This window comes from Kitasatospora sp. NPDC018058 (assembly GCF_044327205.1).
GTDB lineage: Bacteria > Actinomycetota > Actinomycetes > Streptomycetales > Streptomycetaceae > Kitasatospora.
This window is the reverse complement of the sequence record NZ_JBIRFA010000005.1, coordinates 171,689-228,813: the sequence shown is the minus strand read 5'-3', so window position 1 is coordinate 228,813 and position 57,125 is coordinate 171,689. Positions and strand designations below refer to the sequence as shown.

Genomic DNA, 57,125 nt, shown 5'->3' with positions numbered 1-57,125 from the left:
CGAAAGCGTGAGGCCCCGCCGCCCGGTTCGCCGGGGGCGGGGCCTTCGTCGTTCAACCGGCCGGCGTGGAAGGCGAGTTGGGTTCGACCCTAAATGGTTCAGACCATTGACGGGTGGCGGCGGAGGCTCCTACCGTGAGGGCGCCGGGCCGGCGCAGGCATGCCAAGGGTTTCCCCATGTCCCGGGCCGCCGCACCCCCACGCGCGCGTCTGCGCCCCGGTGTGTTCTCCACCCGCCCCCACGGAGGAGCACCATGCGCACACGTCATCTGGTCGGAGCGGCCGTCGCCGCGCTGGCGATCCCGCTCACCCTGGCCTTCCCCGCCCAGTCCCACGGGTACATCACGACGCCGCCCAGCCGGGCCGCGCTCTGCGACGCCGACGCGAGCGCCGTCCCCTGGGACTGCGGCGAGATCCAGTGGGAGCCGCAGAGCGTCGAGGGGCCGAAGGGCTTCCCGTCCGCCGGGCCCGCCGACGGCACCATCTGCGCCGGCGGCAACGCCCGCTTCGCCGAGCTGGACGACCCACACGGCGGCGCCTGGCCGACCACGCCGGTGACGGCGGGCCAACGGCTCACCTTCACCTGGGCCTTCACCGCCCGGCACGCGACCACCGACTTCAGGTACTACCTGACCAAGCCGGGATACGACGCGAGCCGGCCGATCACCCGGGACAGCCTGGACCTGACGCCCTTCCTGACCGTTCCGTACGGCGGGCAGCAGGTGCCGAGCACGCTCAGCCACACCGCGACCCTCCCGAGCGGGCGCACCGGCCACCAGGTGGTCGTCGCGGTCTGGACGATCGCCGACACCGGGAATGCCTTCTACTCCTGCACCGACGTCCGGTTCTGACGGTCCCGGCCACCGGAACGGACCTGACCACCGGAACGGACCTGACCGCCGGAACGGATGAGGGGCACGGCCGCCGGGCGGCCGTGCCCCTGCTGACTCCTCGGCGGCGGATGCCTCAGTGGCCGCCGCAGCAGCCGCCATCCGCGCCGCCGCACTGGCAGGGCGCACCGGACTGGCAGCCGCAGCCGCAGCCCGGTCCGCAGCCGCAGCCGGCCGCGAGGACGGGCAACAGCTTCGGGGCGGGCGGCTCGACGGTGTTGTGGGCTGGTGCCGGTCGGGTCGGGTTGGCCTTCATCGAGCTCTTCCCTCCTTCTGACGGGCACACTCCTGTGCCCCCAACGTCGAGTGAAGCCGCCGATCGGAGGGAGCGTCAATGGGCGCGCAGTGGTGGGATGCGCGGAAGGCCGTGCACCCACAACACCCTCGCCGCAGGTTTACTCCCTCCCGGGGGTGAGCGGCGGTCACTACGCCCCGGCGGCCTCCGCGGCCTCGGTGGCGGCCACGAACTCGGCCACGTGCTCGCCGGTCACCAGGTACACCACGCGCTTGGCGACCGACACGGCGTGGTCCGCGAAGCGCTCGTAGTAGCGGCCGACCAGGGTGATGTCGACGGCGGTCTCGATGCCGTGGTGCCAGCGCTCGTCGATCAGGTGCGACAGTAGCTCGCGGTGCAGGCTGTCGATGGCGTCGTCGTCCTGCTCCAGCTCCAGAGCCTTGTCGACGTCCTTGGTGGCGATCACCAGACCGGCCTTGGCGACCAGTCTCTGGGCGAGCTGGCCCATCTCCAGGACGGTGGCGTGCAGGTCGGCGGGCACGGCCGACTCGGGGTAGCGCATCCGCGCGACCTTGGCGACGTGCCGGGCGAGGTCACCGCAGCGCTCCAGGTCGGCGCTCATCCGCAGCGAGGTGACCACGATGCGCAGGTCGGTGGCGACGGGCTGCTGCCGGGCGAGCAGATCGATGGCGCGGTTCTCCAGCTCGTGGTGGAGGTCGTTGATCTTCTCGTCGGCGGCGATGACGCCCTCCGCCAGCGCCAGGTCCGCGTCGAGGAGTGCGGTGGTGGCCCGGCCCATGGCCGAGCCGACCAGTCGCGCCATCTCGACCAGGCTGTCGCCGATCGAGTCGAGTTCCTCGTGGTACGCGTCGCGCATGTTCTCTCCTCAGTAGCTGTGTCGGTGGCGGTGCCGACCGGCCAGCCCGTCCGACCGTCGTTTCGGCGTTCGGGCGACCGCTGCTGGTGGCGCGAATGGTACGCGCACACCTGAGACCGTGGCGGCTGTTCGGCGCACGGTTCTCTCCCACACGGGCTGCATGGCCAACTCTGTGCCGTTCGGGCGACGACGCACGGCCGGTGCGATGAATCGGCGGCTACGTGAAGGTGAATTCTCGGCAACGCGTGGTCGATGCCTTGATCCAACCCTTGGGGAGTGGCCTGGCCGTGCGCTTACGCTGGCCACATGGACGTGAACGTGGCCGCTGCCGCTGCCTGTGCCATAGCCGGGCTCGGCGTAGGCCTCACCGCCTCCATCGCCTTCCGTTGGAGCGAGCGCGAGCAGGCCAAGGGCAGGCACGCCAACGGCAGGCATTACGGCCGGTACCAGGCACTGGGCGCCGGCACCCCGGAACCCCCGCTGCCGCCGGGGGTCGACACCGTACTCTCCGTGCTCCGCTCCTGCGCGATCGTGCTGGGCGAGGGCGACGAGGTGGTCAAGGCCAGCTCGGCGGCGTACGCGATGGGCCTGGTGCGCGGCGGCGCGGTCGCCGTGGACCAGATGCTCGCGCTGGCCCGCGCCACCCGCCGGGACGGCGAGATCCGGCAGGTCGAGCTGGAGGTGCCCCGCCCCGGAGCGGCCCGCGCGGCCGAGCCGCTCGCGGTGTCCGTCCGGGTCGCCCCGCTGGGCTCCCGACTGGTGCTGGTGCTGGTCGAGGACCAGACCGAGCGCCGTCGGGTGGAGGCCGTCCGCCGGGACTTCGTGGCCAACGTCAGCCATGAGCTCAAGACCCCGGTCGGCGCCCTGTCGCTGCTCTCCGAGGCGGTCGCCGACGCGGCCGACGACCCGGAGGCGGTGCAGCGCTTCGCCGGCCGGATGCAGGTCGAGGCGACGCGGCTGGCCAGCCTGGTGCAGGAGATCATCGACCTCTCCCGGGTCCAGGACGACCGGCTGATGGTCGACCCGGAGCCGGTCGCGGTGGACGAGCTGATCGCCGAGGCGATCGACCGCTGCCGCCAGCAGGCCGCCGCCAAGCAGATCCTGATCGCCGCCGGCGGCATCGCCGGGCTCTACCTGCACGGCAACCGCGGCCAGCTCGCCGCCGCGCTCGGCAACCTGGTGGAGAACGCCGTCAACTACAGCCCGCCCCGCACCCGGGTGGCGATCGCCACCCGCCGGATCTCCAGCGCCGCGGCGCTCGGCGAGGCGGACGGCGAGCTGATCGAGATCTCGGTGACCGACCAGGGCATCGGCATCTCCGAGAAGGACCGCGAGCGGGTCTTCGAGCGCTTCTACCGGGTCGACCCGGCCCGCTCCCGGCAGACCGGCGGCACCGGCCTCGGCCTGTCCATCGTCAAGCACGTCGCCGCCTCGCACGGCGGCACCGTGTCGGTGTGGAGCGTCGAGGGCCAGGGTTCGACCTTCACCGTCCGCCTGCCCGCCGGACAGGCGCCCGGCGACGACGAATTCGACGAGGACCGGCTCGACGAGGACCTCGACACCGAGGACCTCGGCGACGACGGACTCGACGGCGAGCCCGGCGACCACACCGCCCGGCCCGCCGCCGCACCCCGAACCGTCACCGCGGACCGTACGCACGGTACGGCCCGTTCGCTCCCCGCCGGGGAGCGGGAAGAACCCCTGACAACCACAACCCAGCGCGCCCCGGAGGCCTGATCGTGACCCGAGTACTGGTGGTCGAGGACGAGGAGTCGTTCAGTGACGCCCTCTCGTACATGCTCCGCAAGGAGGGCTTCGAGGTGGCCGTCGCCGCCACCGGCCCCGACGCCCTGGAGCAGTTCGAACGCAATGGCGCGGACCTCGTCCTGCTCGACCTGATGCTGCCGGGCCTGCCGGGCACCGAGGTCTGCCGCCAGCTCCGGGTGCGTTCCAACGTCCCGGTGATCATGGTGACCGCCAAGGACAGCGAGATCGACAAGGTCGTCGGGCTGGAGATAGGCGCTGACGACTACGTCACCAAGCCGTACTCCACCCGTGAGCTGGTCGCCCGGATCCGCGCGGTGCTGCGCCGCCGCGGCGAGGACGGCGGCGCGGGCGACAACGGCGGCGGTCCGGGTGCCCTGGAGGCGGGCCCGGTCCGGATGGACGTGGACCGGCACGTGGTGACCGTGGACGGCGCCAAGGTCGAGCTGCCGCTCAAGGAGTTCGACCTGCTGGAGATGCTGCTGCGCAACGCGGGCCGGGTGCTCACCCGCATGCAGTTGATCGACCGGGTCTGGGGCGCGGACTACGTCGGCGACACCAAGACCCTGGACGTCCACGTGAAGCGTCTGCGGGCCAAGATCGAGCCCGACCCGGGCGCGCCGCGCTACCTGGTCACCGTCCGCGGCCTCGGCTACAAGTTCGAGCCGTAAGCCGTAGACCGCGGGAACGTACGGACGCGGAGGGCCCCCACCGGTACCGGTGGGGGCCCTCCGCGTGAGCGGCCTCCCGCGGGCCCGGGAGGGCCCGCGGGAGGCGGTGTGCCGCGTCAGTGGGCGGCCGGAGCGGTCGCCGACGGGGTGGCGGGAGCGATCGGAGTGGCCGCACCGGTGGTGGCGCCGGCCGCCGGGGTGCCGGTGGCGCCCGGGACGGTGGCGCCGGCGGACGGGGTGGCCGCCGGGGCGGTCGCGACCGGGGAGGCCGGGGTGACGCTCTTGGTCGGGAGGGCCGCCGGGGTCGGGAGGGCCGCCGGGGTCGGGCCGAAGCCCGCGTAGATGCCCGCGTTCGGGCTCACGCCGGCCTGGGTGTCGACCTTCTGGCCGTCCTTGAAGGCGAAGGTGGTGGTGGCGAAGCCGCCGACGTGCGCGGAGGCCGAGGCGACGGTGGCGGACGGGTTGCCCTGGCCACCGATCGCCACCGAGCCGCCGGCCGGGACGACGATGCCGGACAGCGGAGCACCCGCGGCGTCCGCGAGGGTGGCGCTGCTGGTGCCGACGGTGATCGACTGCAGCTCGGCCGGGACGGCGGCCGTGTTGGAGATGTTGACGACCACGTTGGCGGGGCCCGTGTAGTCACCCGAGGTACCCACCCCGGTGACGACCACGATGTTGTTCAGCCGGAGGTTCGTCCCGATGGTCGCCGCCGCGTTGTCGGGCTTGATCTGCAGGGTGTCCGGCGTGTTGCTTGCGGCGCAGGACGACAGCGAGGCGATGGCGATGGCGGTGATGGCGGCGATGCTGCCGCGTCGAAGGCTGCGGCTCACGGCGGCGGCTTCTCCCTAGGTCACGTGTCGACAGGTCAGGTCTCAGATTATCGACCTCACTTATGCGCTCCTCACGGGGTGGTCCCCGTGTCGCACTCCCGGGGCCGCGCCGGGGCCGTCCGGCGGTACCGGCGTCATGTCCGGGTCACGGCGGGGACAAGCTTCGACCAAGATCGAATAACGATTGGGTCGCGGCTCGAAAGATGGCGAAAGCTCAAGATCCAATCACGGCTGCGGGGGTGTTGCGCAAGGGTTTCGTCGGACGCCGGAACCGCCTCCGACCTGCGGGAAGCCCGTCTCGAACATCGGTCGCAGCACGTCATGGGGGTCCTTGTCAAGCCCCGAGACCGGCCCTGACCTGCGAAAACGCCCTTCGGGTGCGCCGCGAGGCGTGTTATTCTGGAAAGCCACGGAAGGGGTCCTGTCACATGACGTTCAAGGTTGGCGACACGGTGGTCTACCCCCATCACGGGGCCGCGCTGATCGAGGCCATCGAAATTCGCCAGATCAAAGGTGTGGACAAGACCTACCTGGTGCTCAAGGTGCAGCAGGGAGACCTGACGCTCCGCGTGCCCGCCGAGAACGCGGAGTTCGTCGGCGTGCGCGATGTGGTCGGCCAGGAGGGTCTGGACCGGGTCTTCGAGGTGCTGCGCGCACCGTACACCGAAGAACCGACCAACTGGTCCCGTCGCTACAAGGCGAACCTGGAGAAGCTCGCCTCGGGCGACGTTATCAAGGTCGCCGAGGTTGTGCGCGACCTCTGGCGTCGCGAGCGCGAGCGCGGCCTCTCGGCCGGCGAGAAGCGGATGCTCGCGAAGGCGCGCCAGATCCTCGTCAGCGAACTCGCGCTGGCGGAGAACACCAACGAGGACAAGGCGGAGACGCTGCTCGACGAGGTCCTCGCCTCGTAGTGCAGTCGGGCTGCCGCCCACCGCTCACAGCGCCCGGTGCCGGCGCGCCGCTCCCAGGACGAAGCGTCCAGGGGTGGTGCAGTGGCACTTCGGGCGCTGAGGCGTGTCCGGACGACGCCTCCCGCCCGAGCCGGTCCAGGCCTGCAAGACCGTTTCCACGGAGTTGTGCGGCGGGCGGTGGACCGTGGTTCTTCGGAAGGGGCCCGGGCGCCCGCCGGGCACGCCAAGGCCATACCCACTTCGCCGAAGGAGTGAAACCTGAACGCCTCAGCAGCAGTCGCAGCAGCAGTGGTGCCCGCCGCCGGACGCGGTGAGCGGCTGGGGCCCGGAGCCCCGAAGGCCCTGCGGGAACTGGGCGGCGTGCCGCTCCTGGTGCACGCCGTACGGGCCCTGGCGCGCAGCCGGGCGGTCGGCCTGGTCGTGGTCGCCGCGCCCGCCGACGGGGTGGCCGAGGTGGTCGCCCTGCTGGACAGCCACGGACTGGACGGCAAGGACATCCGGGTGGTGGCCGGCGGCGCGACCCGCCAGGAGTCGGTCCGGCTCGGACTGGACGCGATCCCGGAGGACGTGGAGATCGTCCTGGTGCACGACGCGGCCCGCCCGCTCGTCCCGGTCGAGGTGGTGGACGCCGTCGCGGCCGCCGTCCGGGCCGGGGCCGAGGCGGTGGTGCCCGCGGTGCCGCTGGCCGACACCGTGAAGCGGGTCGAGCCGAACCCGGGCCGTCCCGAGCCGGTCGTCGACACGCCGGAGCGGGCCACCCTGCGCGCGGTGCAGACCCCGCAGGGCTTCGACCGGGCCACCCTGGTCGAGGTGCACGCCAAGGCGCTGGCCGAGGAGGCCGCGGGCGGCGCCGACGCCCCGGCCGTCACCGACGACGCCGGCCTGGTGGAGCGCTACGGCGGCCGGGTCGTCGTGGTGCCCGGCCACGAGGAGGCGTTCAAGGTCACCCGTCCGTTGGACCTCGTACTCGCCGAGGCCGTACTCGCCCGCCGGAGGGCCGCCGATGCCTACTGAGCCGTTGATCCCCCGGGTCGGGATCGGTACCGATGTGCACGCCTTCGAGGCGGGCCGCCCGCTCTGGGTGGCCGGACTGGAGTGGCCGGACGCCGAGTTCGGGCTCTCCGGGCACTCGGACGCGGACGTCGCCGCGCACGCCGCCTGTGACGCGCTGTTCTCGGCCGCCGGAATCGGCGACCTGGGCGCCCACTTCGGCACCGACCGCCCGGAGTGGGCCGGTGCCTCCGGGGTGAAGCTGCTCGGCGAGGCGGCCCGGCTGGTCCGCGCGGCGGGCTTCGAGATCGGCAACGTCGCGGTCCAGGTGATCGGTGTCCGGCCGAAGATCGGCAAGCGCCGGGCCGAGGCGCAGGCCGCGCTGTCCGAGGCGGCCGGTGCGCCGGTCTCGGTCTCCGGCACCACCACCGACGGTCTGGGTCTGACCGGTCGGGCCGAGGGGCTGGCCGCGATCGCCACCGCCCTGGTGTACGAACGGCGTTGAGCGGGGTGTCGGTCGGCGGGGCGGAAATACCCGACTGCTGACGGGTGTTCACCGGGTGCTGCGGGGCTCGGATCGATAGTGTGCGAGACGGGCCCGCGCGGAGCTCGCCCCGGGTCCGGGTCCGGGTCCGTACCGCCGCCGACGAGAAGAGGTTTCCGATGGGAGTAGAACTTTCCGACAAGGCCAAGGCGTTGCTCGACGGCAAGAGCTTCGCCGTGATCTCCACGATCCAGCCCGACGGCAGCCCCCAGTCCTCCGTGGTCTGGGTCAAGCGGGACGGCGACGACATCCTGTTCTCCACGGTCGAGGGCCGCCGCAAGCACCTCAACCTGGTGAAGGACCCGCGTGTCTCGCTGGTGATCAACCCGCCGGAGAGTCCGTACGAGTACCTGGAGGCGCGCGGCTCGGTGACGATGACCACCGAGGGCGGCCGGGAGCTGATCAACGAGCTGGCCGCCAAGTACCGCGGCGTGGACGCCTACACCTGGGACGGCCCGGACGACGTCCGGGTGGTCGTCCGGCTCAGCCCGCGCAAGGTGGTCGGCGGCATCTGACCGGCACGGCCGAGTCGCGTTTCCCCGGGGATGCGGCCCGTCATTCCCGGGGAATGTCGCGGGGCACCCCCCGCTGCCCACTACGCTTGACGCTGTGAGCATTCGTCTGTACGACACCAGCACCCGCCAGGTACGCGACTTCGTCCCGCTTGTACCGGGTTGTGTCTCGATCTACCTGTGCGGCGCTACCGTCCAGTCGGCGCCACACATCGGGCACGTCCGGTCCTACCTCAACTTCGACATCATGCAGCGGTGGTTCGCCTACCGCGGCTACCAGGTGACCTTCGTCCGCAACGTCACCGACATCGACGACAAGATCATCGCCAAGGAGCGCGAGCTCGGCACGCCGTGGTGGCAGATCGGGTACGAGAACGAGCGCGCCTTCAACGAGGGTTACAACGCGCTCGGCTGCCTGCCGCCGACCGTCGAGCCGCGGGCCACCGGGCACATCCCCGAGATGATCGAGATGATGCAGGGGCTCATCGAGAAGGGCCACGCCTACGCGGCCGACGGCAACGTCTACTTCGACGTGAAGTCGTACCCCGACTACCTCGCGCTCTCCAACCAGAAGCTGGACGACCTGCGCCAGCCCGAGGGCGAGGGCGAGACCGGCAAGCGCGACCAGCGCGACTTCGCGATGTGGAAGACCGCCAAGCCGGGCGAGCCGAGCTGGGAGACCCCGTGGGGTCGCGGCCGTCCGGGCTGGCACCTGGAGTGCTCGGCGATGGCCCACAAGTACCTGGGCCCGGCCTTCGACATCCACGGCGGCGGGCTGGACCTGATCTTCCCGCACCACGAGAACGAGATCGCCCAGTCCAAGGCCTACGGCGACGACTTCGCCGCCTTCTGGGCGCACAACGCCTGGGTCACCATGGCCGGCGAGAAGATGAGCAAGTCGCTGGGCAACTCGGTGCTGGTCTCCGAGATGGTCCAGCGCTGGCGGCCGATCGTGCTCCGCTACTACCTGGGCGCCCCGCACTACCGCTCGATGATCGAGTACAGCGAGGAGTCGCTGCGCGAGGCCGAGGCCGGGTTCGGCCGGATCGAGGGCTTCATCCAGCGCGCCGTCGAGCGCTGCGGCGAGATCGACGCGGCGCCCGAGGTGCCGCCGGCCTTCGCCGAGGCGATGGACGACGACTTCGGCGTGCCGCAGGCGCTCGCCGTCGTCCACACCGCCGTCCGCCAGGGCAACAGCGCCCTGAACGCGGACGACAAGGAGAGCGTGGTGGCGCGACTGGCCGAGGTCCGTGCGATGCTCGGTGTACTGGGCCTCGACCCGCTCGACCCGCACTGGGCCGGGGCGGAGCGTGGCGAGGACCTCCACGGCGTGGTCGACTCGCTGGTCCGCTTGGTCCTGGACCAGCGGCAGGCGGCGCGCGAGCGCAAGGACTTCGCCACCGCGGATGCCATCCGCGACCAGCTCGGCCTGGCCGGGCTGGCCATCGAGGACACCCCGTCCGGCCCGCGCTGGACGGTCAACAACCAGTAACCCCATCTGACGATCGGGGTGAGGGTGGGCCGTACCGGACCGGTGCGGCCCTCCCGCATGACGTAGCGCATGCCGTCGGCCGCCGCCGCACCGAGCGGAGCGGCCGGGCATGCCGGACAGACAGGAAGTACAGCCATGGCCGGCAACAGCCAGCGCAGGAACCGCCGCAACCCCGGATCGAAGAAGGGTGCGTCTGTCGGTACCGGCGGGCACAGCCGGAAGGCGCTCCAGGGCAAGGGCCCGACCCCGCCCGGCGCGGAGCGCAAGGGCCACCCCAAGCAGCGCGCCGCCAACGCCGCGATCAAGCGCGAGCGGGACGCCAAGGCCCGTGCCGGCATGCGCCGCGCCGGGGCCGGCCGGGGCGGCCGGGGCGGTGCGGGCAGCGCCGAGCTGGTCTTCGGCCGCAACTCGGTGGTCGAGGCGCTGCAGGGCGACGTCCCGGCGAACGCGCTGTACGTCCAGCAGTTCATCGACACCGACGACCGGGTCCGCGAGGCCTTCCAGGCCGCCAACGACCGCGGCATCCCGCTGATGGAGGCCCCGCGCCCGCAGCTGGACCAGATGACCGGCGGGCTCAACCACCAGGGCCTGGTGCTCCAGGTGCCGCCGTACGAGTACGCGCACCCCGAGGACCTCCTGGTGGAGGCCTCCGACGCCGGCCAGGACGCGCTGATCATCGCCCTGGACGGGGTCACCGACTCGCGCAACCTGGGCGCCGTGGTCCGCTCCGCCGCCGCCTTCGGCGCGCACGGCGTGGTCATCCCCGAGCGCCGCGCGGCCGGCATGACCGCCGGCGCCTGGAAGACCTCCTCCGGTGCCGCGGCCCGGCTGCCCGTGGCCCGCGCCACCAACCTGACCCGCACCCTGGAGGCCTACCAGAAGGCCGGTCTGATGGTGGTCGGCCTGGCCGCCGACGGTGAGGCCGAGCTGGGCGACCTGGAACTGCTGACCGGCCCGGTCGTGATCGTCGCGGGCAGCGAGGGCAAGGGCCTGTCCCGGCTGGTCTCGGAGACCTGCGACATGCGGGTGCGGATCCCGATGTCCGGGCTGACCGAGTCGCTGAACGCCGGTGTCGCGGCGGGCATCGTGCTGTACGAGGCCGCGCGGCTGCGCGCCAAGCGCTGAGCACACCCGGTGTTCTCTCCGCAGGCGATCTTCTGAATTCTCCGCGATCCCAGTGAAAAGCGATCGGGCCCGACCGGGTCCGATCGCTTTTTTCATGATCACTTCAAGTATGCGCCGGACATCCACCCGGGAGAGTGTCCAAAGCGGCCGTCGCCCGGTTAGACGGGCGTGGACACCAGAACACCTCGGCGCCCCCTGTTCGGCGGCGGCAGTACCGGGATAGACGCGGGCCCCGGGCTCGACACCGTCAAGGTGCCGTCGGACCCGGCGCGCCTCAGCAGCACCCAGGCGAGCTTCCGGCTCCGGCTCGGCGCCCCGATGGCGCCGCTGATCGAGGCCCCGGCCGGACTGCTGTCCAGCGGCGCCGCGTTCGGCGACCCGTACGCCAACCAGGGCCTGATCCGCCGTCCGCTGGTCACCCCGCAGGTCGTCGTGCCCGCCTCCGCCGTCCCGGCGCTGGTCGGGGCCGGCGGTGCGCCGCGCCGCAAGGGCCGGGTCACCGCCGTCACCTGGACCGGCCAGGCGGCCCCCGGGGACCTCGCGGCCACCCGGCTGCTGGAGGCGGTGCGCCGGAACGGCTCCCCGACCGGCGGCGGTGTCGGCCTGGCCGAGGCGGACACCCGGGTGCTCCCGGCCTACGCCGGGGCCCGGACCGTCCCGCGCCAGCCGCGCGAGGGCGCCGGCACCGCCACCGACGCGGGCGTCGGCCCGGTCGGCGAGCCGCACGGCTGGACCCCGAGCGGCGAGCTGCCCGAGGTCTCCGCCGTCGAGGCCGAGGGCAAGCAGCCCTGGTACCCCGGCCGCCGGGTCGACCTCGGCCTGGTGCTGCTGCCGCTGCGCGCGGTGCTTGGCTCGCTCTCGGTCTACGCCGGGTTCAGCAAGCTCTGCGACCCGGTGTACTTCGACGGCGGCGAGCGCGGCTCGATGATGCGCTGGCTCTCCTCGCTGCACCCGTGGAAGGTCGCCGAGCCGCTGCTCGCGTTCGCGATGGCGCACCCGGTGGGCTCCGGCCTGGTGGTGTCGTTCACCGAGATCGTGGCCGGCGTGCTGACCATCCTGGGCCTGTGGCAGCGGCTCGCGGCCGGGGCGGCGATGCTGCTCTCCGCGGTGCTGCTGTTCACCGTCAGCTGGCGGGCCGTGCCGGTCTACGACACGCCGGACCTGATCTTCCTCGCGGCGTGGAGCCCGCTGCTGATCGCCGGGGCGCCGTTCGCCTCACTGGACGGGCGGCTCAACCTGGAGGCCTGGCGCCGCGTCGGCGCGGGCGCGCCGGGCGCGCTGCGCCGCCGGGTGCTGCGCCGGGGCACGGTGGTCACCACCGTCGTGGTCGGCCTGACCCTGCTGCTCGGCTCGATGCTGGGTGCGGCCGTTCGAACCGGTGCCCGGCCGCACCAGGCGCCGGCCCGCCCGGCCACCGACTACGGCACCCCGGTCTGGCCGTCGGGCAGCCCGTCCGGCGCCCCGGGCGGCCAGGGCACGTCCACCTCGCCCTCGCCCGCCGCCCCGCGCCCGGCCACCCCCACGCCGAGCGCGACCGCCTCGTCCAGCGCCCCCGGCGCCAAGTCGGCCACCCCCACGCCGAGCGGCAGGCATTCCGGCAAGACGGAGAACGGGGCGGGCTCCTCCCCGGCGTCGGCGGCCCCGTCCGCGGCCTCCGCGGGCGGCTCCGCGCAGGCCCAGCGCAGCACCCCGGCCGCCGGCGGCTCGGGCGCCGCGTCCAAGCCGAGCCCGAGCAGCGGCTCGGGGCTGCTCGGCGGGGTGCTGGGCAGCGGCCCGCTGGCCGACCTGTCCGGCGGTGGGAACTCCTCCCGGCCGGGGGCGCCGACGGCGACCTGACGTCCCGTCCCGTCCCCCGGCACGACGGCCGGGTGCTCCGTGGGGGAGCACCCGGCCGTCGTGCTGTCGGCGGAGTCGTGCCGTCAGCGGGAGATGTCGCGGTGCGCGGCGAGCTCCTTGGCCGCCTCGGTGAGGTCCTTCGCCGTGTCGATGGCGCGCCAGTACACGCCCTGCGGCAGCTGGTAGCCCGCCAGCCGCTTGCCGCGGGCGAGTTGGGGGAAGGTGGTGCGCTCGTGGTCGCCCACGTCCGGCAGCAGCTCGGCGAACTCCGGGCTGAACACGTACAGGCCGGCATTGATCAGGAAGGGCGAGGGCGGGGCCTCGATGAAGTCCAGCACATTGCCGAACTGGTCGGTCTCCACCGCGCCCCAGGGGATCCGCGGCCGGGCCAGCGCGAGCGTCGCGACGGCGTCCCGCTCGTGGTGGAAGGCGGCCATGTCGCGCAGGCTGAAGCGGGTCCAGATGTCGCCGTTGGTGGCGTACCAGGGCTCGTCCGGGCGGGGCAGCGCCTTGGCCGCGTACTTGAGGCCGCCGCCGCGCCCGAGCGGCTCCTCCTCGACCACCGTACGGACCCGCAGCGGCAGGTCCGCCCTGTCGAGCCACTCCTCCAGCACGTCGGCGAGGTGCCCGCAGGACACCACGACGTCGGTGACGCCCTCGGCGGCCAGCCAGGCCAGCTGGTGGCCGAGGATCGGAGTGCCCGTCCCCGGGATCTCGACCAGCGGCTTGGGGCGGTCGTCCGTGTAGGGGCGCAGCCGGGAGCCCTGCCCGCCGGCCAGGATGACGGCCTGGGTGACGGGCGTCGTGGTCGGCCGGGGCTGGTGGGACTGCGGGGACACGAGGTCGGCGGTGGGGCTGGAGTCAGCGGTCATGCCTGAACGATAAGACGCCTGCGGCGTTCTTCGTCAGCCCACCGTCGTCGACCGTCAGCCGACGACGCCCGCCGCGAAGGAGCCGTCGCAGACCGGGCGGGCGAAGGAGCGGGCTCGCTGGACGTCGCCCTGGTACTTGCGCACCGCGGCCTTGCCCAGCTCGGTCGCCAGCGAGGCGCAGTACGGCGTGAGTGAGGGCTGCTCGCGCATCGAGCGTTCCAGCAGGTCCAGCGCGGCCGACGGGTTCTTGGCGCGCAGCTCGTCCAGCAGCGCCACCCGCAGGGACTCCTGAGGGGCCAGCCCGTCCGTCTTGGTGGTGGCGGCGGCGGAACGCCCGATCCCGGCGCCGTCACCGCTGGACGCCGCCACGACCTGCTGGTCGAGCCCGGTCGGTGGGGCCCACGGGACCCGGGTCACGGCGAGGGTGCCGGTGGTCACCAGGACGACCGGCAGGGTCAGGGCGACGGTCTGGCCGATACGGCGCACAAGCTGCTTCACCCTCAGGAGAGTAGCGGTGGGTGCGGGCCGGATCGCCCTCCGTTACACCATCGAGTGACGCGGTGTCCGGGTTCGTCCCTGCACCGTGTTGACGCGGGGGTGTACGGACGGAGCCCGCCGGACCGGGGAGGGTCCGACGGGCTCCGTCGGGGTGGTTCGCTGGCGCGTCAGTCCGCGTCAGTCGCAGACGCTCAGGCGCGCACCGGTGCTGGTGGCGAAGACGTGGGTCTCCTGCGCGATCGGCACGACGTGGATGGTCTCGCCGCGGGTCGGGATCTGGCGGCCGGGCACGCGGACGACCAGGTCCTTGTCCACGCCGCCGATCTGGGTGGTGCCGTAGACGAAGCCGTCCGAGCCGAGCTCCTCGACCACGTTCACGGTCACCGCGACGCCCTCGATGCCGCCGGCCGGGACGATCTCGAAGTGCTCGGGGCGGATGCCGACGATCACCGTCTTGTCGGAGCCGGCGCCGGCCAGGTTCTCGCGCGAGATGTTGACGACCGAGCCGCCGAACTTCACGCCGCCGTCCACCAGCGGCACCTCGACCAGGTTCATGGCCGGCGAGCCGATGAAGCCGGCCACGAAGAGGTTGGCGGGCTTGTCGTACATGTTGCGCGGGGTGTCGACCTGCTGCAGCAGACCGTCCTTGAGCACCGCGACCCGGTCGCCCATGGTGAGCGCCTCGGTCTGGTCGTGGGTCACGTACACGGTGGTGATGCCCAGACGGCGCTGCAGACCGGCGATCTGGGTGCGGGTCGAGACGCGGAGCTTGGCGTCCAGGTTCGACAGCGGCTCGTCCATCAGGAAGACCTGCGGCTGGCGGACGATCGCGCGGCCCATCGCGACGCGCTGGCGCTGACCGCCGGAGAGCGCCTTCGGCTTGCGGTCCAGGTAGTCGGTGAGGTCGAGGATCTTCGCCGCCTCCTCGACCTTGGTGCGGATGTCCGCCTTGTTGACGCCGGCGATCTTGAGCGCGAAGCCCATGTTCTCGGCGACGGTCATGTGCGGGTAGAGCGCGTAGTTCTGGAACACCATGGCGATGTCCCGGTCCTTCGGCGGCAGGTGGGTGACGTCCCGGTCGCCGATCCGGATGGCGCCGCTGTTGACGTCCTCCAGGCCGGCCAGCATGCGCAGGCTGGTCGACTTGCCGCAGCCCGACGGGCCGACCAGAACGAGGAATTCGCCGTCCGCGATCTCCAGGTCCAGCGCGTCCACCGAGGGCTTGGTCGCCCCGGGGTAGATGCGGGTCGCCTGGTCGTACGTGACAGAAGCCATGGTTGTGCTCTCCTTCACCGGCAGGAACGTGCCGGACGATCCGAGTAAAGGGGGGTGGTTCGTCTCCGTCGGTCCGTCAGTGGTCTGAACCACTAAGAGAACCGACTCCCGGCGACGCTACCTGCGCTTTCGCCGCTTGTCAGCCCCCTCCGCCCCGTTTTCGGCATCGGTTCCATCACGCCCGCCCGCCCCGCCAACCCCCGGATATCCCCCCACCCCGCCACCTCGGCCCGGTAGACTGCCCCCGGTGCCGCCGTGATCCATCGCGGACGGCCACCGTGCCTCCTTAGCTCAGCTGGCCAGAGCACCGCTCTTGTAAAGCGGGGGTCGTCGGTTCGAACCCGACAGGGGGCTCTCGTTTCCACCCCGGATGAGCTGCAGGTTTGGCCTTCTGGGGGCTTTATCGCCGGCCTCGGACTTCGCGTCCGAGGCCGTTTGCGTGAGCGATGCGTGAGCGGATGGCCCGGTGAGCTGGGTGTTCGCGATGGACTGGGCAACCTTGCGCGGCCTGTTCGCCCGGGGGACGAGCCGGGCCGCCGCCTCGGCGATCGCCCGGTCGACCTGCGGGAGCAGAGTTGTGTACGTGTCCGAGGTGATGCCGATCGAGGAGTGGCCGGGCATCTCCTTGATCGAGTGCAGGTCAGCGCCCGCCGCGTGAGCGAGCGTGGCCGCGCCGTGCCGGAGATCATGCAGCCGGATTGGCGGCAGGCCGGCCTCCTCGGCCAGCTCGCGGAACCGGTCGGTCACGGCGGTCGGGTGCAGCCACTCGCCGTTCTCCTTGGTGAAGACCCGGCCGGTCTCGACCCAGGCGGTGCCCCACTTCTCTCGGTTGGCCTGCTGCCGTTCGCGGTGCGCCTCCAGGACGGCCACTGTCTCGGAGTCGAGGGCGATGGTGCGGGCGCCCGCGTCGGTCTTGGGATCGTCCTCGTAGACCGCCCAGCCGTCCACGACGAGCTGCTTCGCCACCGTGAGGAGCCCGGACTTCAGGTTGGTGTCGGCCCACCGCTGGCCGCACGCCTCGCCTCGCCGGAGCCCCCGGAAGGTGATCAGGTGGAACAGCGCGTACAGGCGGTCGCCGGCGGCCTGGTCGAGGAAGGCGCCAGTCTGCTCCGGCGTCCAGACCATCACGGGCGACGGGCGCTCGCCGGTGAGCTCCCAGTGCTCGATCCGCTCCTCCGTCCACACGAGCGGCTTGGGCCGCTTCGCGGACTCCAGCTCGACGTGGGAGGCCGGGTTGAAGGTGATGATCTGCCGCCGGATCGCGGCGTTGAGGCCCGCACGGAGCGTTGAGCGGATCCGCTGGCAGGTCGCTGCGCTGACGGTCCGGCGGAACGGCTCCATCTCGGCCATGGCAGTTTTGAGGGCCTTGCGCTGCGCGCGGAACTCTCGCCCCTTCCAGGGGATCTGCGCCAGCTCGTCGATGGCGGCGTGCCGCTGGGCGTTCGCCTCGGCGATCTCGATGTTCGCCTCCTCGATGGTCGCGAACATCTCCTCCAGGTGCCGGACCCGGAGGCGGTCGAGCCGGACGTGGCCGATTCGCGGCTTGATGTGGAGCCGGATGCTGCTCTCGTCGCGGCTGATCGCGGTCTGGCGGCCACGCTTGCCCGCCAGCCACTGGTCGAGCCACTCGCCTACCTTCAGCCGGTTCTGGAGGTCCTGCCCGGAGGCGAGCCGGCGCCGGATCTCCTCGATGTCGGGCAGCGGGGCCTTCTCGTGGGCGACCTTCTCCAGCAGGTCGGCTATCTGCGCGAGTCCCTCGGGGTCGTCCGCGTCCGGGATGTGCAGCAGCTCGCGGACCTGATCGAGATCGGCCTGGGCGGTCTTGCGGGACTCGTAGCCGGAGCGGTTGAAGGAGCGGCGTGAGCCGTCCGGGCGGTTGGGCAGCTCCTGGCGTACCGCGTAGGAGCCGTGCTTGCGGCTGCTGAGCTTCGGGCAGGCCTTACCGAGCGGCTTGCCGGTGTCGGCGTCCCGGCAGTAGCAGCGGTGGTAGGTGGAGCCTTTCATGGAGTTCCTTCCCTCATCTGGTTGTCCTCCTGCTCGTTGTCGAGGAACGCGAGGTGGCTCGGAAGCGGAGGGGGAGTCAGCTCCAGCTCGCGCATGCGACTCCTGATCGGCGCGAGTTCCGAGCGGACGGCCTGTACGAGGCGGCCGAACGTGGCATCGGCGTCGGGCGGCCAGCTCTCCCTCTGGCCCGCGAACTGGAGCTGCCACGCGTCGTGGTGCCCGGTCCGGATGCGACGCTCGACGTTCGCGTACTCGCGGAACACGGCCGCGTCTCCGTAGTCCAGGTCCTCTCCGGTGAACCAGCTGAACGCCGTCCACGGGTCTCGGCTCTCGCCCGGGAGGCAGCCGACTTGGGCGCTCCCGCCGAGCGGGAAAACCAGCTCGGCCGGCGGCGTGTCGACCGCCTTGGCGAGAACGAGTAGCTCCGGGACGGTGAGGGTCAGCCGGCGCCCGGACTCCCAGTTCGCGATGACGTTGCGCGGGATGGGGTGGCCCAGCTCCTCGCAGGCATCGGCCAGGTCCTGCGCGGTCATGCCCAGCTCCTTCCGGCGCCTGCGAACCTCAGCGATCACGACTTTCGTAATCCGTGCCGACCAAGATTCCACTTCGTCGTGTGTCATATCGACACTTTATGGCCGTGCAAGCTGCTCCTCGATCCCGCAGCTGCGGGATCCCCCGACCGGGGTCTGCCCTCACGAATGGAGACAGCTGTGCGAACTGAGACCGGAAACCAGGAGGTCATGGGCATGGGCCGGGTGGAGTTGCTCGCGTTGCCGGCCGCGATCGACCTGGACACCGCGAACCGAGCCATCGGCCTCGGCCGCAGCAAGGGGTACGAACTCGCACGACGGGATGCCTACCCGTGCCGCGTGCTGCGGCTCGGCAAGAAGTACCGGGTGATCACCGCAGATCTCCTGCGACTGCTGGGCATCGACGTCACGCCTGGCGGTGAGGCTGCGTGATGACAAGGCCGCTGGTCGGTCCACGAGGTTGTCTGCCGTGAGAGGACTGCCGCCAGAGCAGTGGATCTTCCACCAGGGCGGTCGTATCGTCGCGTCGCCCGCCGGTCGTACGGCTGCGCAACGTAGTCCATCCGCCTGCGAGTTGAGCCCACTCAGCTCGTTCACCCGAGCAAGCCGGGAATGCGACGGCCCTCGGTGCTACCAACACCGAGGGCCGGACGAAGTCCCCAGATCAGCGAATCAGTTCAACCGGTGGCAGCGCGACGGTCCAGGTCGTGCGCCCCAGCGAGGAGCTTCACCGTGAACTCTACTTCTCCGCAGCCCACACCGGGAGGCCAGGCGCAGGACTGGCCACCTGTGGCCGTCCCGGGTTTCCGACCGGCGGTCGGTCAGAACGACGTACTGACCGACCGGACTGACCGGGATGCCGGTGCTCTGACCGGTCAGGTCACCTCCGAGGCGGTCAGTGACCGGGTGACCGAGGACGCCCCGGTCATTCCGCCCACCCCAGGCGCTGAGCTTTACACAGCTGCGGCGACGCATTCGCGAACGGCCTGGCGCTGCGCGGAGTCAGCCGGCCACAACGGCCTCCGGGCCTGGATCCGATCCGTCCAGTCCCTGATTGCCTACTGGCAGCAGGACCACCGCCAGGCCGCCGAACTGGCCAGAGCGGGACTGCCGTACACGGACAGCGGGACGATCGCAGCCCGCCTGCTCAGCCTCGAAGCGCGGGCCACCGCCGCGCTCGGCGACAGCGCGAGCGCGCTACGAGCCGTGGAGGCGGCCGAGGCCGCACGGAGCGCAGTAGCCGCTGTGGATCTCCCAGGCGTGTTCACGTTTCCCGAGGCCAAGCAGTGGACCTACGCCGGCACCGCCCTCCTTGCCCTGGGTAGCCAGCGTCACGTGAACCGCGCCATCGAGGCATCCTCAAGGGCCATCGCCCTGTACGAGTCCGCACCGCAGCAGGAACAGTCCTCCGGCGACCTGCTGGCGGCCCGCCTTGACCTCGCCAACGCCCACCTCGCCCACGGGGACCTCGACGGTGTGCAGGAGAAGCTCGCGGTGGTGCTGGACGCCGCACCGGACCGGCGAACAGCGAGCATCTCCACCCGGCTTCGAGCCCTGAGCACTCGTCTCGCCGAGCCCGCCTACGCAGACTCCCCGCTCGTCCTGAGTCTCCGTGAGAATGTCAGAGAAGCCTGCTCTCGACCCGCACTCACGAACCCTCCGGAGCTGCCCCAGTGACGAGCAACACTGCACAGCAGGACGCCGCAGTCGCCGACAAGTCGATCCTCGCGAACAGCGCATACGCCGACGGACGCCACCTGGCCGCCCGCCAGTCCATCTACCGGTGGCAGCAGCCGCAGTGCGACCTGCCCGGGATCGTCGTCGAAGAACTGGCCGACACCAGCGGGATCGTCCTCGACATCGGCTGCGGCAACGGCAAGTTCGTCAGCCGCCTTCACAAGGACCGCCCGGACCTTCAGGTCGTCGGGATGGACATCTCGGCGGGCATCCTCGCCGACGTCGCGAAGCCGGTCCTGGTGGCCGACGCCCAGGCCCTGCCCTTCGCTGACGACAGCGCTGACGCCGTGCTGGCCCTGCACATGCTCTACCACGTCAGCGACATCGAGGCCACAATCAAGGAACTGGCCCGCGTTCTTCGGCCCGGCGGCATCCTCATCGCCTCGACCAACAGCGACACCGACAAGCAGGAACTGGACCAGCTCTGGGCCAGGGCCGCAGGAGACATCCTCGGGATTCCCGAGGGGCCGGCACGGGTCTCCCTCAGCTCCCGGTTCTCCCTGGAGAAGGCCTCCGGCTACCTCGGTACGGCGTTCAAGGACATCCGGGTTCGAGAGTTGCCCGGCATCATTGAGGTCACCGACTCTGCACCGATTGTCGCCCACCTGGCCTCGTACGGAGCGTGGGCCGAACAGTGCGGCGTCCCCTTCGATGAAACCGTCAGCCGAGCCGCCGAGATCGCTGCTGCGACCATCGATGTCCGAGGCTTCTTCAAGATCACGTGCCTTGGCGGGATCTTGGTATGCCAGCTGTAGGAACATGTCGTGCCTGCTCCTGCGGGCAGAGCAGGCACAACCTCCGCTGGATGGGCCTCGAATCCGTAAAACTGCAGGTCAGGCCATGTTTGGTGCTGCGCTTCGCTGCAGATGAGTTAGAGCTCAGGAAAGCGGGGGTCATCGCACTCCCTGGCTGACAGGTCTGGAAAGCCGCAGGCCAGAGCCGTTTCCTGGAGTGCAAGCCGCCGCGGGTGACCTTTGCCGCCGAAAAGCGGGGCTCCCCTGATTGGGCTAGCTGGACGTCGCTGGCCGGGACGGTGACCTGGCCTTGGCGGCAGGAGCCCAGTACACATTCAGTACACACCGCTTTTCGCGAGGAGCAGCCGGAAGGTCGGCTGGCGGTCAATGTGAGGTCGGGAGCCGCCGAACTGCCCCCTGGTGGGCCGTTCTGGGGGCGACCTGGTCGGCGGCGGTGTGTCCGAGGGTGAGGCCGGCTGCGATGGCCAGGCCGATGGCCGCGGCTTGGCCGATGGTCAGGAGCCCAGGAGCGAGCTGGCCGTGGCTGAGGTGGAGCATGCCTTGGTAGATGGTGTAGCCGGGAGCGAGCGGTGCGATGCCCGCGATGGTGAGCAGCAGGGCCGTGGTGTTGGTGCGGCGTGCGAGGGTCTGAGTGGCGAGGCCGACGAGGGTGGCCGCGACTGCTGCGGCCAGGGGCGGTGGAAGGCGGAATTCCTGCCAGAGCACGAGGTGGACGGTCCAGGCCAGCGCGCCGGCCAGGCCGGCTGTGAGCAGGTTCCACCGAGTCCCCTGGAGGCAGAAGGCCAGGCAGACGCAGACCATCGTCGCGGCCAGGATCTCCGGGGGGAGTGCGGCCCAGCCGTGCAGGGCGAAGCCGTCCGGCTGGACCTGCGGGGCCCGCAGCCCGGAGTGTGCTGCGACGTAGAGGGCCGCTCCCACGCCGGCGACGATCGCCGCGACGGCCATCGCCACTTCCAGGGCGCGCGCCGCAGCGGTGACCAGGTAGCCCGCGATGGCGTCCTGCACCCCGCTGACGAAGGCCAGGCCCGGCAGCAGCATCGCAATCCCGCCCGCAACGACCAGCGGTGCCTGGGTGGTCGTGCCGGTGAGGAAGAGCCCCGTCGCGGTGGCGGTGGCGACCGCTCCGCCCAGGACCACCTGGTGGAAGTCGGGCACGCCGCGGCGCGACAGGTAGATGTTCGCGCGGTCGATGAAGGCGGCCACCACGGCGGCGGCGGCGAACACCGTCGGCCCGCCGCCCAGCATCACGGTGAAGAAACCGCCCAGGCCCGCCCAGGACAGGGTGACCTGCCAGGCGGGGTGGGCCGGTCGGGCGGCCTCGATCTGCGCCAGGCGGGACCGCGCCGCGCGGACGTCCAGGCGACCCCGCCCGACCTGCTCGACGAGGCGGTGGACGGCGTCGATGCGCGAGTAGTCCAGCGTGGCGGTGCGCACGACCCGAACCTCGGTCATGGGCACCGCGCGCGGCCCGCTGCGGTAGGACAGCGAGAGGGCGCCGGCGGTGACGTCCGCGGTGCATCCGTGGAGTCCCATGCCCGCCGCCATCGCGGTCGCCGTCGCCACGACGTCGGCGGCCGGTGCGCCGTTGGCCAGCAGTAGTTCACCGGTGCGCAGGGCGAGCAGCAGGAGCTCGCCCGGGTACTCGTCCGCCGGGGGAGCCAGGCGGGTGAACCGACGGACGGGCACCGGCTGCTGCGCGGGGGTCATCGGGCCGCACGCCCCTCGGGCAGAAGGCAGACCTCGGCGATGGCGAAGTGGCGGAGCGTCTCGAAGTTCTCGGGCAGGCCGAGGCGGCCTTCGGGGATGTGTCCGGGACGTTCGGCGAAGAGGCCACGTGCGTGGGCGAGGTAGCCGGCCAGCGCCTCCTCGCCGTGGTGGAGCCTGCCTCCGGGGGCGTTCGGGGTGTCGACAAGGAAGTCGGCCAGGCTCAGCGGGGGTTCCTGCGGGGCGAGGCGGTGGCGCCAGAGGCCGGCGTCGAGGGTGAAGCGGTAGTCGGTGAGCAGGCGGTGGCCGTGGGTGGCGATGAGCTCGACCGCCTCGATGACGAAATCCCGGACGGTGTCGGACATGAAGTACGGGAGGCTGATCCGGGTCCAGCCGGGCTTGATGCCTTCGTGGCCCTGCTCGACGATCTCCTCGCGCAGGGCCGCCGAGTGGTCGTCGCCGATGTCCAGCAGCCGGTGCCCGTACGGGCCGGCGCATGAGCAGCCGCCGCGGGCCTGGATGCCGAACAGGTCGTTGAGCAACGCGACCACGAAGTTGTGGTGCAGATAGCGGTCCTGGTGCCGGATCAGGAAGGAGACCAGGGGCAGGCGTCGCACGTGGGTGGGGCCCAGGATGACGATGTTCGGGTTCTGCCGCCAGCGGGTCAGGACCGCCTCCCGGGCCCGCTCCTCCCGGGCGTGGATCAGCTCGGTGCCGACCGCCTCCTTGATCCCGAAGGCGAGACCGGCGCGGATCGACTCGACGATGGCGGGGGTGCCGCCCTCCTCCCGGGCGACCACGTCGTCGAGGTAGTACTGGTGCTGGGGGTCCACGAAGGCCACGGTGCCGCCGCCCGGCATGGTGGGTACGCGATTGCGGATGAGGCTTCGCCGGACGATGAGCACGCCAGGGGACTGCGGGCCTCCGACGAACTTGTGGGGTGAGAGGAAGACGGCGTCCTTGTGGTCGATCCGGCCCGGTGCCGACTCGGTGACACGGATGGGCACGTACGGGCCGGCCGTGGCGAAGTCCCAGAAGGACAGCGCTCCGTGAGCGTGCAGCAGGGCGGCGATGCGGTCGGCGTCGGTGAGGATGCCGGTCACGTTGGAGGCGGCCGAGAAGCTGCCGATGCGCAGTGGCCGGTCCATGTAGCGGGCGAGCTGGGTGCGCAGGTCGTCCTCGTCGATACGGCCGTCCGCATCCAGCTTGATGACCACGACGTCGGCGACTGACTCCCGCCAGGGCAGCTCGTTCGAATGGTGTTCGTAGGGGCCGACGAAGACGACGGGCCGTTGGTCCGCGGGAATGGCGTGCGCCGGGCCGTACCGCTCGGCCAGCCCGACCGGACTCTGCAGCTCCAGGAGGCCGATGAGCTTGTTCACGGCCGCCGTGGTCCCCGACCCGCAGAAGAGCACGACGTGGTCGTCGGTGCCGCCGACCGCGCGGTGGATCAGCCGGCGGGCGTCCTCGCGCAGGCGGGAGGTCTGCAGCCCGGTCGCGGAGCTCTCGGTGTGGGTGTTGGCGTAGTGGGGGAGGACCGCCGAGCGCAGCCAGTCCTCGACGAAGTCCAGCGAACGCCCGGAAGCCGTGTAGTCGGCGTAGGTGATCCGCCGGGGCCCGTACGGGCCCTGCAGCACCTCGCCGTCACCGATGAGGCCGTCCCGGATCCGGGCCAGCAGCGCCGTGGCCGGGCTGGTGGCCGGGCTGCTGCGGCGAGGCCGACGGATCAGTCCGAACGGCTTCCTGAGGGTCGTGAGGACAGTGCCTGCTTCCGTGCTTTCTTCCACGGACCGCCTTACGACGGGTGCTGGCCGAAGGTTCAGCGTGACTGTGGCCACACACAGTCACGATCGGCGGCCTTCCTCCTGGAGGCGGTCCTGCCGGGCGGCCTCGGCGGCGATCTCGACCCTCGACCGGAAGGAGAGCTTGGTGAGGATGTGCGAGACGTGGGTCTGGACCGTCCGGGGGGAGAGCATCAGTTCTGTGGCGATCTCCGGGTTGGACCGGCTGTCGGCGATCCGGCGGGCGACGCGCAGTTCCGTCGGGGTCAGGCTGTCCCAGCCGGAGGTGGCCCGGGCCCGGGGGCCACGCGCGCCGAGGCGGATCCCGGCCGCTCGCAGCCGGGTCCGTGCCCGGCGCAGCCCCCAGGCGGCACCGAGCGCGCCGTAGGCGGTCACCGCCTGCTCCAGTCGGAGTCTGGCCTCCGCCGAGCGCCCCTGCCGGGCCAGCAGCTCGGCCGCGTCCTCCAAGGCGTTGGCCTGTCGCAGCGGACGGGAGGCGGCCGCGTAGTGGTCGGCGGCTGCCAGCAGGGGCGCCGGATCGGCTTCGAGCAGTGCGGCGGCGTGCCGGGCGGTGTGCTCCCAGGAGGCGATGCCGGGCCCTCGGGACGGCGCGGTGCCGGCGAGGGTGGCGGCGGCCTCGGCGGTCGCGCGGTCACCGACCGCCAACGCCAGCCGGACGACGGTCGGCAGCCATTCGAAGGGGTCCTCCGGGCCCGTCACGAGCTGCGGGTCGAGGACGGGCAGCAGGGCTGCCAGGGCCTGGTCCGGTCGCCCGGCGCGTTCGGCGGAGATCGCACGCGCCATCAGGAGCCAGTGGGCGGCTGCGCGGTCGGCGGGAGTCTGCGGTGCGTGGTCCCGCAGGAGTCCCAGCTGCGCCTCGCACGTGGACGCGTCGTCCTGGAGGCCGGCCACCAGCGCGGCCAGGCCGCGTGCCTGGACGGCCGCGTGCCGGAATTCCTCCTCGCCCAGGTGCTCGATCTCGGCGAGGGCCTCGTCCCACTGCCCGGTGCGGAAGCGGTGGGCTGCGATCGCGACCGTCGGGCCCTGGCCGTACGCCTGGGTGGGGTAGCCGAAGCGGCGGATCTCGGTGATCTCGTCCTCGGCCTCGGGGATGCGGTCCTGGAGGCCTGCGATCACCAGCCGTTGCGTCCGGAGCAGACTCTCGACCCGGGGATGCGGGGCCCCGGCGCAGAGCGCCAGGCCGCGCCGGCTCAGTTCGAGGGCGCCGTCCAGGTCGCCGTCCTCGACCCGGGCCAGCACCACCTGCATCCAGGAGGCGTAGGCGACGGCGAAGCACTCGCCCGAGCGTTCACCACCGGCCACCGCGGCGGCTGCCGTCTCGGCGGCCTGGTCGGGCCGGTCCGACCGGAACAGGTAGAAGGAGTTCTCGGCCTGCAACCGCGCCCTGGACCGCTCACTGATGCCCACGATCGCGGTGGCGGCGGTCAGCAGCTCGGCGGCATCCCGGGCCCCGGTGCCGGTCGACGAGCGGGCATGGAGCGTCTCGCCGAGCATCCAGGAGGCCTCGGCCGCGACATCGGGCGCGCAGGACGGTACGGCCAGCAGCTGACGCGCAGCCACTTCGGCTTCGTCGGGCCGACCCAGCGCGTTGAGCGCCTCGACCGTACGCAGGCGCAGGTCGGTCCGATCCCTTGCCGGACCGTCCCCGTCGATTGCCTGCGTCAGCAGTTCCAGCGCGACACCCGGTGAGCGGGTGACCAGTTCGCGGGCGTGCCGGGTGATCCAGCCGTGCAGCCACGCGTCGGTGGCCATGGACGCCGAGTGGATCAGATGGCCGGCCACCTGGTCGAGCGGCGCACCAGCCAGATCGAGCGCCTCCGCCGTCTGCCGGTGCAGTGCCCCGCGCATGGCCTGCGGGGTGCTCTCCACGAGCGCCTGCCAGATCATGTGGTGCCGGAACCTGAGCCGCTCTCCGGCCGGGTCCAGTACGCCGGCGGCGAGTGCCTCCTCAAACACCGGAACCAGGGCGACCAGCGAACGGCGCGACACCGCCGCGAGGTCGGCGGGCCGGAACTCGATGCCCAGCACGGCGGCGATCCGAAGGGCCGCGCGAAGCTCGGCGGACAGCCGCTGGACCCGATCGGTGATCGCCGCCCCGAGCGAGAGGTCGTGCTGTCCGGGCGTGAGCTCGTACCCGTGCCGCCCCTCGGTCAGTCCGCCTTGCCGGCGGAGCAGAGCCGTCAGCTCGGTGAGGTGGAGCGGATTGCCACCGGCCCGGTCGAGCGCCCCCAGCACGGACGCGCCTACCGGGCCGCCCAGCTGACCGGCCGCCAGAGCGGCCGCCTCGGACGGGGCCAGCGGTTCCAGATCCATCACGAGGCCACCACCGCGCTGCACCGTGTGCAGGACGAGGGCCTCGGTGTCGGCGCCGGTGCCGGGCGTCACGGAGGCCGCCACTACGAGCGGAAAGTGTTCGGCATGGCGGGCGATCCGTAGCCAGAGCGTCGCCGAGGCGTCGTCCGCCCGGTGGAGGTCGTCCACCACGACGAGCACCGGGTCGGTCGCGCACTGCTGTTCCACCACCTGGAACAGCCGCTCCGCGGTGGCCGGCACCGGATCCGTCCCCACGCCGGCCGCGTGCCGGGCCGGGGCCGCCACCGCGGCTCGGTGCTCCGCCCGCAGCTGCCCGGAGCACGGCTGGTCCCGCTCCAGGAGGTCCAGGAACGTCCCCAGCGGGAAGTGCCGCTCCGACTCGTTCGCCGTGCTCCAGAGCACCGCGAAGCCCGACTCCCGGGCGCGGTCGGCGCATGCCCGCAGTAGGGCGGACTTCCCGATCCCGGCCTCACCACGGAGCAGGACAGCACGTCCCCGGCCGGCTGCGGCGGCGGAAAGGACATCGTTGAGCTGTGAGGACTCGGCCCTGCGACCGATCAGCGCTGCGGTCGCCCCGGTGGTTCTCATTCTGGGAATTATCGCATTGGCCGGCTTTCGTCAGGTTTCGGGACTTCGTACCGGCAGGAGCCCCGCCCGAAGAAGCCGTACCCGTGGGTCTGGGAGACTGGCCCGCATGCCGGGCCAGCCCGGCAAGCGCGAGCCCGAGGCGCTGAGCAGCTGTGATGGTCGGGCGACGGTGAAGTGGATCTTGATGGTAGTGACAGTGCAGGGCCGTGCCGCCGAGCGGGCGCGCCTTGAACTCATGGTTCGGCGACTGACCGAGGGCCGGGGCCAGGCGATGGCGCTCCGCGGTGAGCCGGGTATCGGGAAGTCGGCGGTGCTCGGCCTCGTCGATGCCCTGTGCCGGTCCGCCGGGATCACGGTTCTGCGCGGCGCGGCCAGTGAGATCGACCGGTCGGTGCCGTTCGCCGTGCTGAGCGAGTGCCTCGACGCGGGCGCCGCCGAACACCCGGGGGTCGTCCGGATCCGCGGTCTGCTGCGGGGTGACGAGCGGGTCGGGGCGCCGGCCGGCGCCGTCGGCCAGGAGTTCCTGATCGCCGAGGCCATCCTGTCGACCCTGGACGACTGGTGCTCGACCGAGCCGCTGGCGCTGTTGGTGGACGACCTGCACTGGGCGGACCCGGCCAGCCTGGCGGTCATCCGCCGGCTGACCCGCGCTCTGGACCAGCTGCCGCTCCTGGTGGTGGTCACGTGCCGGCCCACGCCGGACACCGCCACCGTCACCGGGTTGCTGCGCGACCTGGCGGAGTCCGGCGTCCCGATCACCGATCTCGCTCCGCTGGCCGAAGCCGAGGTCGCCGCCCTGGTCGCCGACCTCGCCGGTGGCCTGCCGGGTGACCGGCTGAGGTCCCTGGTCGCGGGTGCGGCAGGCAACCCGCTCTACGCGGCGGAGCTGGTTCGGGCGCTGTCCGGTGCCGGCCGGATCGAGCTGCAGGGCTCGACCGCGGAGATCGGCCCGGAGACCTCCCTCGTGCCGGCCTCACTGAGTGCGACGATCCTCCATCGGATCGACTCCCTGAGCGTGCCGACCCGCGAGATGCTCCGCCTGGTGGCACTGCTCGGCCGCGCGTTCACCGCGGCCGAGATGACCACCGTCCTCCAACTCCCGGCCACCGACCTGGTCGAGCCGGTGGTGGAGGCGCTCGCGGCGGGAGTGCTGGAGGAGCGCGGAGGCGGATTCGCGTTCCGGCACGACCTGATCCGCCAAGCAGTGGTGGAGAGCCATTCCCAGGCGGTCCGGACCGCTCTGCACGAGCAGATCGGGGTCTCGCTGGCCGAGGCGGGTGCGCCCGTCGAGCAGGTCGCCGAGCACGTACTGGAGGCCGGCCGACTGGGACCGCGGGACCTGGCTTGGCTGCGCGTCTCGCTGGATCCGCTGCTGGTGCGAGCGCCGGTGCTCGCGGTCGAGCTGCTGCGCCGTGCCACCGCGACGGCGAGTGCCGGCTTCCAGGACCTGCACTTCGAACTCGTCCGGGCACTGCTCTGGGCCGGACTGCCGGCCGAAGCCGAACAGGCCGCCAGAGCCGCACTCGCGCGCCCCCTCCCGGTCGACCGGGAGGGCATGGTGCGCGGGTGGCTCGCGCAGGCGCTCCTGCAGCAGGGGCTGCTGCCGGGGACGGTCGCCGAGGTCCGCTCGGCGCTCGCCCTGGAACGCCTCCCCCGGAACCAGGCGGCGCTGCTCCACGCGCTGGAAGCACAGACCCTCCACCTCATGATCCGTCCGGAGGAGGCGGAACGGGCCGCGCTCCTGGCGGTGCGGAACGGGCGGGAGAGCGGCGACGGCTTCGCGACGGCGTACGGTCTCACGACCCGGGCCGCCGTCCTGCTGGTCACCAGGCGGGTCGAGGAGGCCCTCGCCCTCACCAGCGAGGCCCTCGACCTGCTGGGAGAGGCGGGAACTTCGTCCGACGTCCAGCTCTCCCCGCTGCTGGCCCGGGGCTACTGCCTGGCCGACCTCGACCGGCCGGCAGAGGCGCACGCGGACTTCCGCGCGGGCGCCAGGGAGAGCGAGCGGGCCGGTGTGGCGCTGCTGCCCTGGTACCAGTCCGCCATCGCCAACCTTGAATACCTGCGCGGGAATTGGGACGACGCTCTGGCCGCCGTCCAGAGCGGTCTGGACACCGTCGACCCCTTGGACGTCGGCCCCGATCTGCGCGCGATCGCCGCGCAGATCCACGTACGCCGAGGGCAGCGCAGCGAGCACACCGACGTGATCATGGCTCAGGCCGACGACCTGCGCGCGCACTCCTACACGGAGTACCTGCACTGGTGGGTACGAGCCCTGGTACGGGACACCGAGGGCGACCTCGCAGGGGCCTTCGGCCTCCTCGAACCGTTTCTGTGGCGGTCGGGCGAGCTGCGGAGGGTGGTGACCCTCGATCACCTCTTCCCGGACGCCGCCCGGATGGCCTTCGGCCTGGGCCGCTCGGACCGGCTGACCGCGCTCGCCGCGTCCGCCCAGGAGCTGGCCGACCACCAGCCGTCCCCGAACAAGCTCGGCACCGCCGCGCTCTGCCGGGGGCTGGCGGAGGCGGACAGCTCCCTGCTGGCCGAATCCGCCACGGCCTACCGAGCGGCGGGGCGCCCGCTGTACGTGGCGTTCGCCCGCGAGAACGAGGCCGTCCTGCTGGCCCGCGCCGGCGCGGCGGACCGGGCCGCCGCCGCGTCGGCCGAGGCCGTCGACGGTTACCTCGCACTCGGCGCCTCCTGGGACGCCCGCCGGACGCGGCAGCGCCTGCGGGCGGAGGGAGTCACCGTCAGGAGCCGGAAGGCGGCCGCCAGGAGCGAGACGGGCTGGGAGGCGCTGAGCGGGACCGAGCGCACAGTGCTGGCCATGGTCGCGGAGGGCTGCTCCAACCCGCAGATCGCCGAGCTCCTGTACATCTCCCGGCGGACGGCGCAGCTGCATGTGTCGCGCATCATGGCGAAGCTCGGCGAATCCTCGCGGGTGGGGCTCGCGGTGACGGCGGCGCTGCGACAGTCGCAGTGAGCCACGGGGTGCGGCGCGGGCGCGTCGGCGCCGCACCCCCTGGCGGGCCTGGCTAGTCGTGCGAGAACCGGAGGTTCGGCAGGAGCCGGCCGAGCCAGGCCGGCGTCCACCAGGCGGCGCCTCCGGTCAGCCGGAGCAGGACGGGCAGCAGGACCAGACGGACGAGGGCCGCGTCGAGCAGCACCGCGAGGCCCAGGACGATGCCCATCTCCTTGGGCGGCAGCGGACCGGAGAGCGCGAAGGTGAAGAACACCGCGACCATCACGGCTGCCGCCGCGAAGATCACCCGCCCGGAGTGGGCCAGCGCGCCGACCATCGCCTCGCGCGGGTCGCCGCTGCGCTCGTAGTGCTCCTTGGCGGAGGCGAGCAGGAAGACGGTGTAGTCCATCGCGATCGCGAAGATCATCGCGAAGAAGAACACCGGCGCCCACCCGTCCAGGAACCCCTGCGGAGTGAAGCCGAGCAGTCCTGCCCCGTGCCCGTCCTGGAAGACGAGCCGGGCGGCGCCGAAGGCGGCGGTCGTGGCGAGCAGGTTGGTGACGGTGCCGAGCAGGGCGACCAGCGGCGCCTGCAGGGCCAGCAGGAGCAGCACGAAACCGAGCGTCAGGATGACTCCGACGACCAGCGGGGTCCTGGCGTCCAGGACATCCTGCAGGTCGAGGTTCTCGACGGCGGCGCCGCCGACCAGGGCCTGTCCGGGCAGGTGCCCGCGCAGGTCGGCGACGGTCGCCCGCAGGGCCGGGTCCGAGGGATCGGCGGCCGGGACGGCCTGGATGAGCGCCAGGCCGGAGCCGTCGGCCGCGTTCGCCGTCGGCAGCACGACCGCCACCCCCGGGGTGTGCTTGAGGACGGCGGCGGCCTGCTCGGCCTGGGCCACGGGAGTCAGGATCTGGAGGGCGCCGGGAGCACCTGTGCCGAACGCCTTCTGAACGGCGACGTAGCCCGTGCGGGCCGAGGAGTCCGCCGGGATGACGGTGATCGACGGCATGGCGGTGCGCAGCCCGATCACCGGCGCGGCGAGTGCCAGCAGGGCGAGCAGGGCCGGGGCGCCGTACCGCAGCGGGTGCGCCCACAGCCGGGCGGCCCACGCGGCGAAGCGGGGCGAGCCGGCGGCGTCCTGGCGGCGGGTGAACGGCAGCGCCGCCGCGTCGACCCGGGCGCCGAGCCTGCCGAGGACGGCGGGCAGCAGCGTCAGGGTTGCGGCCAGGACGAACGTGACCGCGATCATGATGCCGAGCGCCATGGACCGGAAGGCGGGTGACGGGACGAGCAGGACCGCGGAGAGGCTGACCAGGACGGTGACACCAGACAGCGCGACGGCCTTGCCGGCGGTGTCCATGGTCTCGCCGACGGCACGCCGGGCGTCGCCGTGGCGGGCGAGCGCCCCACGGAACCGGACGACGATGAACAGGGCGTAGTCGATGCCCAGGGCGAGGGCGAACATCATTGCGAAGTTCATCGCCCAGATCGACGTCGGCGTCAGGTGGTTGAGCAGCACCAGCGCACCGGCCGAGGCTGCCAGGCCTGCCATGGTGAGCAGCAGCGGGAGTCCGGCGGCGATCAGCGAGCCGAACGCCAGCACCAGGATCGCGAGCGTCACCGGCCACGACAGCATCTCCGACTGCATCATCGCGTCGTGGTTGGCGGAGTTGAAGTCGCTCCACAGGACGGAGGCGCCCGTGGCGCTCACCTGGACACCGGCCCCGGACAGTGCCCCGAGCGGACCCTTCAGGTCGTCCGCCGCACGGACCATGGCGTTGGTGTCGGCCTTCGCGCCGGCCAGCACGACTTCGGTGCGCCCGTCGGGGCTTATCGTGGCGCCGGGTTGGGGCGGCACCACTTCGCCGATCCGCGGGTCGGCCGTCAGCAGCGCCGTCGCCCGGCCGAGGACCTGCTGGACGGCGGGGTCGGTCACCGGCCGGTCGGCGACGATGACGACCTGGAGGGCCGAGGAGGCGTTTCCGTCGAAGTGCTGCCGGGCGAGTTCGCGGACGCGGACCGACTCCGAGCCGTTGGCCTGCCAGCCGGCGCCTGCCAGCGAGGAGGTCACCTGCGGGGCGAAGGCGCCGAGCCCGGCGACCACGACGAGCCAGAGCACGGTGACCAGCCGCAGCCGGCTCGCAGCCCAGAGGCCGAGACGGCCCAGCAGGCCTGGCGGGCCGCTCCGTTCGGGACGACGGCTCCCATGCTCGCCCCCCGTCGCACGGGGATTCCCGGACAGCGCCGGGCCGTCGTGCGGAGCGTGCGAGTGATCAGTCGTTGTCATGCGGGTCTCCAAGGGTGGCAGGTGTGGGCAGGGGGGTTCCGGTCGGGACGCCGGACGGAGCGCGTCGGTCAGGTGACCGGCTGGTGCTCCCGCAGGGTCGACCTGAGAGAGCGGAGGGCGTAGTGGCACCGGGATTTGACGGTGCCCGGGGGCACGCCGAGGATCTCGGCGGCGGCGTTGACGGAACGGTTCTCGAAGTAGACCTGGGTGACCACGGCGCGATGACGATCGCTCAGGGACTCCAGCGCCTCGCGGACCCACCAGCTCGTCAGGAGTACGTCGATCTCGTCCGCGACCGCGCTCTCGCCGATGACCACGTCGAGGTCGTCGGAACCGACCTCGACGGGCCTGCGCCCGCGTGAGCGCAGCTGGTCGATGAGCAGGTTCCGGGCGACTCGGTAGAGCCAGGGCAGCGCCGTCCGGTGGTCCGCGGACAGGATCTCGGGGTGGTGCAGGGCGCGTATGAAGGTCTCCTGCGTGAGGTCCTCGGCCAGCTGCGGATCCCCGAAGGTCCGCTTGGCGAGGTAGGACAGGACCGCAGGTCGGTGCATGGCGCTCAGGTTGCGGAACTTGACCTCTGACATCCGGGCGGCGGTCGGGGAGCCGTTCACCTGCGTCGGCCCGCTCGGGGTGAGTGTTCTCATGAGGATCCTCGTGAGTTCGATGAGGGGTGGCTGTGCCGGTCGGGCCGACGATCGAGGTTTGCACCGGGGGGTGGAGGGGAACATCCGTCAGCCGAGTACGTTCGGGCGGCCCGGTGGCGGGGAACGCCGCCCTGATCGGCCGCACCAGGGCGTTGCAGCACGCGAGGATTCTCATCGGTCGGGCCGTCTGACCTGCGGATATGTGCCGGTCGGCGGATATCCGGCCGAGACCGCGCCGGTGCAGGGGCGCGGGTCGTGACCGGCGGTACCGAATGCAGAGGGGGCGACGCCGAACGGCGTCGCCCCCTCTGCTGTCCCCCCGGGTGTCAGCCGGCGGACGTCAGCGCCGGGACCGGCGCAGCCTTGGGGGCGCCCGCCGCCGACTCGTCCTCGGCCTCGGCGCGGTAGTCCTCCGGGCTGGTCTCGTCCTTGCCCTGCGGGGCGCCGAGGGCCCGCAGCAGCACGGTGAGGGCGAGCGCGACGAGCAGGTTGAGGGCGAAGGCGGTCAGGCCGATGTAGCCGGTCTCGCCGATGAACGGGATCACCGCGGTGCTGCCGCCGAAGTGCCTGGTGGCCGGGGTGGCGATCCCGTACGCCTGCCAGGTGCCGTACACCATGCCCACAGCCCAGCCCGCCAGCAGCGCCCACCGGTGGAACCAACGGGTGAACAGGCCTGCGGCGACGGTCGGCAGGGTCTGCAGGATCCACAGGCCGCCGAGCAGCTGGAGGTTGATCGGAAATTGCTTGTCCATGCCGACGACGAACGCCAGGGCGCCGAACTTGACCAGCAGGGAGGCGAGTTTGGCGACCTTGGTCTGCTGCTCCGGGGTGGCGTCCGGCTTCAGGAACTCCTTGTAGACGTTGCGGGTGAAGAGGTTGGCCGCTCCGATGGACATGATCGCGGCCGGGACGAGTGCCCCGATGCCGATGGCCGCGAAGGCCACGCCGGCGAACCAGCCGGGGAACAGCTTGTCGAACAGCTGCGGGATGGCCAGTTGGGGGTTGTAGCCCTTGACGCCCTGGCCGACGCCGGCGGTGACGGCCATGAAGCCGAGCAGCGCGAGCAGACCGAGCATCAGCGTGTAGGCCGGCAGGATGGCCATGTTGCGTCGCACCGTCCTCCGGGACTTCGCGGCGAGCACGCCGGTGAGGGTGTGCGGGTACATGAACAGGCCGAGTGCCGAGCCGAGCGCCAGCGTGGCGTACGCCCACTGGGCCTTGGGGCCGGGCACCAGTGAGCCGGTCGGCTGGTGGGTGACGGGGTTCACCGCCTGGAACTTGGCCGCGGCAGTGTCGAAGATGTGCCCGTAGCCGCCCAGCCGCATCGGGAGGTAGACCACCGCGACGATGATGACGATATAGACCAGGGTGTCCTTGACGAAGGCGATCACTGCTGGCGCCCGAAGGCCGGAGGAGTAGGTGTACGCGGCCAGCACCGCGAAGGCGATCAGTAGCGGCAGATCCCGGACCAGTGGGTTGGCGGCCTGGCCGCCGCCGATCCCCAGCACGTTCAACACCGTTTCCAGGCCCACTAGTTGCAGTGCGATGTAGGGCATGGTGGCGAGAATGCCGGTGAGCGCCATGGCCAGGCTCAGCGCCCGGGAGCCGTAGCGGCCGCGCACGAAGTCGGCCGGGGTGACGTAGCCGTGCACCCGGGCCACCGACCACAGCCTGGGCAGCAGCAGAAACACCAGCGGGTAGACCACGACCGCGTACGGCACCGACCAGAAGCCGGCCGACCCGGTGGCATACACGGCCGCCGGCACCGCGACGAAGGTGTAGGCGGTGTACACGTCGCCGCCGAGCAGGAACCAGGTCGCCCAGGTGCCGAACGAACGGCCGCCGAGGCCCCATTCGTGCAGGTCGAGAGCGTTGTCCGCCCGTCGCCAGCGTGCGGCCAGGAACCCGAGCACGGTCACCAGGGCGAGCAGCAGCAGGAACACCGTGAGCGCGGGGGCGTTCATCCCGTCGGCGAGGTGCGTCATCGGGCGTCACCGCCGTTCAGTGCCGCGCGGTGCTTCTCGTCCCGGGAGAGCAGCAGATGAGCCGCAGCGGTGAAGACCGCTGCCAGCGGCACCCACATCAGCTGGTACCAGTAGAAGAACGGCACCCCGCCGAGCGTCGGGGTCGGCTTGCTGTACGAGGAGACCCACAGCAACGCGACCACGGGTACGGCCAGCGCGATGCCTGCCAGGAGGCGCTCCGCGGTCAGCGCCGGCACCGGTTGCGAGCTCGGCTCCTCCACCATCAATGGGAAGTCGAATGACATGTGGGCAGCCTCCGGGCAGTTCGGGTCGAGTTCGGTTCTGCGGCCGAACAGTGCGGCAGCCTGGGCGGTCGGTCCGTCCGGGGCCCTCACGGCGTGATCCGGCCGGACCGACCGCACTTACGACCGGCCGCCCGCCGAGGTTCAAACCGGCGGACGGCTGTTCCAGGCCGTCCGAGGCAGACCTCGCAGCCCGGTTCGTCCGCTGCCCACAGTCGAGGAGACCGGCAGGCCGCGCCCGCCGAGAACATGCCGCTTGAAGGTGGGCAGTGCGAGGGGTCCGCACTCCGCGCCGCAGCGGTCCGCCAGAGGACACGGCGGCTGACCGGCATGTTCGAGTCCGGCGGCAGCTCAACGAGCCACTCGGCAGAGAGGGTCTTCGCTGGAGGGCGTAGCTGTTCTGCTCGTCACCCCTGGTGACCGTTGTAGTCGTACCGGTCGAGCGCGCTCACCGGGCGGCAGGACGCTGGAGGCCCCGGTTGGTTCCTTGCGGGGACGATCGGGGCCATACCTTCTGGGACGCGATGAGGACTACCCGCGATAGCGTGCGGCGGTTGCCGAGTGGACTCTGCGGAGTTCTCCGGGGTACGGATTCGGTATGCATGAGGGCGAGAAACGGCGGGAGAGCGGGAGAGTTGCCGAGGGCGATTTTCTCGGGTCAGACGGCCCGTCGGCCGCATTTGCGCACCCACCCATGAGGGTCAATGGGCAAAGCGATGGCCCCGGGCGCGTGTGAACCGTTCCCGGGGCGGCCTGGCGGTTGGCGGTCTCGGTCGCCGTGGTGGGAGGGGTCCGGTTGGAGCGCCCGGAGTCCGGGAGGGACGAGCGGGCGAGGACGAACGAGCTGGACGACGACGAGGCTCTGGGCGGGCAACTGCGGGTTGTCGCTGATTTCGGGGACAGCTCGCTCAACCTTTGCTGAGCTGAGGGCATGGCTGTCACCAAGCCCTATGAGCGGCAGGTCGTTTGGGTGTGAGCTCGACCGCGTGAGCGATGCGTGAGCGGATGGGGCAGCATGGGCAAGCCGGAGTTGGACCACGTAACCTGCCGCGTGGCGCTGACCTGCAGGTTCAGCGCCACGCGGCATCAGGCATCACGCCCCGTCATGATCCGGGTTCGTCTTGTAAAGCGGGGGTCGTCGGTTCGAACCCGACAGGGGGCTCAGCTTCCGGCGCAGGTCAGAGCGCCGAAGAACGCGGAACGCCCCGGGCCGATCACGGCCCGGGGCGTTCTCTCTGCATGGTGCGCGAGGCCCGTCGCCACCCGTGACCGCCTGGGCGCCGAATGCGACCCGCGTGCCTCACTGAGCACCCCGGCCCGCCCGTCCGTATCCCCGGGTGTGGGGGAGTGACCGAGAGAGAGGTGGCGGCGATGAGCATGCTCGCCAACCTCCTGCCGGCGATGCGGAACTCGCGCGAGCGGGCCGGTGCCGGCAAGGAGACCAGAGAGACGAAGGAGACGACCGGTCACCGCCGTCGGAGCCGCAAGCACACGCGGCACTGACGGCTGAACGCACCGGTCATGGTCCCGGGCCAGGACGAGCACGTGTGGTCGCTGCGACGGCTGACGGCCGTCGACGCGGGTGACGGCGACGGCCGGGCGGACCCGGTCGTCGCACCGGCCCCGGCCGTGTCGCTGCGGCGGACCTTCGCCCGGTTCTGGCCCTACACGCGCGGGGGACGGCGCTGGCTGGCCCTTCTGCTGGGGTTCGTCCTGCTCGGCCCGGTGGTCGACGTGGCCGCGATCTGGCTCTTCAAGGTCGTCGTCGACGAGGTGCTGGTGCCGCGCAGGCTCGGGCTGTTCCCGCCGGTCGCGCTCGGGTACGCCGGGCTGACCCTGGTGGCAGGGGGCCTGCGTTTCGCCGACGAGACGACCTCGGCCTGGGTCAGCGAGCGCTTCCTGCTCGCCCTGCGCACGGACGTGTTCCGGCATCTGCAGGGCCTGCCCCTGGGCTTCTTCGAGCGGCGGCGGCTCGGTGACGTACTGTCGCGGCTGACCGCGGATGTCGAGGCGGTCGAGACCTTCCTGCTCTCGGGTGTCCTCGACGCGGTCGCGTACGTCGCCGAGCTGGCCGTCTACCTGGGCGTGCTGTTCTCCCTGCGGTGGGACCTCGCGCTCACGGCGCTGGTGGTCGCACCGCTGTTCTGGATCACCGCCCGGCGCTTCTCGACGAAGGTGAAGGCGGCCTCCCGGGAACGGCGGCGCCGCAGCGGCTCGGTCAGCGCCCTCGCCGAGGAGACGCTGGGCGACATCGCGCTGGTGCAGGCGTACAGCCGGCAGGACTGGGAGCAGGAACGCTTCCGCCGGGAGAATCTGGCACGGTTCCGGGCGACCATGGCGGCGACCCGGCTGCGCGCCCTGTTCGCGCCGATCGTGGAGCTGCTGGAGCTGGTCGGCGCGCTGATCGTGCTCGGGCTGGGCGCCTGGGAACTCACCCGCGGCCGGCTCACCCTCGGCGAACTCCTGGTCTTCGTCGCCCTGCTGAGCCGGTTGTACAGCCCGATCCGGGGCATCTCGCGGCTCAGCAACGGCTTCTACTCGGCCTCGGCCGCCGCCGAGCGGATCATCGAACTGCTCGACCAGCAGCCGCAGGTGGCCGATCCGCCGACGCCGCTGCGCCCCGCCCGGGTGCGCGGCGCGGTGACCTTCGACGGGGTCTGGTTCCGCTACCCGGGCACCACCCGGGTGGCGCTGCACGACGTCTCCTTCCGCGCCGAACCGGGCGAGACGGTGGCGCTGGTCGGCGCGAGCGGGGCGGGCAAGTCGACCGTCGCCAAGCTGCTGCTGCGCTTCTACGACCCGGAGCGCGGAGCCGTCCGGCTGGACGGCATCGACCTGCGCGAACTGGCGCTGACCGACCTGCGGGGGCACATCGCCGTGCTGTTGCAGGAGACGTCGGTGACCCACGGCACCGTCCGGGAGAACATCGCCTACGGCCGGCCCGGCGCGACCGACGCGCAGGTGGTGGCCGCCGCCCGGGCCGCCGACGCCCACGAGTTCATCAGCCGGCTCCCGGAGGGCTACGACACGGTGGTGGGCCAGCACGGGCGGCTGCTGTCCGGCGGGCAGCGCCAGCGGATCGCGATCGCCCGGGCGGTGATCCGGGACGCCCCGGTGCTGCTGCTCGACGAGCCGACCACGGGCCTGGACCCGGAGTCCGGGCGGCGGATCCTGGAGCCGCTGGGGCGGTTGATGAACGGGCGGACCACGATCATCATCTCGCACAACCTGCTGACCGTACGGAACGCGGACCGGATCGTCCTGCTGCGCGAGGGCCGCGTCGCCGCCTGCGGCAGCCACGCCGAACTGCTCGTCCGGGACGACGGTTACGCCCGGCTCGACCGGGCCGCGACCCTGACCAAGGCGGGCGCGTGAGTGAGCGGAGCGAGCGAACAGCCGAGAGGTGCGTGTGGGCGAATGAGTGGCCGAGCCGTCAGGAGCGGCGCATGAGCACCCGCGAGCCGCTGCCCGCCGGGGCGGGGATCGCCCCCGGCTACCGGGTGTTGGCCCACTTGTGCCGCACCGGCTGGCTGGACGTCTACGACGCCTGGAGCGAGGAACGGGACTGCCGCTGCGTGGTCAAGGTGCTCCGGCCCGACCGCCGCCGCGACCGCAGGCTGCGCGAGCGTCTGCTCCGGGAGGGCCGCTGGCTGACCGAGTTCACCCACCCCCACCTGGTGCGCGGCTACGGCACCGGCGAACGCCCGCAGCCGTACGCGGTGTTGGAGACCCTCACCGGCGAGACCCTCGCCCACCTGCTCGACCGGCAGTCGCGCCGCCCGGCCGCCACCGACCTGGCCCTGCTCGGGCTGCACCTCTGCTCGGCGATGCGCTACCTGCACGGCAAGAACCTGCTGCACCTCGACCTCAAGCCCTCCAACATCGTGATCGACTGCCGCCGCGCCAAGGTGCTCGACCTGAGCATCGCCCGCCCGCCGGGCCCCGGCAGCCCGGGCGTCGGCACGGACGGCTACCTCGCTCCCGAGCAGGCCGCCGGCGCCCGCCTCACCGCCGCCGCCGACGTCTGGGGCATCGGCATCACCCTCTACGGGGCCGCCACCGGCGAACTTCCCTTCCATGGCGCACCGTTGGGCCCGGTCCCCCCGGTGTCCCGGCGCCGTCGCCTGCCCCGCCCGCTCGCCGGGGCGATCGACGCCAGCCTGCGCCTCGACCCGGCCGCCCGGCCGTCCCTGGCCCAACTGGCGGACACGTTGGACGACTTGCTCCCGCTGGGCCGCCGCGCCGCGCCGCCGAGCGAGCAGCGCGGCGGGTCTCACCCGGCGGCGGAGAGGTAGCCGAGGCGCCTCCGGCCGGCCGGCGAGCAGTGGACGGCGAACGGCCTCGGCTGACTGCCCTATCCGTCGCCCTGCTGACCGAACCGACGGCCTTGCGGAAGGCCGCGCAGTTGGCGCAAGGTCCAGCCCGTGGAGGTCGTGGTGAGCGTCCGGGTGTGCAGGGTGAAGAGCTCGGCGGCGCGCCGGTAGGAGAGGCGGGCGCGGCCGGTGTGCGGGCAGCGGTCGGCGGGCGGCGCGCCGGCCGGGGCGCGGCGGTCGGTGAGGAAGAGCGGACCCCCGGTGCGGCCGGCGATCAGCAGCGGGAGCAGCCGGGCGGTGCCGGACTGCCACCGGACGGAGGGGCGGTCGGGCCGGGGGTGGCTGCGGCGGCGGGGCAGGTCGAGTTCGTGGGTGTTCAGCGCGAGGACGGTCTCGATGGCGGCGCCGGACTCGTGCAGCAGGTGCCACAACGTCTGTTCGCGCAGCGGCACGCGCAGGGCGAACAGGGCGCGTAGCTGCTCCTCGGTCGGCGGGGCGGCGGCCTCGGTCGGTGCGGGCAGCGGGGCTGGCCGCAGTTCGACGGTCGGGTCGCCGTCGATCCAGCCCTGGGCCCGCCACCAGGCCACCGCCGCGCGCAGGGTGGAGAGCTCGCGGTTGAGCGTGCGCGGGTCGGTGTCGATCCCGCGCAGCACCACGGCGGCGCGCAGTCGCTCGGCGGCGTCCGGGTGGTCGAGCAGGGCGAGCGGGAGCACGGGCGGCCGGGCGCGCCGCCGCTCGGGGCCGGTGGGGGCGGACCGGTCGGCGAGCGCCCAGGCCCAGGTGTTCAGCGCGATCCGGTAGATCCGCCGGGAGCCCTCGGCGAGCCCGGAGGCGGCCAGGTAGCGCTCGACGGCGCGGCCGTATTCGACCGGGGGGAGTTCTGTCACGACCGCCTTCTTCCGCAGTAAATCACCGAATCCCATGCGCGCTCAGGATATCCGGAAAGCGCAGTAAACAGCAGGTGGGAGCAGGTTTTCTGGCATATTTACTGCGGCAGGAGGGTGCGCCGTCAAAATTGATGCCGTAAGACTCAAGTTTTTCTTCGCAAACCCTTGATCCACGTTCCCGGCCGCTCGCAGACTGCTGCCCATGGCAGTGGACACAGAACGGATCCCGGCCCGCCCCCGGCGCCTGGGAGACCGTCTCGCCGTGCTGGGCGAGCGCGATTTCCGCCGATTCTTCATCGGCTACACGACCTCCCTCCTCGGCTCCTCGATGGCCCCGGTCGCGGTGGCCTTCGCGGTCCTCGACGGCGGGGGCGGGGGCGGCGGCACCGGCACCGACGTCGGCGGGGTGATGGCCGCCCGGATCCTCCCGGTGGTGCTGGTGCTGCTGGCCGGCGGGGTGATCGCCGACCGGTTCGGCAGCCGCCGCCTGATGCTGGGCGCGGACCTCCTGCGCGGCGTCGTCCAGGCGTTGTTCGCCGGACTGCTGGCGGCCGGGCACGCGCCGATCCGGGCGATGGTCGCCCTGGTGGCGGTGTGGGGGATCGGCGAGGGGCTGTTCATGCCCGCCTTCGGGGCGATCGTGCCCGACCTGGTGCGCCGCGAGGACCTGCTGGCGGACGGCAACACCCTGCTGGGGCTGTCCCGTTCGGTGTCCGCGGTGGCCGGCCCCGCGGTGGCCGGCCTGGTCACCGAGGCCCGGGGCCCGGCGGCGGTGCTGCTGATCGACGCAGTGACGTACGGCGTCGGCGCCCTCGCGCTGGCCGGGCTGCGGCTGCCGGACCGCCCGGGGGTGGGCGGCGGGGACTCGATGCTGCGGGAACTGCGGGCCGGCTGGTCGGAGTTCACCGCCCGCCCGTGGCTGTGGATCACCACCGCGCAGATGGGCCTGTTCAACCTGCTGGTCTGGGCGCCGTTCCTGGTGCTCGGCCCACTCACCGCGCAGCGGGAGCTCGGCGGTGCCCGGGCCTGGGGCCTGGTGATGGGCGTGTACGGCGCGGGCGCGGTGCTGGGCGGTCTGCTGATGCTCGGCCGCAGCCCCGGGCGCCCGCTCGCGGTGGCCACCGTGGCCGGACTGGGCTGGGCGCTGCCCTCCGCCGCGCTCGGGGCCGGGGCCCCGCTGGTCTGGCTGGTCGCCGGGGCGCTGGTGGCCGGGGTGGGCTCGGCGGTCTGCGGAACGCTGTTCTCCACCACCGTGCAGCACTGGATCCCGGCCGAGTTGCTCGGCCGGATGACCGCCTTCGGGTCACTCGGTTCCTTCGTCCTCGGCCCGCTCGGCCTGGCGGCGGCCGGCCCGCTGGCGGCCCGGCTCGGCACCGGCAGGGTGCTGCTGCTCGGGGCGGTCTGGCACGTCGTGGCCGGGGTCGTAGTGTTGGGCGTACCGGCGGTGCGGAATCGTCGCTGGGAGGAGGGCCCGGACAACTGACTCACCCCTCGGACGGCTCCGGGGCGCACCCCCGGCCACCCGGTGCGGCCCACCGCGCACCGTACCCGGCCGGCCCCGGAGCACAGCCGGTCGCTCCGCCCACGCGTGCGTGCCTCCGCGGCGGGCGGGGTGGCCGGGCCGGTCGTACCGTGGAGGGTGCGGGGGTGGACGTGAGGAGGTTGACCATGCCCGGTTCGCTCACCATCAGCCACCACGAGGCCGCCGTCGTCCTGGACCACACGGACGCGGCACGGCTGGCCACGGTGCTGGCCGAGCTGGCGTACCTGCTGGAGATCCCGGGGCCGAACCGGATCAACGAGGCGCAGCTCGCCGTGCTGTGCGAGGGCCGTACCCCGGACCGCGCCGAACTGTCGCGCTGGTCGCGGGCGCTGGCCACCGAGCTGAAGGATCGGCTCTGACCGCGGAGGTTCCCGCCGAAGGCCCCGCCGCCCCGCCGTACGATGGCGCGCGGGGCGGGCGGGTCCGGTCCGGCCCCCGGGTGCCGGGCTGGCCGGCGGCCGGTCCGGCGGAGGGTGGTCGAGCGTGCCGCAGTCCTGGTCGTTGTCCTGGCTGACCGTGCCGACGCCGCTGCCCAGCGGCCCGATGCGCATCGCGGTGACGCCGCTGGGCGTCGCGGCGGCCGGTTACGGCGGCCGGGAGGACGGGACGCCGCCGTGCACCGACCCGGCGAAGGCCACCGCTGTCACCGAGCGGATCGGTGCCTACCTGGCCGGCCGCACCCGCGAGTTGGGCCTGCCGATCGACTGGAGCCTCAGCTCAGGGCCGCACCGTACGGTCCTGCAGACGCTGTGGCGCGAGGTGCCGTACGGCGCGACCGTCACCTACGGCGAACTGGCCGCGCGCAGCGGGGTGTTCGAGGACGTCACCGAGCCGGGCCTGGCGGCCCGGACGGTCGGGCAGATGATGGCCGCCAACCCCGTCGCCCTGCTGGTGCCCTGCCACCGGGTGGTGGCGGCGGACGGGATCGGCGGCTTCGGCGGCGGCCGGGTCGGGATCGAGGTGAAGCGCTGGCTGCTCACCCTGGAAGGGGTGCTGGAGCCGACGCTGGACTGGAACGGCCCGCTGTAGCGCGCCCGCGGTCGGACGCGTACGGGTGAGCTCACGGAGGAGCTCGTGCGACCCGCCCGGGGCCCGGGGCGGCGAAGGGTCGGGAACCCCGGCGGGCCGTTCGGCGGCTTCGAACGGCAGGGTCGTCGCGTATGGGAGGTGTCGATTCGCGGCGCGGCCGGGCGGTCGATGGGGGAGGATGGGGGCGCGGCGTGCCGACAGGTTCGAATGAATGGTCGAACGGATATCGATCGAGTGATCTAGTCGTACTATTTGTTCGGTTATTCCGAACCACTCGAATGAGTGATTGCGGCATTCCCCCGAACGGGCCCACCATGAAGCGGCAACATGAATGTGCAAGGCGACACTTCATCGGGTTTGCGAAGGGCTCCCCATATGTCGACCGAAACCAATGCCGGAATTCCTGCGCCGGGTGCGCAGCCGGAGATCCGGCAGCAGCAGTCACTGAGCACGGCGGGCGCGCGGAACCTCGCCACGACCACCAAGTCCGCGCCGCAGATGCAGGGCATCAGCCCGCGCTGGCTGCTCAGGATGCTGCCCTGGGTTCAGGTGTCCGGCGGTACCTACCGGGTCAACCGTCGCCTGCGCCACAAGGTCGGCCGTGGTCGGGTGGGTTTCGCCAAGACCGGTTCCGAGGTGCGGATCATCCCGCAGACCCTGGCCGAGGTGCCGGTGCTGCGCGGTTACCAGGACGAGGCCGTCCTGGAGGAGCTGGCCGGGCGCTTCACCCAGCGCCAGTTCGCCGCGGGCGACGTGCTGGTCACCGCCGGTTCGCCGATCAGTGAGGTCTTCCTGATCGCGCACGGCAAGCTGGACCGGCTCGGCACCGGCAAGTACGGCGAGGAGACGGTGGTCGGCACCCTCGCCGACGGCGACCACCTGGGCGACGAGGCGCTCCAGGAGGAGGACGGCACCTGGCCCTACACCGTCCGCGCCGCGACCTCCGGCACGGTCATGGTGCTCGCCTGGCCGTCCTTCCAGGAGCTGCACGACCGCTCCGAGTCGCTCCAGCTGCAGATCATGGAGTACCTGAACGGCTTCCAGCAGGCGCAGAACAAGCATGGTGAGGCCGCGATCGACCTCTCCGCCGGCCACCAGGGCGAGTACGACCTGCCCGGCGCCTTCGTGGACTACGAGCTCAAGCCGCGCGAGTACGAGCTCAGCGTCGCGCAGACCATCCTCAAGGTGCACAGCCGCGTCGCCGACCTCTACAACCAGCCGATGAACCAGACCGAGCACCAGCTCCGGCTGACCATCGAGGCCCTGCGCGAGCGCCAGGAGCACGAACTCATCAACAACCCCGAGTTCGGCCTGCTGGAGAACGCCGAGTACGACCAGCGGCTCCAGACCCACTCCGGCCCGCCCACCCCGGACGACATGGACGAGCTGCTCAGCCGCCGCCGCAGCACCAAGATGTTCCTGGCCCATCCCAAGGCCATCGCCGCCTTCGGCCGGGAGTGCAACAAGCGCGGCCTCAACCCGGGCACCGTCGAGGTCGAGGGCAAGCACGTCAACGCCTGGCGCGGGGTGCCGATCTTCCCGTGCAACAAGATCCCGGTCGTCGGCGGGCACACCAGCTCGATCATCGCGATGCGTGTCGGCGAGGGCAACCAGGGTGTCATCGGTCTGCACCAAACCGGGCTTCCGGACGAATACCAGCCGAGCCTTTCGGTGCGGTTCATGGGAATCGATGAGAAGGCCATCATTTCCTACCTGGTGAGCGCCTACTACTCGGCCGCGATCCTGGTGCCGGACGCGATCGGCGTGCTGGAGAACGTGGACGTCGCCCAGCGCTGACGCCCGGAACCCGCCCGATATCCGAGCCCGATATCCGAGCCCGATATCCGCACCATCCGCGCCGCCCGGCCGGGGAGCCCACCCGGCCGGGCGGCGCGCCGCGACGCGTACGGCCACCGGCCCTCCGCTTCGGTGCGACCCGGCCGCCCGACCCGGCAGGCCATCCCACGACAGGCGCCCTACGGGGGGAGAAACCCATGACGAGCTCCACGCTGGAGCGGGACCGCAAAGAAGGCCACGAGGCGGCGAACATCCTCGCCCGTGCCCGCGGGCTGGTCGACCCGGTCCTGCGGGCCGCCGTCGACTCGCTGCCCGGCGCGATGCGCAAGGTCGCCGGCTACCACTTCGGCTGGTGGGAGGCGGACGGCACGCCCGCCGAGGCCTCCTCCGGCAAGGCGATCCGCCCGGCCCTGGTCCTCGCCGCCACCCAGGCCCTCGGCGGCACCCCCGGAACCGCCGTCGCCGCGGCCGCCGCAGTGGAGCTGGTGCACAACTTCACCCTGCTCCACGACGACGTCATCGACCGGGACGACACCCGCCGCCACCGGCCCACCGCCTGGCGGGTGTTCGGCACCACCGAGGCCATCCTGGCCGGCGACGCCATGCACTCCCTCGCGCTGCGCCTGGTCGCCGAGGACGCCCACCCGGCCGCCCGCGGCTCGATCCGCCGGCTCGCCGACTGTGTGGTCGAGCTCTGCGAGGGCCAGCAGATCGACTGCGCCTTCGAGCAGCGCAACGACGTCTCGCTCGACGAGTGCCTGGCGATGGCCGAGGCCAAGACCGGCGCCCTGCTCGGCGCCGCCTGCGCGATGGGCGCGCTGTACGGCGGCGGATCCGAGGAGGCCGCCCAGGCGATGGACGGCTTCGGCCGCGAGATCGGCCTGGCCTTCCAGCTGATCGACGACCTGATCGGCATCTGGGGCGACCCGGCCGTCACCGGCAAGCCGGTCGGCGCGGACCTGGTCGCCCGGAAGAAGTCGCTGCCGGTGGTCAAGGCGCTGGGCTCCAGGACTCCTGAGGGCGACCGGCTCGCCGAGCTGTACACGCTCGAACGCCCGCTGAGCCCCGAGGAGTTGGCGCAGTGTGCGGCCGCTGTCGAGGGCGCCGGCGGGCGCGGCTGGGCGCAGGGCGAATCCTGCGAGCGGATGGCGGCGGCGATGGCCCAGCTGGCCGTGGCCGTGCCGGAGCCGTCCGCGGCCGACGAACTGCTGGCGCTCGCCGAGCTGGTGACCCGCCGCACCCACTGAATCCTTCCGCAGTGGGAAGTCGGCCGGTCCGACGTCCCACTGCGGCGCGTCATCCGAAGGCGGCCAACAGCCGCTGCTCCTTGGCCGGTTCGATGCCCTGCCGGAACGCCGAACCCGGCACCTGCTTGCGCCCCTCGGCGTCCGTGTCGTCCGCGGGTCCACGCCCGCGCAGCCACTCCCAGGTGTCCCGCACGGTCTCCGCGAACGGGCGGCAGCGCAGTCCGGCCGCCCGGGCACGGCCGGTGTCGACCAGCCAGATGTACTTCCACTCCGGCAGATCCGGGGCCCAGAAGGGGAGTTCGAGCCAGGGCTCGACCTTGTCCGGCCCCTCGGCGAGCAGCCGGTCGTCCTCGACCCAGACCAGCTCGGTGTCCGCCGCGCCCGCGACCTCCCGGCAGGTCTCCAGCCACTCGCCGAAGGTGAGGTGCCCGGGCGGCGCGGTGGTGAGGAAGCGGCCCGTCGTGCCGGCCTCCAGCCGGTCGAGCCCGAAGGCGGCGAAGTCCCGGACGTCGATCACCTGCATGGTCCGCCCGGGGTCGCCGGGGGCGAGCACCCGCCCGCCGCGCGCCATCCGCTCCAGCCACCAGGGCAGCCGGCCGCCGAACTCGTGCGGCCCGACCAGGAGCCCGCTGCTGAGGATCAGCGAGCGCTCGGCGCCGAAGCCCTCCAGCACCGCCCGCTCGGCGCCGGCCTTCAGCTCGCGGCCGAAGGGCTGGCCGGGCGGGGTGTCGGCGGGGCAGGGGAGGAGCGTGGAGTCCTCGTCGATCACTTGGGCGGCCCAGTCGGCGTAGGCGTGCACCGAGGAGACGAAGGTGTAGTGGCCGGCCCGCTCGCGCAGCAGCCGCGCGGTGAGCGAGGCCTGGGCGGGCTGTCGGCCGGAGGTGTCGACGACGGCGTCCCAGCTGCGGCCGTCGACCAGCCGGGTGACGTCCTCGGCACTGTCGCGGTCGCCCCGGACGGCCTCGACCCCGGGCAGGTCGGCGGCGCTGCGGCCGCGGTTGAAGGTGGTGACCTGGTGGCCGCGGGCGAGGGCCTCGGCGGCATAGGCCCGTCCGAGGAAGGACGAGCCCCCGAGCAGAAGGATCTTCATGCCGCACAGCCTCTCCCGGCCGCTCCGCTTGTACGCCCGGATTCGCGCTGGGCAGAGGAGCGGACGGAGGAGCGGACGGAGGAAAGGGCGGAGGCGCGGGAGAAGCCCGGCGGTCCCGGTGGGACGCGGAGCAACCGACATGCCGCCCCACCCCGCCCCACTTAGCATCCCATGTGTACCGATATGTCCTGATTCGGCACTGGATTCGGCACTGGGAGAGCGCAGCATGGTCAACCCGGCACTCGTGGACCCGGCCACCGTCCGCGCCACCGCCGCCGAGGCTTGGATCCGCGGCTACCCCATCCTGCAGAACTACCGCACCCTCTACGCCCAGGCCCTGGACGAGGCGGACCCGAAGTACGTCGGCGGCTTCGGCGTCTTCCGCCACTACCCGCAGCCCTTCACCCCCGCCGACACCGATCCCGTCACCCCCAGCAACGACACCCTGCACTCCTGGGCCTGGCTCGACCTGCGCGCCGAGCCCTGGGTGGTCTCCGTCCCGGCAGATGACCGCTACTACGTCCTCCCGGTGCACGAACTCGACACCGTCTACGCCGGGTTCGTCGGCGCCCGGACCACCGGCCGGGAGGCCGGCGACTACCTGGTGGCCGGCCCCGACTGGCAGGGCGAGACCCCGCCCGGCATCAAGGGCGTCATCCGCACCGCCACCCGGCTGGTCGGCATCGTCGGCCGCACCCACCTCGCCGGCCCCACCCCCGCCGAGATCGCCGAACTCAAAGCCGTCCAGCAGCAGTACCGGCTGCACCCGCTGCACCGGTACGCCGGCACCCCCGCGCCCACCCCTGCCCCGGAGTCGGTCTGGCCGGTCTGGCGCGACGAGGTGATGGACACCGTCGAGTTCCTCTGCTTCCTCGACTTCCTGCTCGGCTTCTTCCCGCTGACCGACGAACTCCCGTCCGTCGAGGTCGAGCTGCGCGGCCGCCTCGCCGACCTCGGCATCGACGGCCGCGGCGAGTTCGAGCCCGCCGCCCTCCCGATGGACGTCCGCGCCGAGGTCGAGCGCGGCATCGCCGACGGCCGGGCCCGGCTGGAGCGCGCCGCCGGTGAACTCCGCGACGCCACCGTCCTGTTCGGCACCCGCGAACGGGTCGGCGCCGACTTTTTGCACCAGGCGCTCGGGGCGAAGCTCGGCCTGTACGGGCTGCCCGTCGAGGAGGCCTGGTACGGCGGCTGGACCGCGGACAGCGCCGGCCGCCAGCCGCCCAACGCCAGCGACCGCGACCACGTCATCCGCTTCGGCCCGCACGACCTGCCGCCGGCCCGCTTCTTCTGGTCCGCCACCATGTACGCCCTGCCCGGGCGCCAACTCGTCGACAACACCCTGGACCGCTACTCCATCGGCGACCGCACCCCGGACCTGGTCCGCGACCCGGACGGCGGACTCACCCTCTACGTCCAGCACAAGCGGCCCGCCGACGCCCAGCACTCCGCCAACTGGCTGCCCGCACCCGACGGCCCGTTCACCGTGGTCATCCGGCTCTACGGGCCGGACCCGTCCGTCCTGGACGGCCGCTGGCAGCTCCCACCGCTCGACCCGCGCTGACCGCCCCACCCGCCGCACCGACCCGCCGCACCGACCCCGACCGACCGCACGAAGGACCCTCGATGAACCAGCTCGAGCTGGAGGCCCTGGCCGCCGACGCCTACGTCTACGGCTACCCGCTCGTCGCCGGCCTCACCATGGTCGAGCGCTTCGCCAAGGGCGGCCTGGGCACCCTCCCGGCGGCGCCGTTCAACCACTTCAGCCACGCCACCCGGCTGGCCGGGCCGGGCGACCACTTCGTCTCGGTCAACAACGACACGACGTACTCGATCGCCCACCTCGACCTGTCCGAGGGCCCGCAGGTGCTGCACGTCCCGGACACCGCCGGCGCCTACTACGTGCTGCAGTTCATCGGCGCCTGGACCGACAACGTCGCCTACCTCGGCAGCCGCGCCACCGGCACCGACGCGCAGACCTGGCTGATCGTCCCGCCCGACTGGCACGGCACCCCGCCGGACCCCGACCGGGTGATCGAACTACCGACCGCCGTCGGCACCGTCGTCGGCCGCTTCGCCTGCGCCGGCCCCGGCGACCTGCCCCGGGTCAAGGCGCTGCAGGCCGAACTCGTCCTGGAGCCGCTGGAGCCGCTGGAGCCCGGCGGCCTGGTCGCCGGACTGCCCGAGCCCGACCAGGACGTCCCCGAACGGCTGGCCTTCTTCGAGCGCCTGCGGGTGTGGATGCAGGCCTTCCCACCCGCCACCCCCGACATCGAGTACCAGCGCCGCTTCGCCCCGCTCGGCCTGCTGGACGACGGCGCCTCGCCGTACCGCGCGGCCGCCCCGGAGTGGACCCTCACCCTCGCCAAGGGCCTGGCCGCCGGCCGCGAACGGGTCGAGGACGCCATCCGCCCACCCGAGGACCATCCGCCCGGCGAATGGCGTTCCGCGCTCCACCTCTTCGACTACAACCTCGACCACCTGGGCCCCGGCACCCTCGACGACCCCGAGTGGCGCATCCCCGACCGCCGCGCCGCCTACCTCAGCCGCGCCGCCGCCGCCCGCGCCGGCCTCTGGGGCAGCCACGCCTACGAGGCCTTCTTCGCGATGACCTACGACGACTCCGACGGCCGCCCGCTCACCGGCGCCAACAGCTACACCCTCCACTTCGACCAACCCCCGCCCGCCGAGGCCTTCTGGTCCGTCACGATGTACTCCGTCCCCGACTACTACCTGGTCGAGAACCCCGTCGACCGCTACTCCATCGGTGACCGCACCCCCGGCCTGGCCTACGGCAAGGACGGCTCCCTCACCCTCACCCTCCAACACGAACCACCCGAGGACCCGGTGGCCGCCGCCAACTGGCTCCCCACCCCCCTCGGTGAGTTCCGCCCGATCATCCGCCTCTACCAACCGAAGCCGGCGGTCCTCGACGGCACCTACCAGGTCCCCCCGATCCACCGCACCTGACGGGGGCGCCCGCCCCGTCGCTGCCCGCGAGCCGCTCGGCTGCCCGCCGGTGTCCACCCCGCCCTCCCGGCAGCCGAGGGCAGCCGGATCCCTAGTGCCCCGACGGCGACGCCGTCGCCGTCCCGGTCGGGTGCGGGGACGCGGTGCCCGTCGGGGTCGCCGAGGGCGTGGGCGTGCCGCTCGGCGTTCCGGGGTGCGAGGGCGCCGGCGTCGGCGAGCCGGAGCCCGACGGCGACGGCGCCCCCGTCCGGCTCGGCGACGGCGACGAGGACGGCGACCCGGTAGCGGTAGCGGTAGCCGTAGCCGTCGCCCCCGTCGTGGGCGAAGCGCTGCCGCTCGGCGTCGCCGAAGGCTCCGCCGACGAGGACGCCGACCCGCCCCGGTTCTGCGGTCCGCCCTCCAGCGTGACCACCGCCTGCGAGGGCGGCAGCGCGATGCGGGCGGTCCAGTGGGTGGTGGGCGCGTGGTCCTCGTCCACAGTGACGATCACGGTGATCCGCTGTCCCGGCGCCAGCGTCCCCGCGTCGCGGCTGAGCCGGAGCCAGCCGGCGTCCGTCACGGCGCGCCAACGGATCTCCGTGGCGCCGGAGTCGGTGAGGGTGAGCACCGTCCGGCTGCCGTACTCGGCGGCCTCGACGGTGAGCAGTCCGGCCGGGGACGGGTCGGCCGGGCCCGGGACGGAGACCCGTTCGACCGCGGGGGCCGGGGCGGCGACCAGCGTCGGGCTGTCGAGCGGGGTCGCGCCCGGGCCCGGGACCGGGACCAGCGGGCCCTGGAAGGTGAGCCGCGGAAAACCCGGCAGCAACGTTTCTGCACCGCCCGAACCCGAACCGGCCGGACCCCCGGGACCCACCCCGGCGCCCGCCAGCTCCAACCCCGGCATCCCGGCCCCGCCGGCCGCGTCCGCCGGAGCCCCCGACCACGGCTGCGGCGGACGCTGCCCGGCCTCCTGTCCGGACTCGTCCACCCGCACCGCCGAGACCGAGGCCGCCGACCCCGACCCGCCGCCGCCCCGGTGTCCGGCCCAGAGCGCGACCACCGGTGCCGCCAGCACCGCCGCGAGCACCCCGGTGGTCACCACCCGCCGCCGGACCGCCACGCCGCGGCCCGCGTCCGGCGCCCGGTGCCGGGGGAAGCCGCCGTGGTCGAACCGCAGCCCCGGCTCGGCGGCCACCGTGCCCCACCGCCCGGCCGCAGCGGCTCCCGCCGACGGCAGGTGCGCCACCACGTCCACCGGGGGAACCGGAGCAGGCGCGGTCAGCAACGGCAGCCCCGACAGCCCCGCCGTACCGTTCGCCGCCTCCCCGGCGGCCACCCGCTCCGCCGTCCCCCGGCAGGTCGGGCAGTCCACCACGTGCTGCACCAGTTCCCGCCGCAGCGCCGGCCCGAGCACCCAGTCCCGCCAGGACTCCGCCCCGGCCCCGCCGAGCCGGTCCAGTTCCGGGCAGCTGCCCACCCCGAGCACCAGCAGCGCCGCCCTGGTCCTGGCCACCTCGGCCTCGGCGGCGGCGAGCAGTTCCCGGGTCCGCTCGAAGGGCAGGCCCAGCACCGCCGCCACCTCCAGCGGGGTCAGCCGGTGCCGTACGGACAGTTCCAGCGCCTCGCGCTGCTCGGGGTCGGTACCGGCCGCCTCCGGCCAGGCGAGCGAGGCCAGCTCGCGCCGCCGCCGGGCGGCCTCGGCCTCGTCGGGTTCCGCCCGGGGCTCCCGGACGGCCCCGTCGGCCAGCCGTCGCAGGCAGCAGTACCGGGCCAGCGAGAACAGCCAGGCCCGCACCAGTCCGGGCTCGGCCAGTCGGGCGCCGTGCCGCCGCGCCAGCTCGCCGACCTCGCGCAGGGCGTCGGCGGCGGCGTCGTGCTCGCACAGCACCGAGAGGCAGTAGGTGAACAGGCCGTCCACCTGCCGGTCGTAGGCCGCCGGCACGGCGGCCGCCGGCGACCCGGGCCCGGCCCCAACAGTTCGCGTCGTCACCCGTCCGACGGTAGGGACACCGGGCCGCCCGGCCCCGTCATTCGCCGCGCATGTACTTCTTTCGGGTAACGGCATCGCCCATCTGTGTGGGTCCCGCAGCGGGGACCGACGCTGTCGTACCCAGGCGCTACGGTGGGCCGCATGCCTCCGCGTTCCAAGACCACCGCCAAGCCGCGTCCGGCCTACCGCTGCACCGAGTGCGGCAACCAGCTGCCCAAGTGGGTCGGCCGCTGCCCGGAGTGCAACGCATGGGGCACGGTCGAGGAGTACGGCGCGGTGCCGATCCGCACCACCGCCGCCGGGCCCGTCAGTGCGCCCGCCCGCCCGATCGCCCAGGTGGACGGCCAGGTCGCGACGGCCCGCTCGACGGGCGTGCCGGAGCTGGACCGGGTGCTCGGCGGCGGCCTGGTGCCCGGCGCGGTGGTCCTGCTGGCCGGCGAGCCCGGCGTCGGCAAGTCGACCCTGCTGCTGGACGTCGCCGCCAAGGCGGCCACCGCCCAGCACCGCACGCTCTACGTCACCGGCGAGGAGTCGGCCGGCCAGGTGCGGCTGCGCGCCGACCGGATCAACGCCCTCTCCGAGCACCTCTACCTCGCCGCCGAGTCCGACCTCGGCGCAGTGCTCGGGCACATCGAGGCGGTCAACCCGGGTCTGCTGATCCTGGACTCGGTGCAGACCATCGCCTCCGCCGAGCTGGACGGCGCCCCCGGCGGCCCGGCCCAGGTCCGCGAGGTGGCGAACGCGCTGATCCGGGCGTCCAAGGAGCGCGGCATGGCCACCCTGCTGGTCGGCCACGTCACCAAGGACGGCCAGATCGCCGGTCCGCGCCTGCTGGAGCACCTGGTGGACGTGGTGCTGAGCTTCGAGGGCGACCGGCATGCCCGGCTGCGGCTGATCCGGGGGATCAAGAACCGCTACGGCGCCACCGACGAGGTGGGCTGCTTCGAGCTGCACGACGAGGGCATCGTCGGCCTGGCCGACCCCTCAGGCCTCTTCCTGACCAGGCGTGACAAGCCCGTCCCGGGCACCTGCCTCACCGTCACCCTGGAGGGCAAGCGTCCGCTGGTGGCCGAGGTGCAGGCGCTGATGGTGGATTCGCAGATCCCCTCCCCGCGCCGGACCACCTCGGGCCTGGAGTCGCCCCGGATCGCGATGATCCTGGCGGTGGTGGAGCGGCACGGCGGGGTGAAGCTCGGCAAGCAGGACATCTACACCGCGACGGTCGGCGGGGTGAAGCTGACCGAGCCGTCGGCCGACCTCGCGGTCGCCCTCGCGGTGGCCAGCTCCTCCACCGACACCCCGCTGCCCAGCAATCTGGTGGCGATCGGGGAGGTCGGCCTGGCGGGCGAGGTGCGGCGGGTGACGGGTGTGCAGCGCCGGCTCGCCGAGGCGCACCGGCTGGGCTTCACCCACGCCCTGGTCCCGCCGGACCCGGGCAAGGTGCCGCCGGGCATGAAGGTGGTCGAGGTGGCCGACATCGGCGAGGCGCTGCGGGCCGTCCCGGGCCGGCGCCGGGCCTCCGCGAAGCCGCGCGGCGAGGGGCGTGGTGAAGCCCCGTCGACCCCGCCGGCCCCCCGTGCGGCACGGGTCCCGGCCTTCCCGGAGGAGCTGATGGACGGCTGGGAGCCGCTCGACTCCGACGAACTGCGCTGACCCAAGCCCTGCCGAAGCCGCACGCAGTTAGACTTTCCCCAGTCTCATTGGCCAGAAGGCAGTACCGAAGCGGTACTGAGCGACAGAGCAACAGACCGCGGACCGGCGCACGGCGCGAGGCGCGCGGCACGGGGTCGACCGGAGGAGTCACGTGGCAGCCAGCGACCGGGGGGCGGACAAGGCCTCCCGTGAGGAGGCCCTGCTGCGCGCCTCCCTCACCGCCATCGCGCCCGGTACCGCGCTTCGTGACGGCCTGGAACGGGTCCTGCGGGCCAACACCGGTGGCCTGATCGTGCTGGGTTTCGACAAGACCGTCGAGTCCCTGTGCACCGGCGGCTTCGTCCTGGACGTCGAGTTCAGTGCGACCCGCCTGCGCGAGCTGTGCAAGCTCGACGGCGCGGTGGTGCTCGACAAGGACATCACCAAGATCGTCCGGGCCGGCGTCCACCTGATGCCGGACTCGACCATCCCCACCGACGAGACCGGCACCCGCCACCGCACCGCGGAGCGGGTCAACCGGCAGACCGGTTACCCGGTGGTCGCGGTCTCGCACTCGATGCGGCTGATCGCCATGTACGTCAACGGCACCCGCCGGGTGCTGGAGGACTCCACCACCGTCCTGTCCCGCGCCAACCAGGCGCTGGCCACCCTGGAGCGCTACAAGCTCCGCCTGGACGAGGTGGCCGGCACGCTCTCCGCGCTGGAGATCGAGGACCTGGTGACGGTCCGGGACGTCACGGCCGTGGCCCAGCGCCTGGAGATGGTCCGGCTGATCGCCACCGAGATCGCCGGCTACGTGCTGGAGCTCGGCATCGACGGCCGCCTGCTCTCGCTCCAGCTGGACGAGCTGATCGCGGGCGTGGAGCCGGAGCGCGAACTGGTCGCCCGGGACTACTTCCCGGAGCGGGCCGCCAAGAAGGGCCGGACGGTCACCGAGGTGCTGGCCGACCTGGAGGCGCTCACCCACGCCGAGCTGCTGGACCTGCAGACGGTCGCCAAGGCGCTCGGCTACTCCGGCTCCCCGGAGTCCCTGGACTCCGCGGTCTCCCCGCGCGGCTACCGCCTGCTGGCGAAGATCCCGCGCCTGCCCAACACGGTGATAGAGCGCCTGGTCGAGCACTTCGGCGGCCTGCAGAAGCTGCTCGCCGCCAGCATCGACGATCTGCAGACGGTCGAGGGCGTCGGCGAGACCCGGGCCCGTTCGGTCCGCGAGGGCCTGTCCCGCCTTGCCGAATCGTCCATCCTGGAGCGCTACGTCTGACTGACGCGCAATCGACGGACGGCCCCCGGGGAAACGCTTCCCCGGGGGCCGTTCCGCGTTTCCGGACCCGGGAACGCCGGAGCCCCCGACCGCGCGCGGCCGGGGGCTCCGAAGGAAGTTGACCGGTCCTCAGCCGTCCAGCCGGATCGAGGTCCGGGCCGACACCTTGTCCGCGGAGAGCCCGGTGAGCTCCGCGAGCACCACGTAGGTCCCGTTCGCCGGCGCCGTCTGGTCGGCGGTCGCGCACTGCGGCTTGCTGCGGCTGCGGTCCCAGGTGAAGGTCTCGGTCTGGCTGCCGTTCGCCGGGATCTGCACCCAGATGTCGCCCTTGTCGGGCGGGCAGTCGCCGGAGGACCAGACCCGGTCGTTGTTGTTGCCGCTGACCGTGATCACGGAGGTGGTGCGGCCCAGGTCCACCCGGCAGTTGGTGCCGGAGGAGTTCTTGACCGTCAGGGCCAGCTTCGGCTTGTCCTTGGGCTGGTACGGGTTCTGACTGGGGTTCAGTTCAAGGGCCACCTGCGAGGAGGCGCAGACCGGAAGCGCCATCACCTCGGGGGTGTTCACCGCCGGAGCGCCGCCACCCGAGCCGCCCGACCCGCCGCCGTTGCCGCCGCCGCTCCCGCCGGAGCCGCCCGACCCGCCGGACCCGCCCGCCGGTGCGGGGTTGGCGCCGGCGCCGGTGCCACCGCTGAGACCGACCTCGCTGCCGCCGCCGCTCACCGGGCCCCCGCTGCCCCCGGCACTGCCGCCGCCGGGGCGCGCCGCGGGGCCGCTCGGGGAGGCACCGGGCGTGATCGCCTGGGCGGGCGTCTGGGACTGGGACTGGGGCGGTACGGCCTGCGCGGCCTTGTTCTGTGAGCCGTCGCCACCGCCCCCGCCCTGATCGGTCATCAGCCAGGCGATCAGGGCGATGACCGCCGCGACGGCGGCGAGCACGACGACGCGCCGACGCCAGTAGATCGAGGCCGGCAGCGGTCCCACGGGTTGACGCAGAGAGGGCACGATCAAACTCTACGAGACTGCGTGTGGCGATTGACTCACCAACACCGCACAGTCGCCCCTTCTTTCACATGATCCGCCATTTGATCCGTTCGAGGGAGCGGTCGAACCGGGATTTCCGAGCGGTTTCCGGACATTCGGAACCAGTTCCTCCACTTCGGCGACGTCCCCCGCCATGGGAGGATCGAAGGGCCATGACTGCCATCACCGCCACCGAAACGACCGCCGGAACCGCCACCGCGCCCCGGCTGCCGATGCCCCTGCCGCTGCTGCACTCGACCGTCCTCGACTGGTACGAGGCCAGCAAGCGCGACCTGCCCTGGCGGACCCCCGACGCGACGCCCTGGGCGGTCATGGTGAGCGAGTTCATGCTCCAGCAGACCCCGGTGAAGCGGGTGCTACCCGCCTGGCATGCCTGGATGACCCGCTGGCCCACCCCGGCCGACCTCGCCGCCGAGGCGTCCGGCGAGGCGGTCCGGATGTGGGGTCGGCTGGGCTACCCGCGCCGCGCGCTGCGGCTGCACGCGGCCGCCGTGGCGATCACCGAGGAGCACGGCGGCGAGGTCCCGGACGACCACGCCACGCTGCTCTCGCTGCCCGGGGTGGGGGAGTACACCGCCGCGGCGGTCGCCTCCTTCGCCTTCCGCCAGCGGCACGTGGTGCTGGACACCAACGTCCGCCGGGTCTTCGCCCGCGCGGTGACCGGCGTCGAGTACCCGGCCCAGGCCACCACCGCCGCCGAGCGCCGTACCGCGACCGCGCTGCTGCCCGACGACGCCGAGACCGCCGCCACCTGGGCGGTCGGCGTGATGGAGCTGGGCGCACTGGTCTGCACCGCCCGCGGCCCGGAGTGCGGGGACTGCCCGCTGTTCACCGGCTGTGCCTGGCAGCGGGCCGGCCGCCCGGCGTACGAGGGGCCGGCCCGGCGCGGTCAGTCCTACGAGGGGACGGACCGCCAGGCGCGCGGCAAGCTGCTCGCGGTGCTGCGCGAGGCGCACGGCTCGGTCCCGCAGGCCCGCCTGGACGCCGTCTGGCCGGACGCCGTGCAGCGGGCCCGCGCCCTGGACGGTTTGGTCGCCGACGGCCTGGTCGAGCCGGTCGAGCAGGGCGTCTACCGACTGCCCCGGTAGGCGCACCCCGCAACGGACGAAGGCGGCACCCCCGGAAGGAGAACCTCCCGGGGGCGCCGTGCGAAGCGGGACCGTGCGGAGCGGACCCCACGAGGACCGTCAGACGGCCGCCGCCTCCAGCGAGGACTCGGCCGGCTTCTCGCCCTTGCCGGTGCCGCGCAGCGGCACCTCGCGCAGGAACAGCGCGGCGGCGATGGCGATCACGGCCACCCCGGCGCCCCACAGGAACACGGTGTGAATGCCGTTGGACACCGCGTGGTGGAAGGCGTCCTGGATGTGGTCGGGCAGCTTGCGCAGATCGGCGGGGCTCATCTCGCCCGGGTC

46 protein-coding genes, 2 tRNA genes and 1 pseudogene (1 of these 49 cut by a window edge) are annotated in these 57,125 nt (G+C 72.6%); 29 read left to right on the top strand and 20 right to left on the bottom strand.

Features of this window, described 5'->3' with window-relative positions; genetic code table 11:
* The first annotated feature begins 253 nt into the window (after positions 1-253).
* Positions 254-850, top strand: coding sequence for a lytic polysaccharide monooxygenase (locus ACH4E7_RS09430; RefSeq protein ID WP_396248400.1), 597 nt, complete (start codon positions 254-256; stop codon positions 848-850).
* A 115-nt stretch (positions 851-965) separates the two neighbouring features.
* Here the strand turns inward: ACH4E7_RS09430 and ACH4E7_RS09425 are convergent, their stop codons facing one another.
* Together ACH4E7_RS09425 and phoU are read right to left on the bottom strand one after the other, a co-directional pair.
* Positions 966-1,145, bottom strand: coding sequence for a hypothetical protein (locus ACH4E7_RS09425; protein WP_380608515.1), 180 nt, complete (start codon positions 1,143-1,145; stop codon positions 966-968).
* Between the two features lie 169 nt (positions 1,146-1,314).
* Positions 1,315-2,001 carry a phosphate signaling complex protein PhoU gene (gene phoU, locus ACH4E7_RS09420; RefSeq protein ID WP_396248399.1) on the bottom strand — a complete coding sequence of 229 codons (687 nt, stop codon included), beginning with the start codon at positions 1,999-2,001 and terminating at the stop codon, positions 1,315-1,317.
* A 306-nt stretch (positions 2,002-2,307) separates the two neighbouring features.
* Between phoU and ACH4E7_RS09415 the strand changes: the two genes are divergently transcribed.
* On the top strand, positions 2,308-3,738 hold the full coding sequence (locus ACH4E7_RS09415; protein ID WP_396248398.1) for a sensor histidine kinase: 1,431 nt from the start codon (positions 2,308-2,310) through the stop codon (positions 3,736-3,738).
* 2 nt (positions 3,739-3,740) lie between these two features.
* On the top strand, positions 3,741-4,436 hold the full coding sequence (locus tag ACH4E7_RS09410) for a response regulator (protein WP_396248397.1): 696 nt from the start codon (positions 3,741-3,743) through the stop codon (positions 4,434-4,436).
* 116 nt (positions 4,437-4,552) lie between these two features.
* On the opposite strand, the gene ACH4E7_RS09405 is transcribed toward ACH4E7_RS09410, so the two are convergent.
* Positions 4,553-5,266: a DUF461 domain-containing protein gene (locus ACH4E7_RS09405; RefSeq protein WP_396248396.1), complete on the bottom strand. Its 714-nt coding sequence runs from the start codon at positions 5,264-5,266 to the stop codon at positions 4,553-4,555.
* 428 nt (positions 5,267-5,694) lie between these two features.
* On the opposite strand from ACH4E7_RS09405, the gene ACH4E7_RS09400 reads away from it, so the two are divergent.
* The 7 genes from ACH4E7_RS09400 to ACH4E7_RS09370 all read left to right on the top strand — a co-directional run bounded on the left by ACH4E7_RS09400 (position 5,695) and on the right by ACH4E7_RS09370 (position 12,676).
* Positions 5,695-6,177: a CarD family transcriptional regulator gene (locus ACH4E7_RS09400; protein WP_030244332.1), complete on the top strand. Its 483-nt coding sequence runs from the start codon at positions 5,695-5,697 to the stop codon at positions 6,175-6,177.
* Positions 6,178-6,435: 258 nt separating this feature from the next.
* Positions 6,436-7,191 carry a 2-C-methyl-D-erythritol 4-phosphate cytidylyltransferase gene (gene ispD / locus ACH4E7_RS09395; RefSeq protein WP_396248519.1) on the top strand — a complete coding sequence of 252 codons (756 nt, stop codon included), beginning with the start codon at positions 6,436-6,438 and terminating at the stop codon, positions 7,189-7,191.
* Positions 7,181-7,672 (top strand): 2-C-methyl-D-erythritol 2,4-cyclodiphosphate synthase, encoded by a 492-nt coding sequence (ispF, locus tag ACH4E7_RS09390; RefSeq protein ID WP_396248395.1) that lies wholly within the window; start codon positions 7,181-7,183, stop codon positions 7,670-7,672. Before ispD ends, ispF begins: the two co-directional genes overlap by 11 nt.
* Positions 7,673-7,830: 158 nt before the next feature.
* Complete coding sequence (locus tag ACH4E7_RS09385; protein WP_396248394.1) at positions 7,831-8,226, top strand: PPOX class F420-dependent oxidoreductase; 396 nt, start codon at positions 7,831-7,833, stop codon at positions 8,224-8,226.
* Positions 8,227-8,320: 94 nt separating this feature from the next.
* Positions 8,321-9,715, top strand: coding sequence for a cysteine--tRNA ligase (gene cysS, locus ACH4E7_RS09380; RefSeq protein WP_396248393.1), 1,395 nt, complete (start codon positions 8,321-8,323; stop codon positions 9,713-9,715).
* A 135-nt stretch (positions 9,716-9,850) separates the two neighbouring features.
* Positions 9,851-10,840, top strand: coding sequence for a 23S rRNA (guanosine(2251)-2'-O)-methyltransferase RlmB (gene rlmB / locus ACH4E7_RS09375; protein WP_396248392.1), 990 nt, complete (start codon positions 9,851-9,853; stop codon positions 10,838-10,840).
* Positions 10,841-11,008: 168 nt separating this feature from the next.
* Positions 11,009-12,676: a DoxX family membrane protein gene (locus ACH4E7_RS09370; protein WP_396248391.1), complete on the top strand. Its 1,668-nt coding sequence runs from the start codon at positions 11,009-11,011 to the stop codon at positions 12,674-12,676.
* A gap of 83 nt (positions 12,677-12,759) precedes the next feature.
* Here the strand turns inward: ACH4E7_RS09370 and ACH4E7_RS09365 are convergent, their stop codons facing one another.
* The 3 genes from ACH4E7_RS09365 to ACH4E7_RS09355 form a co-directional block, all read right to left on the bottom strand.
* The gene (locus ACH4E7_RS09365) at positions 12,760-13,548 is read right to left on the bottom strand and encodes an NDP-sugar synthase (protein WP_396248390.1); all 789 of its coding nucleotides are present in this window, start codon (positions 13,546-13,548) and stop codon (positions 12,760-12,762) included.
* A 54-nt stretch (positions 13,549-13,602) separates the two neighbouring features.
* The gene (locus ACH4E7_RS09360) at positions 13,603-14,046 is read right to left on the bottom strand and encodes a hypothetical protein (protein WP_396248389.1); all 444 of its coding nucleotides are present in this window, start codon (positions 14,044-14,046) and stop codon (positions 13,603-13,605) included.
* Positions 14,047-14,223: 177 nt separating this feature from the next.
* Complete coding sequence (locus tag ACH4E7_RS09355) at positions 14,224-15,321, bottom strand: ABC transporter ATP-binding protein (protein ID WP_396248388.1); 1,098 nt, start codon at positions 15,319-15,321, stop codon at positions 14,224-14,226.
* A gap of 280 nt (positions 15,322-15,601) precedes the next feature.
* Here ACH4E7_RS09355 and ACH4E7_RS09350 point away from each other — a divergent pair.
* Positions 15,602-15,675 (top strand) — tRNA-Thr (locus ACH4E7_RS09350).
* Between the two features lie 162 nt (positions 15,676-15,837).
* Here the strand turns inward: ACH4E7_RS09350 and xerC are convergent.
* Positions 15,838-17,325, bottom strand: a pseudogene (gene xerC / locus ACH4E7_RS09345) (tyrosine recombinase XerC); the annotation flags it as partial.
* Complete coding sequence (locus ACH4E7_RS09340; protein ID WP_396248387.1) at positions 17,322-17,945, bottom strand: helix-turn-helix transcriptional regulator; 624 nt, start codon at positions 17,943-17,945, stop codon at positions 17,322-17,324. The gene ACH4E7_RS09340 and the pseudogene xerC, both read right to left, overlap by 4 nt.
* Before the next feature lie 120 nt (positions 17,946-18,065).
* Between ACH4E7_RS09340 and ACH4E7_RS09335 the strand changes: the two genes are divergently transcribed.
* From ACH4E7_RS09335 to ACH4E7_RS09325, 3 genes are all read left to right on the top strand, one after another.
* Entirely contained in the window at positions 18,066-18,287 is a 222-nt protein-coding gene (locus ACH4E7_RS09335) for a hypothetical protein (protein ID WP_360328870.1), read from the top strand.
* 474 nt (positions 18,288-18,761) lie between these two features.
* Positions 18,762-19,532 carry a hypothetical protein gene (locus ACH4E7_RS09330; RefSeq protein WP_396248386.1) on the top strand — a complete coding sequence of 257 codons (771 nt, stop codon included), beginning with the start codon at positions 18,762-18,764 and terminating at the stop codon, positions 19,530-19,532.
* Positions 19,529-20,347, top strand: coding sequence for a class I SAM-dependent methyltransferase (locus ACH4E7_RS09325; protein WP_396248385.1), 819 nt, complete (start codon positions 19,529-19,531; stop codon positions 20,345-20,347). Before ACH4E7_RS09330 ends, ACH4E7_RS09325 begins: the two co-directional genes overlap by 4 nt.
* 363 nt (positions 20,348-20,710) lie before the next feature.
* Here the strand turns inward: ACH4E7_RS09325 and ACH4E7_RS09320 are convergent, their stop codons facing one another.
* The 3 genes from ACH4E7_RS09320 to ACH4E7_RS09310 are packed head-to-tail and all read right to left on the bottom strand — an operon-like array spanning position 20,711 to position 26,754.
* On the bottom strand, positions 20,711-22,054 hold the full coding sequence (locus ACH4E7_RS09320) for a threonine/serine exporter ThrE family protein (protein WP_396248384.1): 1,344 nt from the start codon (positions 22,052-22,054) through the stop codon (positions 20,711-20,713).
* Complete coding sequence (locus ACH4E7_RS09315; RefSeq protein ID WP_396248383.1) at positions 22,051-23,838, bottom strand: aminotransferase class V-fold PLP-dependent enzyme; 1,788 nt, start codon at positions 23,836-23,838, stop codon at positions 22,051-22,053. Before ACH4E7_RS09315 ends, ACH4E7_RS09320 begins: the two co-directional genes overlap by 4 nt.
* A 57-nt stretch (positions 23,839-23,895) precedes the next feature.
* Positions 23,896-26,754, bottom strand: coding sequence for a BREX system ATP-binding domain-containing protein (locus tag ACH4E7_RS09310; RefSeq protein ID WP_396248382.1), 2,859 nt, complete (start codon positions 26,752-26,754; stop codon positions 23,896-23,898).
* Between the two features lie 106 nt (positions 26,755-26,860).
* Here ACH4E7_RS09310 and ACH4E7_RS09305 point away from each other — a divergent pair, with 106 nt between their 5' ends.
* Positions 26,861-29,737 carry an AAA family ATPase gene (locus ACH4E7_RS09305; RefSeq protein WP_396248381.1) on the top strand — a complete coding sequence of 959 codons (2,877 nt, stop codon included), beginning with the start codon at positions 26,861-26,863 and terminating at the stop codon, positions 29,735-29,737.
* A gap of 52 nt (positions 29,738-29,789) precedes the next feature.
* On the opposite strand, the gene ACH4E7_RS09300 is transcribed toward ACH4E7_RS09305, so the two are convergent.
* The 4 genes from ACH4E7_RS09300 to ACH4E7_RS09285 form a co-directional block, all read right to left on the bottom strand.
* Positions 29,790-32,003 (bottom strand): MMPL family transporter, encoded by a 2,214-nt coding sequence (locus tag ACH4E7_RS09300; RefSeq protein WP_396248380.1) that lies wholly within the window; start codon positions 32,001-32,003, stop codon positions 29,790-29,792.
* Between the two features lie 68 nt (positions 32,004-32,071).
* Positions 32,072-32,647 carry a sigma-70 family RNA polymerase sigma factor gene (locus tag ACH4E7_RS09295; protein ID WP_396248379.1) on the bottom strand — a complete coding sequence of 192 codons (576 nt, stop codon included), beginning with the start codon at positions 32,645-32,647 and terminating at the stop codon, positions 32,072-32,074.
* Between the two features lie 326 nt (positions 32,648-32,973).
* Positions 32,974-34,632: a monocarboxylate uptake permease MctP gene (gene mctP, locus ACH4E7_RS09290; RefSeq protein ID WP_396248378.1), complete on the bottom strand. Its 1,659-nt coding sequence runs from the start codon at positions 34,630-34,632 to the stop codon at positions 32,974-32,976.
* Complete coding sequence (locus tag ACH4E7_RS09285) at positions 34,629-34,916, bottom strand: DUF3311 domain-containing protein (RefSeq protein WP_396248377.1); 288 nt, start codon at positions 34,914-34,916, stop codon at positions 34,629-34,631. The genes mctP and ACH4E7_RS09285 overlap by 4 nt, the downstream gene beginning before the upstream one ends.
* 1,072 nt (positions 34,917-35,988) lie before the next feature.
* Here ACH4E7_RS09285 and ACH4E7_RS09280 point away from each other — a divergent pair.
* The 4 genes from ACH4E7_RS09280 to ACH4E7_RS09265 all read left to right on the top strand — a co-directional run bounded on the left by ACH4E7_RS09280 (position 35,989) and on the right by ACH4E7_RS09265 (position 39,208).
* Positions 35,989-36,075: transfer RNA gene (locus tag ACH4E7_RS09280), tRNA-Thr, on the top strand.
* 185 nt (positions 36,076-36,260) lie between these two features.
* The gene (locus tag ACH4E7_RS09275) at positions 36,261-36,416 is read left to right on the top strand and encodes a hypothetical protein (RefSeq protein WP_396248376.1); all 156 of its coding nucleotides are present in this window, start codon (positions 36,261-36,263) and stop codon (positions 36,414-36,416) included.
* An 18-nt stretch (positions 36,417-36,434) separates the two neighbouring features.
* Positions 36,435-38,288 (top strand): ABC transporter ATP-binding protein, encoded by a 1,854-nt coding sequence (locus tag ACH4E7_RS09270; protein ID WP_396248375.1) that lies wholly within the window; start codon positions 36,435-36,437, stop codon positions 38,286-38,288.
* Between the two features lie 71 nt (positions 38,289-38,359).
* Positions 38,360-39,208, top strand: coding sequence for a protein kinase (locus ACH4E7_RS09265; protein WP_396248374.1), 849 nt, complete (start codon positions 38,360-38,362; stop codon positions 39,206-39,208).
* A gap of 59 nt (positions 39,209-39,267) precedes the next feature.
* On the opposite strand, the gene ACH4E7_RS09260 is transcribed toward ACH4E7_RS09265, so the two are convergent.
* A complete protein-coding gene (locus tag ACH4E7_RS09260) occupies positions 39,268-40,113 on the bottom strand; it encodes a hypothetical protein (protein ID WP_396248373.1) in 846 nt (281 codons plus the stop codon).
* A gap of 202 nt (positions 40,114-40,315) precedes the next feature.
* On the opposite strand from ACH4E7_RS09260, the gene ACH4E7_RS09255 reads away from it, so the two are divergent.
* The 5 genes from ACH4E7_RS09255 (at position 40,316) to ACH4E7_RS09235 (ending at position 45,729) form a co-directional block, all read left to right on the top strand.
* On the top strand, positions 40,316-41,596 hold the full coding sequence (locus tag ACH4E7_RS09255) for an MFS transporter (RefSeq protein WP_396248372.1): 1,281 nt from the start codon (positions 40,316-40,318) through the stop codon (positions 41,594-41,596).
* A gap of 185 nt (positions 41,597-41,781) precedes the next feature.
* Positions 41,782-42,015, top strand: coding sequence for a hypothetical protein (locus ACH4E7_RS09250; RefSeq protein WP_396248371.1), 234 nt, complete (start codon positions 41,782-41,784; stop codon positions 42,013-42,015).
* Positions 42,016-42,139: 124 nt separating this feature from the next.
* Positions 42,140-42,685, top strand: a complete 546-nt coding sequence (locus ACH4E7_RS09245; protein ID WP_396248370.1) for a methylated-DNA--[protein]-cysteine S-methyltransferase — start codon at positions 42,140-42,142, stop codon at positions 42,683-42,685.
* Positions 42,686-43,060: 375 nt separating this feature from the next.
* Positions 43,061-44,482 (top strand): family 2B encapsulin nanocompartment shell protein, encoded by a 1,422-nt coding sequence (locus ACH4E7_RS09240; RefSeq protein WP_396248369.1) that lies wholly within the window; start codon positions 43,061-43,063, stop codon positions 44,480-44,482.
* A gap of 197 nt (positions 44,483-44,679) precedes the next feature.
* Positions 44,680-45,729: a family 2 encapsulin nanocompartment cargo protein polyprenyl transferase gene (locus tag ACH4E7_RS09235; protein WP_396248368.1), complete on the top strand. Its 1,050-nt coding sequence runs from the start codon at positions 44,680-44,682 to the stop codon at positions 45,727-45,729.
* Positions 45,730-45,778: 49 nt separating this feature from the next.
* Here ACH4E7_RS09235 and ACH4E7_RS09230 read toward each other — a convergent pair whose 3' ends face one another.
* Positions 45,779-46,819, bottom strand: coding sequence for an NAD-dependent epimerase/dehydratase family protein (locus ACH4E7_RS09230; RefSeq protein WP_396248367.1), 1,041 nt, complete (start codon positions 46,817-46,819; stop codon positions 45,779-45,781).
* A gap of 226 nt (positions 46,820-47,045) precedes the next feature.
* On the opposite strand from ACH4E7_RS09230, the gene ACH4E7_RS09225 reads away from it, so the two are divergent.
* Entirely contained in the window at positions 47,046-48,383 is a 1,338-nt protein-coding gene (locus ACH4E7_RS09225; RefSeq protein WP_396248366.1) for a DUF1254 domain-containing protein, read from the top strand.
* Positions 48,384-48,445: 62 nt separating this feature from the next.
* Positions 48,446-49,789, top strand: a complete 1,344-nt coding sequence (locus tag ACH4E7_RS09220) for a DUF1254 domain-containing protein (protein ID WP_396248365.1) — start codon at positions 48,446-48,448, stop codon at positions 49,787-49,789.
* A 91-nt stretch (positions 49,790-49,880) separates the two neighbouring features.
* On the opposite strand, the gene ACH4E7_RS09215 is transcribed toward ACH4E7_RS09220, so the two are convergent.
* Positions 49,881-51,758, bottom strand: a complete 1,878-nt coding sequence (locus tag ACH4E7_RS09215) for a hypothetical protein (protein WP_396248364.1) — start codon at positions 51,756-51,758, stop codon at positions 49,881-49,883.
* Between the two features lie 141 nt (positions 51,759-51,899).
* Between ACH4E7_RS09215 and radA the strand changes: the two genes are divergently transcribed.
* Both radA and disA read left to right on the top strand, forming a co-directional pair.
* Positions 51,900-53,411 (top strand): DNA repair protein RadA, encoded by a 1,512-nt coding sequence (gene radA, locus ACH4E7_RS09210; protein WP_396248363.1) that lies wholly within the window; start codon positions 51,900-51,902, stop codon positions 53,409-53,411.
* Between the two features lie 202 nt (positions 53,412-53,613).
* Positions 53,614-54,672, top strand: a complete 1,059-nt coding sequence (gene disA / locus ACH4E7_RS09205) for a DNA integrity scanning diadenylate cyclase DisA (protein ID WP_188306273.1) — start codon at positions 53,614-53,616, stop codon at positions 54,670-54,672.
* Between the two features lie 129 nt (positions 54,673-54,801).
* Here disA and ACH4E7_RS09200 read toward each other — a convergent pair whose 3' ends face one another.
* Complete coding sequence (locus ACH4E7_RS09200; RefSeq protein WP_396248362.1) at positions 54,802-55,674, bottom strand: hypothetical protein; 873 nt, start codon at positions 55,672-55,674, stop codon at positions 54,802-54,804.
* Positions 55,675-55,865: 191 nt separating this feature from the next.
* Between ACH4E7_RS09200 and ACH4E7_RS09195 the strand changes: the two genes are divergently transcribed.
* Entirely contained in the window at positions 55,866-56,801 is a 936-nt protein-coding gene (locus ACH4E7_RS09195) for an A/G-specific adenine glycosylase (protein ID WP_396248361.1), read from the top strand.
* A 99-nt stretch (positions 56,802-56,900) separates the two neighbouring features.
* Here the strand turns inward: ACH4E7_RS09195 and ACH4E7_RS09190 are convergent, their stop codons facing one another.
* Positions 56,901-57,125, bottom strand: the 3' end of a protein-coding gene (locus ACH4E7_RS09190; protein ID WP_396248360.1) for an MDR family MFS transporter. 1,371 nt of this gene lie beyond the right edge of the window; 225 of the gene's 1,596 nt are visible here — the last part of the coding sequence; its start codon lies beyond the right edge, outside the window — the gene reads right to left on this strand; the stop codon is at positions 56,901-56,903.

Coding starts and splice junctions, on each gene's coding strand:
- ACH4E7_RS09430 (WP_396248400.1), top strand. CDS start 254: ATGCGCACACGTCATCTGGTCGGAGCGGCCGTCGCCGCGCTGGCGATC.
- ACH4E7_RS09425 (WP_380608515.1), bottom strand. CDS start 1,145: ATGAAGGCCAACCCGACCCGACCGGCACCAGCCCACAACACCGTCGAG.
- phoU (WP_396248399.1), bottom strand. CDS start 2,001: ATGCGCGACGCGTACCACGAGGAACTCGACTCGATCGGCGACAGCCTG.
- ACH4E7_RS09415 (WP_396248398.1), top strand. CDS start 2,308: ATGGACGTGAACGTGGCCGCTGCCGCTGCCTGTGCCATAGCCGGGCTC.
- ACH4E7_RS09400 (WP_030244332.1), top strand. CDS start 5,695: ATGACGTTCAAGGTTGGCGACACGGTGGTCTACCCCCATCACGGGGCC.
- ispF (WP_396248395.1), top strand. CDS start 7,181: ATGCCTACTGAGCCGTTGATCCCCCGGGTCGGGATCGGTACCGATGTG.
- ACH4E7_RS09385 (WP_396248394.1), top strand. CDS start 7,831: ATGGGAGTAGAACTTTCCGACAAGGCCAAGGCGTTGCTCGACGGCAAG.
- rlmB (WP_396248392.1), top strand. CDS start 9,851: ATGGCCGGCAACAGCCAGCGCAGGAACCGCCGCAACCCCGGATCGAAG.
- ACH4E7_RS09365 (WP_396248390.1), bottom strand. CDS start 13,548: ATGACCGCTGACTCCAGCCCCACCGCCGACCTCGTGTCCCCGCAGTCC.
- ACH4E7_RS09355 (WP_396248388.1), bottom strand. CDS start 15,321: ATGGCTTCTGTCACGTACGACCAGGCGACCCGCATCTACCCCGGGGCG.
- ACH4E7_RS09340 (WP_396248387.1), bottom strand. CDS start 17,945: ATGACACACGACGAAGTGGAATCTTGGTCGGCACGGATTACGAAAGTC.
- ACH4E7_RS09335 (WP_360328870.1), top strand. CDS start 18,066: ATGGGCATGGGCCGGGTGGAGTTGCTCGCGTTGCCGGCCGCGATCGAC.
- ACH4E7_RS09320 (WP_396248384.1), bottom strand. CDS start 22,054: ATGACCCCCGCGCAGCAGCCGGTGCCCGTCCGTCGGTTCACCCGCCTG.
- ACH4E7_RS09310 (WP_396248382.1), bottom strand. CDS start 26,754: ATGAGAACCACCGGGGCGACCGCAGCGCTGATCGGTCGCAGGGCCGAG.
- ACH4E7_RS09305 (WP_396248381.1), top strand. CDS start 26,861: ATGCCGGGCCAGCCCGGCAAGCGCGAGCCCGAGGCGCTGAGCAGCTGT.
- ACH4E7_RS09300 (WP_396248380.1), bottom strand. CDS start 32,003: ATGACAACGACTGATCACTCGCACGCTCCGCACGACGGCCCGGCGCTG.
- ACH4E7_RS09295 (WP_396248379.1), bottom strand. CDS start 32,647: ATGAGAACACTCACCCCGAGCGGGCCGACGCAGGTGAACGGCTCCCCG.
- mctP (WP_396248378.1), bottom strand. CDS start 34,632: ATGACGCACCTCGCCGACGGGATGAACGCCCCCGCGCTCACGGTGTTC.
- ACH4E7_RS09285 (WP_396248377.1), bottom strand. CDS start 34,916: ATGTCATTCGACTTCCCATTGATGGTGGAGGAGCCGAGCTCGCAACCG.
- ACH4E7_RS09270 (WP_396248375.1), top strand. CDS start 36,435: ATGGTCCCGGGCCAGGACGAGCACGTGTGGTCGCTGCGACGGCTGACG.
- ACH4E7_RS09265 (WP_396248374.1), top strand. CDS start 38,360: ATGAGCACCCGCGAGCCGCTGCCCGCCGGGGCGGGGATCGCCCCCGGC.
- ACH4E7_RS09255 (WP_396248372.1), top strand. CDS start 40,316: ATGGCAGTGGACACAGAACGGATCCCGGCCCGCCCCCGGCGCCTGGGA.
- ACH4E7_RS09250 (WP_396248371.1), top strand. CDS start 41,782: ATGCCCGGTTCGCTCACCATCAGCCACCACGAGGCCGCCGTCGTCCTG.
- ACH4E7_RS09240 (WP_396248369.1), top strand. CDS start 43,061: ATGTCGACCGAAACCAATGCCGGAATTCCTGCGCCGGGTGCGCAGCCG.
- ACH4E7_RS09235 (WP_396248368.1), top strand. CDS start 44,680: ATGACGAGCTCCACGCTGGAGCGGGACCGCAAAGAAGGCCACGAGGCG.
- ACH4E7_RS09230 (WP_396248367.1), bottom strand. CDS start 46,819: ATGAAGATCCTTCTGCTCGGGGGCTCGTCCTTCCTCGGACGGGCCTAT.
- ACH4E7_RS09225 (WP_396248366.1), top strand. CDS start 47,046: ATGGTCAACCCGGCACTCGTGGACCCGGCCACCGTCCGCGCCACCGCC.
- ACH4E7_RS09220 (WP_396248365.1), top strand. CDS start 48,446: ATGAACCAGCTCGAGCTGGAGGCCCTGGCCGCCGACGCCTACGTCTAC.
- radA (WP_396248363.1), top strand. CDS start 51,900: ATGCCTCCGCGTTCCAAGACCACCGCCAAGCCGCGTCCGGCCTACCGC.
- ACH4E7_RS09195 (WP_396248361.1), top strand. CDS start 55,866: ATGACTGCCATCACCGCCACCGAAACGACCGCCGGAACCGCCACCGCG.